A 44,912-nucleotide genomic window follows, 5' to 3' on the forward strand; every position below is an offset into this window, starting at 1 on the left:
TTAAAAAAGGTATCAAACACCCAAGCCTATAATGACGCACTAATTAGTGTTTTATCTAAAAAAGATATTCTTGCTGAATGCAAGGAACTACAACAACATTTTAATGAATATGGTTATTTAGCACCCAGAGCGGAATTATTAAAAAATGACAAAAATGAAGATTTTAGAAAAATTAATGACCAAGATAAAATCACTAATTCAATTGAGCTAGAGCTATATATCGAAAATTTTTTATATACAAACAAAACATATTTTATTGATACAACAAAATACAACATTAATAAATGAATAAAATCAACATTTATGGATGATCCTAATAAACCTGAATATATTTCAGCTAATCTAATTTGATTTGTAATTAGTTATCTTTACATTAGTCAAATTAAACAAATTCATAAAGAACAAATAAATAAATACAAAAGAAGTCAGCATGAAAAAGAATTTATATTGTCTAAACAAAACTCTTTACCAAGCAATGAATATCAATGAATAAATAATGACTTACATTTCGCCTTTGACAATGAATTTGATGAAGTGAAATTAAATTACGCCTATCAAAACACGTTTTTCATTGATGAAAAAGAAAAATATAAACATTATTTAGACAGTCATAATGAAGAAATTATTTTAAGTGCACTAAGAAATGTATTTAAAGAAAAATACAAAAATAATGTTCAGGCTTTTTACGACAAAGTAAAAATTTGAAGCAAAAACCCGACTTTAAACGGTGTAAATTATGAATACTATAGTAAAGATTATGATATTAAAAACTCTTTCCCTGACATTGTAATTAAATACGGTAATCACCAACTTATTATTGAAGTAAAAGATGCCACTAATGACTACGACAAAGATAAGACTAGAAAAATTGTAGAAGCATATCGTGCTTATATTAATGATCATCATGACAATAGTTTTGATTTAGTACCATTAACATTATTAGTTTGCAAAGTTAAAAAAGAAGATTCACAAAATAATAAAAGCGGACAATTAGCCATAACTTTTGAAGGCGCCAGCACAAATGAACTATTTAATAAGAAAATTAATGATGGCGAATTTGATAAAAAAGGGCTTGCTATAAAAAATATTTTCAAAGATATGTTTGATCTGATCGATGAATTGGATAATAATTTGCAAAATCAATAATTTTTTAAAACTAAGTAAATAAGCAAAATTAAAGCGAGTTAAAAAGCGAAATAAATAGACGTTTGTTATCTGTGAATCAATAAACAAAAAGCCGCTTTCAAAAAAAGAAGGGCTTTTTTGTTTCTTACATAACAAAATTTAAGTGAGATATTTTTAAGGACTTATCTTGATTAGAAAAGTCATATATAAAATGCGACAGTTTTGAAATAGATGATTTAGAAATTCTGAAAATGTTGCCTATATAAAGCTAGCAGCCAAGCTAAGTTTGATAAGTACTTACATACATTTAAATAAAAGTAGTAAATACGCGCTTTTTTTAAAAGTAATCATTGAAATTTTGATTAAGAATGCTATAATGTTACTAACAGATTTAATAAAAATGCGTATTTACAATATATTATTAAATGGGGAGTGCGAGAGTGGAAGTACAAAGACCAAGATATTTAAATCAACTTATCGATAAAAAAGATAGCGGCAGAGTAAAGATTATTACAGGTATTAGAAGATGCGGAAAATCTTATCTTTTATTCGAGCTATATCGGAAATATTTACTTTTCAGTGGAGTGAGTGAAAATCAGATTATAATGATTGCGCTTGATAGTTTAAAAAATATCAAATATAGAAATCCAATAGAACTAGATGATTATTTAAGAGATAAAATACAATATAAAGAACTTAAATATTATATTTTTATCGATGAAATTGAATTTGTAGAAGAAATTTCGAATCCATATTTACAAGGCACTAACTCAAAGATAAACTTTGTTGATCTGGTACTTGGACTGATGAAAATTCCAAATGTAGATGTATATATTACAGGCAGTAATTCAAAGATGCTTTCATCAGATGTGCTAACGCAATTTAGAGATCGTGGTGATGAAATAAGAGTATATCCATTTTCATTTGCGGAATTTTATTCGTGTTATGAAGGCGACAAGAGAAAGGCTTTTGACGAATATTGTCTGTATGGTGGTATGCCAATGTCTGTGCAACTTAAAAGTCATGAACAAAAGAGCGAATACTTGAAGAATGTTTTTACAAGCACTTATATTAAAGATGTAATAGAACGCAATAAAGTTCTTAAAGATGCATCTATAATGGATGATTTGTTGGATATTATCTCTTCATCTATTGGTTCTTTGTCTAATCCGACTAAGTTGGCTAATACTTTCATATCAGAAAAGAATATAAAGATATCCCAGTTTACAGTAAGTAATTACTTGGACTACTTTATAAATGCTTTTTTAATTGAGAAAGCCAGAAGATATGATGTGAAAGGAAGAAAATATATATCATCCCCGTATAAATACTATTTTTCGGATATCGGACTTAGAAATGCAAGGTTAAATTTCAGACAAAATGAGCAGTCACATATTATGGAGAATGTCATATATAATGAACTTCGTATGAGGGGCTTAAATGTAGATGTTGGTGTTGTAGAATATAACTATAAAGATGAGAATAAAAAAACGATTAGAAAAAATTTAGAAGTGGACTTTATTATTAATAAAGGAAGTAATAGATATTATATTCAATCAGCACTCAATGTAGATACAAAAGAAAAGCAAATGCAGGAAACGGAATCCTTAAAAAGAACAGGAGATTCATTTAAGAAAGTTGTGATTGTTAGAAATAACATAGTACCTAGATTTGATGATGATGGAATTTTATATATCGGAGTAGAGGATTTTCTCTTGGATGAAAAAGCACTTGATTTATAGAAATAGCATCGTTAGATTTAATAAAAATGTGTGTTTACTAGATGATTTTAAATAAACGCCAGTCTAACTAGCTCAATATTAAATATTTTTTGGGGACTTACTTAATAGTAGGTGCATTTTTCATGCCTATTTTTAAGAAGGAGGTAGACAAGTGGCAAATAGAATAAAAGGTATTAGTGTTGAAATTATCAGCGATAAAACTAAGTAAAACGGTAGCAGTATTAAAGAAGAAATTTCTTTGAATCTATAAAAAATTAACATTGCAAAACGTTATTTTTTTCTACATTTTTTAGATTTTTGATCAATTGCCCTTGTTATAGCAAAATCTATAAAACTCATCCTATCTTTTAATTTCGTTAACTTAAAAATTGTTAAATTTATTAGTTGAATTAAAAAACAACGAATAGCTGAATATATAAAGCTAATTCGTTGTTTTTATATTATTGTCGTTTTTCATAAATCGATAGTATGCTTTTTTAATTTCTTCTTCAGAAAAACCAAAATCGATTTTAAGTATTTCAATGAAATTTTTCATCATAAATAGAAACTGAATTTCATCTGATTCAAAATGTTCGTCAGTATATACAACTGAATATACGATACAGCAGAATACTACATCTAATATTGAAAGTTTTCTCGGTAATATTTTGGGTACTCTTTTTAATTTTTCTAATGTTTGTTGTACTGTTGCAGATACTTTTTTTCTGGTCATTTTGATATTCATTTTAAGAAAATCTATATTAAATTCTTCAGTATTAAAATCAATTATTTCTTCATATGTAAAATATAATAATCTTTTATTTTTTAATTTTACTCAATAAATAATATTGAAAATTCATAACGGAACAATTATTAAAAACCCTGTAAAAGTAAATACATTTACCAGATCTAAGAAAATATCAAATTTTTCTAGTCATTTAAAAACTTCTGATTTCCAAATTAAATTTGGATTAAAGCTGAACTTTTGTACTGTATATGTCGAACTAACTATTATTAATAAAAGCATCCAAGCGAATCAAATTGTTGAAAATGATAGATAAAATATCATTCTATTTTTTCATGTTTTCAAGTAAATGTTTTTATGCATTGTATAAAGAGTAAATGTATTAAACATCATAACAATAACAGGTATGAGTATATACACTATAAACATTAGCACATACAACATAATATATGTATTATACATTTTATGCATTTTCTATCCTAAACTCCTTTAATTTTGCGAAACAATTATATTAAATAAAAACGTTTTCACATAAAAAATGACTGTGTGATTTGAATTATTCAATTGAAAATTAAATCGTTACGTAAAAATAAGATTAAGCTTATTTTTAATCAATTTAACACAAAAAGGGCCTATAAGTATTGTAAAATCAATAAACATAAACATCTTTAAGTGATGAATATTGACACAAAATAATTCAAAAAGTAAATGAATTAACATCGCAACACTCTTACTTATAGCTATACATACTGGGATATGAATAAATCAATAAATTTGATTGATACTAAGTGAAAAACAACACACTGGCTTTTCACAAAGAGTGAATAAAAACAATACAAATAAGCGGCTTTGATATATAATAACAACGCATTAGCCAACAGCTGCTAATTTAGTAGAGGAAAGTCCACGCTGACACTTCCTGCGATGGAAGTAGTGTTCATGCTAAGCTTAATAAGCTTAGGCCAAGACGACTAGTGCCACAGAGACGAGAATTGTGAAACGCGGTAAACTCCATGAGTCAGAAACCCAAATTTTGGTAGGGGAATTCTCTAAAGAAAAATGAATCAATAGGGAGAGCCAGTTGAACTGGTTAGATAAATTGTTGGCACCTTTTAAGGTACAAAACGTGGCTTATAATGCGCACACATGCTATGTGTGTTTTTTTATTTAACTTTTGAAAATTAAAAATATTGCTTTTGCAAGCAATATTAGCACTGATTTAGATTGTATTTTTTAGGATTTTGATAAATTCAGCAAAATTATCAAACCACATGCAATGGCCAGAATCTTTAATCACGAAACTTGCTACATTAGGATTTAAGCTTTTGTAATGTTGCTCGCAATTTTGTACATGCACTATACCGTCATGATCTCCGTTAATTAATATTATTGGTACGCGGCACATTTTAATGCCCTCATCAACTTTAGCTTGGTTTTTTTCTAGCGGCATTTGTTTACCGAAAGCATAAATGACATCTAAACGTTTTTGCATATTTTCATCGGCGAAATATTCTGCTATTTTTTGCATTCTTTCTGTATCGTTTAAAATTAAATCTGTTTTGTAATACAAAATTGGCAATAATTTTTTGTATTGTTCAATATTACGAGGGAAAAATAAAGGTCAATGATGATTGTAGGCTAGCATTGTGCGGTTACTTGGCCCTAAAAGAATAACTTTATTCACTCTTTGATCAAGTTTTCAGGCAACATCCATTGCAATTCCACCGCCCATCGAGTGTCCGATGATCACTAAATTTTGCAAATTATGGTGTTCAATGAATTTAAGGGTAATATCAGCAAAAATATCATTGCTCATATAATTAGCATCAATGTCGCTATTACCGTGACTGGGCATATTTAATGAATAAATATTGTATTCATCCTCAAAAATTGAATAAATTGACTCGTAAAAAGCAAACTCTGATGAATAACCATGCAGTATTAGAATGTTTTTTGCTTTATTATTATTTAAAACTAAGGTTTCAATTTTAATATTTTCATAAATAAAGTAATTTGACATATATCTCCTTTGGTGTAATTATATTTTAGAGTATATGAATGTGTAAATTTTTCCCATAAAATTGTATTTTCTAATACGTTTTTTTAAACTTTAATTTATAATTAAAAAGAATTTTTATAATTCAATTTGATATCAAATAAATACAGTGCTGTGGATTCATTTGGGTGTGCCTCCAGAAAAAGGTGCTAGATGTTGGAAACAGTACGAAGTACAAAACAAACTAAAGGAAATAAAATATGTCAGATAAAAAAGAACTTTCAACTAAAAAAGTTGAAGAAATCAAAAACCCAATCGTTTCTAAAGATAAATTATTAGAAGCGGGAGCTTACTTTGGACACAGAGCAAGTTTATGAAACCCTAAAATGAAGGATTATCTATATCCACAACTAAAAAGAGGTGTTCACATTATTAATACTTCAGTTACAGTTCAAAGATTGGAATTTGCTTACAATACATTGCAAAAATTTGTAGCTAAAAACCCACGTGCACAATTCATTTTTGTTGGTACTAAAAAACAAGCTAAAGAAACAATTAAAGAAAATGCACTAAGAACAAACAGTTTTTACGTAACAGACAGATGATTAGGTGGTACTCTAACTAACTCATCAACAATTTTTAGCAGAGTTAAAACAATGGAAGCTCTAGAACAAAAAGCAGAAAACAACTTTGAAGGATATGTTAAAAAAGAAAAACTATTACTTCAAAAACAATTAGATAAACTACACAAAAACCTAAATGGTATTAGAAAAATGCGTGGTTTGCCTACATTTATGATCGTTGCTGACCCTAACGAAGATGAAATCGCAGTTAAAGAAGCACGTAAAAAAGGTGTAAAAGTTATTGGTATTTTAGACTCTAACTCAAACCCTGATGCAGTTGACTTTGGTATTCCAGCTAACGATGACTCAGCAAAAAGCATTAACTTAATTATTACTATTTTAGCCGATGCTATTGCAACAGCTCGTGGTGGTCAAGCAAAATATGCATACAGACCAGATTCAGAAATTGAATTACCTGTTTATGAATCAGAAACAAAAACAAACAAAAGATGAGAGCGTAAACCATTCGTAAAAAACGAAAACGTTGAAACTCCTAAAAAAACAGAAGACAAAGGAGAATAATTATGGCTAGTCAATTAGAACTAATCAAACAATTACGTGATCGTACCGGTGGTGGTATGATGGACGTTAAAAAAGCTCTTGAAGCTTCAGAATGAGATATTGAAAAAGCAATCGTATGACTAAAAAGCAACGGTAAAATTAAAGCCGCTAAAAAAGCTGGTCGTGTTTCAGCTGAAGGTATTGTAGCGATTGCTCAAGATGCAAAACAAGCAGTTATGCTTGAAGTTAACTCAGAAACAGATTTCGTTGCACAAAACGACGATTTCAAAAAACTTGTTGCAAGATTTACAAACATTTTATTAAATTCATCAGCAAAAACAGTTGAAGAATTTTTACAAGTTAAAGATGGTTCTGAAACAGTTGAAGCAATTTTAGAAGAAGCGACAGCAACAATTGGTGAAAAATTATCAATTCGTCGTTTCGAAAGATTTACTGTAAATGAAGGTGAAACAATTGGTGCTTTTGCTCACGTTAACGGTCAAATTGCTGCCCTAGTTAAAGTTAAAGGTTCAGGTGATGAAGTTGCTAGAAATGTTGCTATGCACTTAGCCGCAATGAAACCAGAATATATCTTCGTATCAGAAGTTCCAGCTGAAAGAATACAAACATTTAAAGATGAATTTGTTAAACCTGATAACTTCGATAAAAAACCAGAAAATATTCAAAAAATGATTATGGAAGGTTCTCTAAACAAAAAATTATCAGAAGTTGTACTTGTTAAACAAGGTTTCATGATGGAAGAAAGCGTTTCAATTGAAAAATACTTAGCTAACAATAAATTAGAATTATTAAAAGCAGTTCGTTTTGCTGTTGGTGAAGGTATTGAAAAACAAGAAGGCGATTTTGCTGCTGAAGTTGCTGCACAAATGGCTTCTGCAAAATAATAAAAAATATCCTGCAGTCAGGATATTTTTTTTACAAATTAATTTATCAACAACTTATGCTTGACGATTAAGACTTAATTTAAGGAACAAAAGTAAAAACTAACAATATCAAATAAGTAAAAATCTATTAAAATTGAACATTTTAAACATATAACATTTAGTTATGGATAAATTAATAGAAATGAAAACGGAAAATAGATCTTTACCGGTTTTAAAACCTATAGCATTTTTACCAGACTTTATAAATAAATTAAAAGGAGAAAGTTTAAAGTCTAACGTAATTATGCTTGTTGCCGAGGATGAAGATGATATGTTCTTTGTTGCTTGCGAAAAAGAATGAAAGCCAGAATATGATAACAACCAAGATTATATAAAAATTAAAGCAGCTGAAGGCGTGTGTGAAGATGGTAACATAAGGGAAATCACCTTGGCACAAGCAATTGACATCAGCACTATCTTTAAAATGAATTATTTCGAGTTAGTCAAAAATCTAGTTAGTGAACCTGATTTTGATTCCGAACCATATTTGGGCATAAACAACCAGTTAGAAATCGTCGACAGAATTAGCAAAAAGTTAAGTCAAGCAAGCGATTTACCAAAACTTGTAGTTATCAGGAAAGCTAAAAAAGCACATGATAACAAACACGGGGTATTACATTCTTAGTAAAAAAATTAGCGTACTCGCTAATTTTTTGTTTATTTTTATAGAATAAAGTTTTAAATTTCTAAATTGTCAAGGTTAGGCATTAATGTAAAAGCCTGTGCTTCAGGGCCGGTGTGTATTGCTATTACCGATGAGTTTAATTTTTTGTTTGCAAATTCTATACCTTTTTGTTTAAATGATTCAGCAGCTAATGAATTGAATTCTTCGTCAATACCATTGATAGTGAATATTTTATATTGCTGAGTAATTTCTTTTGTATCTAAACCGGTAAATTCTTCGAATTTAGCAATAATTTGTTTAATAACTCCTTTAGGACCACGCCCGACACCACCAGTCGATGTACCTTCTAAATCAAATTTAACATATGGCAACAGCTTTACAATTGACATTGCTCCAAGCATAAATTTCTTAAATGAACTTACACGGCCGCCTTTAACTAAATAGTGAATATTTTTAGGAACAATAAAAGTTAATGATTTTTGGTTAATTTCTTTGATTTTTTCAATCAATTTATTGATATCTTGGTGTTTTTCGAAGTGTTTGCTTGCAAATTTAGCAACCTCTAGATACTGGTCAGCAACAAACGAGTTATCAATAATATGTAAATTTTTAAATTCCTCTAAAAAATTAGATGCAGCACTACTTGTTGAAGACAATTTATTTGAAATAGGTAAATAAATAACTTCGTCATATTGTGAGCACATTTGACCAAAAACTTCCGCAAATGTAGCCATATACGGTAATGAGGTTTTAATGTTTTCAGTTTGAGCTATTTTTTTCAATAATTCACGACGATCAACATCAATACCGTCTAAATATGTTTCATTGTCTATTTCAGTGATTAGCGGAATATAACCGTAGCCCATCTCTTGTAATTCATTTTTTGTTAAACACACAAATGAGTCGAAGATAAATCCAATCTTTTTCATTTTGCCTACTTTCTAATATTTGCTTTATTATAATATGTTATTTATATTTATTGTTATAAATATATTCAATGCCTAATTTTTCTATGTAATAATGATCAATATCTTTAGGTAAATTTTCTCAATAAATATTGACATTATCAAAATTTTTTATCGTTTTTGTAAAATCTACTAATTTTAAAAATGTTTCAGTATCATTCAAGATTTTTTCTGTTAATTTTGCTGATATTACATAATGCTTAATTTTATCTTGTGTTATATATTCTTTCAATTTGCTATTTATATGATCGACATAAAGTCCTATATTGATATTTTCGTATTGTGCAACTTGTTCTAATATGGCTTCTATATCATTAAAATTAAAATCAAAACTTTGGTGACGCAAAATAAATAATGTGTTGGGTCTTGCAAACTTTTCAAAATCATTGAGTAAAACTGAGTCGCTTGTGATTATTAATAAATTGACTGTGTTTTCTGAAGTATCTATTTGATATTTCAACGATGCAAGATCGTATTTGTTTTTAATAAAATCAATTTGATTCAAGAAATCGACATCATCAAAATTGATTCCGGCAATTTTTGCTAATGATACACTGTAATTCTCAGTGCTATTTTTTTCACTCACGTCTAAAATTGGAGTGTATTCTTTAACGAAGCTACCAATGTCAATTTTTTGTTCAAAATCAGTATTTTTTACAATAAATTCATTGAATTTATCAGTATCAATAGTGTTTTGATTTGGAGTTAAAAAAGTATTTACAATTAAATTTTGTTTTGTTGATTTTAGCAATGCGTATTTTGATTGCATAAGATAATCGGTTAAGTTTTTTAAATCTTGAGGTCATAAACCGCTAACTAAAGTAGCAGTCTTGGCCAGTGAATTAAATTCTAAATTATCGCTCAGTTTATTTATTCTTTTAAGAATAAACTTTTCAATAGTTTTTAATTTGGAAGGTGATTTTATAGAATCAAAAACTAGAAATAATATTCCTTCTCAAAATAAAAATTTAACTTCACGAGATCTGATGCCGAATAATTTTAATAATTTATCTCAAATTGTATTGTTTTGTGGCTCATTTACTGTGCGTTGTGGGTTTATGGCAACAAAAGAAATCAATTTTGTTTTATTATCTCTTAATAATTCTTGCACATTGGCAACGTAATTGTTTTGTTTGCGAGAAATAGGTTTAAGTTCGCTTTTTTTTCAATGAATAGTTATGATAAACTCATCGCTATTTCCGTAACGTACTAGCTTGATACATGAATTTATCTTTTTCTTGTCATGATTGTTATTCTGTGTTGATTTTTTTAAAAGTGAATTTAGCGTTAAATTTACGTCCGGTTGTTGCTCAACTAATATTTTATTAATTTGGCTAACCACCGATTCACTTAAATGGAAATATAAGGTATTTATTTTGTAAAACTTATTTTTCAGAATAACATCATTACCATAGTCAAATGATAAGCCCGAATTTTTTTGTACGGAAGTGATTCTAATTAGGGAGCGATTTTTTATGTGGTATTTAAAGATAACAAATCCACGGTTATTATTTTTTTTATTTTTGGCAAATATGTAATATAAAGAAATCGCAACAATTGCCATCACGAAAATAAATATAAATAAGGAAATGAATAATATTTTGCTATCTATATAAGCATTTATTTTATTTGTCATCATTACCTATGTGTCGTAGCAATCTGATACCTAAAAAGTATCTGTCAATTGTTTTTTCATCGCCACTTGGTCTAAATTTAATAGTTAATGTTGAAGGGCTTGCCACCAAAACGGTACCTTCACCAAAGGAAGGATGAGAAACAATATCACCCACAATGATTCGTGAGTTAATACGTTTAATTTCCTTTTCATCAGTTATTTCCTCAGCAACGTAATCTTTAGCTAGAATATGAGCATCAGAGTTAATACCTAATTCTTTAATAAATTGTGATGGTTTTTTCTGAATACTTTTGTTTTTGCCGATCTGGAAATTACCAGCAGAGTCAGAAATGAATAAGCGTTTTTTGGCTCTAGTTAGAGCTACATATGCTAGACGCCTTTCTTCTTCTAATGATTCTGCATTGTCGCTTTTTAAGACATTAAAATGTGGAAAGACATTTTGTGACATACCTACTATAAAAATATTTTCAAATTCCAAACCTTTAGCTGAGTGAACTGACATAATAGTTACATAGTTATTTCCGCTGTCAAATTCATCGCCGTTAGATAGTAATGATACTGATTCTAAATAATCTCCAACTTTTTTATCAGGGTTATTTTGCTCTCATGATTTGATTGAATGCAGTAATTCATAAATGCTTTCTTTACCCTCGCCTTTTAAATTAACATCGCTAGCAATGTATTCAAAATAGCCAATATTTTCTAGCATTTTTTGTAAAACAACGTGTATTTTATTGTTTTCTAGGGCTTTGTGATACATATTGATTGCGTTAACGAAAAGTACAATACGACGTTTAATATATTTGGATGTTGGTAAATCCATATAGTGTTTATTTAAAGTTTCTCAAAGCGACATGTTTTTTTCTTTGGCAAACTTTTGTAAATTGGCAAGTGTTTGATTATTAATTTTACGATTTGGAGTATTAATGACACGTAATAGAGATAATTCTAAATAATCGTATGCTAATCTTAAATATGCTAAAGCGTCTTTAATTTCACGACGTTGATAGAATTTTTGACCGTTTAATATTTTGTGATTAATATTTTCGTCGCTTAAAGCCTGTTCTAGATAAATTGTGTAATTATTAGTTCTTGAAAAAATAGCAATGTTTTTTAATTGAATTTTTTGTTTTTTTAACGAGTTAATTTCACGAACGACTCATTGTGCTTCAGCCTCAGGGCTATGAGCATGCATATAAGTAATTTCAAAACCCTCATCATCGCTTGTACTGATTAAATCTTTACTAAATCTTTTTTTGTTGTGTTTGATTAATTTATTAGCAGCGTCTAAAATTTTTTGAGTGGAACGGTAGTTTTGATTTAATACGATTGTTTTTGAATTTGGAAAGTCTTTTTCAAAGTCAAAAATAGTTTGCGAATCAGCACCTTTTCATGTGTAAATGGTCTGGTCAGGATCACCTACTATTGTCAACATTGTATTTGCTCCGGTGATTTTTTTAACAATTTCGTATTGAATACGAGAAATATCTTGAAATTCATCAACCATCACATACGAAAATTTATCAGCTCATTTTTGGGCAACTTCAGGAAATTTTTCAAAAAGTAAATTAGTATTAACGATTAAATCATCAAAGTCTAAACTTCCGTAGTCTTGAAGATATTTATTGTAGTTTGTGTATATTTTAGCAATCTTTTTATTGTAAATATCGCTAGAATCTTTATCTAAAGATTTTAAATGTGCGATAAGTTCATCTTCATTGAGGTTGTTAAATTTAGCATACGAAATAATATCTCAAATTACACTTTCACTTTCGGGAGTAGGGTCGGTAGATTGATCACCCATCTCTTCTATAATTCTTTTTAAAATTGCTTTTTGGTCAATTAAATCTAATATTTGGAAACCTTTTTTAATTCCTAAATATTCAGAATCCTCACGTAAAATTTGCGAACAAAGTAAATGAAATGTTAAAGCTTGAAATTTTCCATCACTTGGGTTGATGTAATTTTTGATTCTTTGTGTCATTTCATTTGCAGCTTTATTGGTAAAAGTAAGTGCAACTATTTTAGAGGGCGAAACATTCATTTCTGTAATTAAATAGGCGATTTTACGTGTTAATACACGTGTTTTACCCGACCCAGCTCCAGCAATAATACGCAATGGCGAGTCAAAGTGAAATAGTGCTTCTTCTTGTTCTTTGTTTAATTCAGATAAAATCATTTCTCTTCTAGTCATTTTTGTCCTCCATAAATATTATTTCTATTTTTTCAACCTTAGATGGAATAAGTTTGATTTGCTTTAATTTGTCGCTTTGCGTATAGTGTTTGATGTAAGCGATACGATAATAAAAAATTCTTTCGAATAACCCACTGCGTTTTTTAGATGCTAAAATCAATCCGTAATTCAATAAAATAAACATCGTTCATGCTCCGCTTAAGACCGAGACAAGACGTGCTAAGAATACTAGATTTCACTTTAAGTTATTTAATTGTGTAATATCTGATATATATAAATTTTTAACCTGTGAAGGTCAAATGCCAACTAGCATAAGTAGTACTATTAAGGAATAAAAAGCAAAACCGGGACTAAAAATTATTAAGCACTTTACTAATTTGTGTTTTTTAGTCTTCGGAAGAACTTGTAAGCGTGAAACGAGTAATCCGATTGTGCGGTAGTTCCAAAAATAAGGAATTACGATGAATAAAATAGCATTAATTGCTCACGAAAATACTAAAAATGTATACCATGAACTTATCTTGATTTGATTGTCAATTGAATTTAAATTCAGTAATTTTCACAGTCCGATTGTTAATAGTGAAAAGAGCAAAAAATCAATTAAATTAGCAATGAAACGACGCCAAAATGACGCATTTTTGTGTAATAATTTAGTCATTAAAGATTTTTATAAATTTGAACAGCGGTTTCCAAATCAGGTAAATTTCTTAAATATTCAGCTTCTTTATTAATTTTGTTTACATAGTTATTTGCTAGAAAAATCTGGAAATTTTCTTCGTGGTAATCTTTCAAAAATGTGTAAAGATCATTTAAAAATTTTTCACCACGTTTTTCGTTGTATTTTTTACGTGAATCAAAAATGTAATGCAACACTTTAAATACTGAAAATTCTCTTGAATTTAAAAAGCCTAGTAAAACAATTTGTAAAAAGTAGAGTTTTGCGTATGTAATTTCGGAAAGCAAATCTAAATTGTTAGTTGTGATGAAATTCTCAATTATTTTGAATTGTGTTAAAAAGTTGTTTGGGGCAAGTCAAGTTGATGATGAAATGTGTTCTTTAACAGGAGAAACATTTCAATACATATACGAACTAGCATTGACTAGTAAAACATATAGTAATTCAGTTGCAAACTTAGTGTCGTTCATTTCTTTAACACGATAGTTTATAAATTGTTCAATAAAACTCTTTTTAAATACCTTGTTAAAAATGAATGGAAAAGCATAGGCAACGAATTCTTGACTCTCTTTTTTATTGATTAATGTGTTAGTGTTAATTCTTGGTTGTGGGTGTCACTTAATTGAACCGGTTAAATTTGGTCTAAATTCCAAAATTTGTGGTTGATTATCAATTAATTTGTTGGTTAGAATTCTTACAAAATTCTTTTTAATTACTGAGTCAGGACTCAAAACATATACATACTGATTTTTAACTAAATGCAAAGCGGTTATAATGTCGCTTTGTATACTTTTTCGTTTTTGGTTAAAAACAACTTTAACCCTAGAACCAAAAAACTCAACAACGCTCTCAATGACTGAATACATTTTTTTGTTGGCTTTTGAAACCACAAAAATAACTTCAAAGTCCTGATTGTTTTGGTTGCGCAAAACATCAGAAATATATTCAAGTTCTTTTCAATCCATTATTGATGGGGTTATGATTGATAATTTCATACGAACTCCTTTAACTACATTTTTATGTTGCCAGATGTACGAGGGTAAGGGATTACATCACGAATGTTATCAACACCAGTAACAAACATGACTAATCTTTCAAAACCAACGCCGAAACCACTTGAACCTGAATCACCAAAGCGTCTTAAATCAAGATATCATTGTAATTCTTCTTGACTAATACCGACTTCTTTGGCTCTTTGTAATAATTTATCGTAATTAACTTCACGTTGGCTACCACCTATTAATTCGCCAATTCCTGGAACTAGCAAGTCAAAAGATGCAACTGTATTATCATCATTTTGGTGCATATAAAATGCTTTGAATTCTTTAGGGAAATTGATGACAGCAACTGGCCCTTTAGCAACATTAGATGCTAGATATTTTTCGTGTTCGGTTGCAAAATCTAAACCGAATTTAATGTCTTGCTCTTCAAAAATATTTTTTACTTTTTCTAATTCTTTTAACGCATCACGATAATCAATAATAGCCAATTTAGTGTTGATAAATTTATTTAAATTGTTCAGTAATTCACTGTCAACATTTTCAACTAAAAATTTAAATTCTTCAGGATGGGCATCAATTGTGTTTTTGATAACAGTTTTAAGAAAATCATCGGCTAAATTGATTATATCTTTCAACTCATAAAAAGCAACTTCTGGTTCAATCATTCAAAATTCAGCTGCGTGTTTTTTTGTATTTGAATGTTCAGCTCTAAATGTTGGCGCAAATGTATAAACTTTTTTAAATCCAATCGCATAGCTTTCAGCATGTAATTGACCAGTTACACCTAAAGTTGCTTTTTTGCCTGCACCAAAAAATGGGTTTTTAGAATTTGAATCATTGACCTCGAATGTTTCACCAGCACCTTCACCATCGTTAGATGTAATAATTGGTGCATTAAAGTATAAAAAGTTATTTTTGGCGAAATATTGATGTACTTGTAAGGCTAGTGTTGATCTAATAAGCATTACTGTTCTTAGTAAATTTGTTCTATGTCTTACGTGTGGAATTTCTCTTAAAGTTTCTAAATTGATTGCTTGTTTTTGAATAGGATAATCTAAATCAGCATCTCTTAAAAGAACAAATTCTTCACCAACCAATTCCATAGGTTGTGGAGCATTAGGGGTTAAAACAACTTCACCTTTAACTTCAATCGCAGCACCTAAATGAATTTGTGCTAAGGCATCAAAATCAAAATTAGTGCCTTTTAAAGTGACTTGTAAGTTTTGAACTGTTGAACCATCGTTGATTTCCATGAATCTAATTTTTTTATTACCTCTATTAGCAACTACTCAGGCATGTAAAACAATTTTTGAGTTGGTTAAGTTAGCTCGATCTGAAAATAACTCTTTGATTGTAAATTCTCTTTGTGACATATATCTCCTTGTCCGTAGTTTTTTTGACAATTTAAATTAAATGTTGGTTAGCAATATAGTTGAATAAAGTAAAAATTTATTACTTTTAAACTTTATTTTCCTTTTGATAAAAATAATTCGTGTTCGTTAATATCAAAATTGAGCTAAAAATTCCAACATATGCTTTTCTCTGTTTTAATGAATTGCACAACAATTAATGTTTTTACTAAAATGATTTAAAATATTTAAAATCGCTTAATAACAACGCTTATGCTTATAATGTTTATCATTAAATAATAAAATTATATTTATAACATTTATAAATATATTTAATTATACTAAATTTAACGCTTTGTCGTATTAATTGACAGAGCGTTTATATATTTTTTCAATATTTTAGTGTAAAAAATTCATTTTTTCAATCCAGTATTGAAAAAATGAATTAATTATTGTTTGCATCTAGATGAAAATTTTTAAAGATGCGAATGTGATAGCAAAAACAACTAATATTGAAATAAGTTCGGAAATAGAATTTAGTAAAACTAATGATGAATCAGAAGGATCTTTTCTTTTTACAACATAAATAATTGGAATTAATGCTGAAATAAACTGTACTAAAGTCATCGATATAACTAAGGCAATCGAGATTCCGGCAATAATTGACCATGATGCGACTGCGAATTTAGCTAAATCACCTGTCGCCGCTAAAAATATACTCATACGCCCAACATTAACTAACGCTAGACATAATCCGAATGTAAAGCCGACTATAGTTTCTTTAAATAAAACTTTTTTGTAGTCCCCTCGTTCGAGTAAATCCATTGTGAAAGCTCTTTTGATAGTTATATTTGTTTGCGTACCACCATTTCTGATGACAGTATTTATAGTTGGGATAAATATTGCAAAACTTATACTTAAACTCAATGTTGATACAATCAATTTATTGGTTACTAAAGAAAATACATTCTTCAACATGAAATATCCAGCTATTTCTAATAAAGTTGAGAATAATAATATAACAATGCCTCATAAAATTCTATGTTTTAAAATTGAATATCAAGGAGTTTTTAAGTAATCTTCGGCCTCAGATGCTTTTGAATTAATACCGGCCATTTTGTATAAGTCTTCAGTTGCCGCTTCGTGAATAACATCAATTACATCGTCACTAGTTATCATCCCAATTAGTCTTTTATCCTGGTTAGTAACCGGCAACACTGACATATCATGTTCACTAAAAATTTTGGCTGCCTCTTCTTGTTTATCATTGGCCAAAATTGAAGTCACGGGAGAATAAATATCATCAATTTTGGCATTTGCATCAGCAAAAACTATCTCTTCCAATGTCAACACACCTAATAGCTTTTGAGTAGCATCAACAACATAATAGTAATGAACTAACTCAGCTTTGTTTTTTGAATAATCACGTTTGATTTTAAATAGAGCTTGTTCACAAGTGTATGTGTTTTGAATTGATGAAATATCAATACTCATAATGCTTCCAACTTCATCTTCTGCATAACTGAGTATTTTGTTTATTTCATTGCGTTTTTCTTGTGGTGTGTAAGCAATAATTTTACTTGTAACATTAGCAGGCAATTCTTCTAAAACATCTGCTAATTCATCGCTTTGTAATTCCTGAAGCATTTTCATACTTCATTCTTCAGTAAAACCTAATGCTAGTTGTGTTTGATGTTCAGTCTCTAAATATGAAAAAACTTCGGCTGCATCAGGTGTTTTTAACATTCTTAAAAATGTAATTTGTTCATCATGACTTAACTCTTCGAGTGCATCGGCGATATCAGCATTAGGTACTTCGTCAATCAAGTTGCGTGCACCTTTAATGTCTTTAGCTTCAACAATAAGTTTAATATCATTTTGAATCTGTTTTTCTTCGTTTTGTGTCATTCTAATCCTTCAAATATTTTATAAGTTGCTCTTGAAATTGTTCAAGTCTAACTTTGAAAAAAGTTCCGTTTTTAACAAATCTAACGTCCCCTGTTTCTTCGCTAACAATTATAGTCAGTGCGTCACAGACTTCGCTAATACCAATTGCCGCTCGGTGTCTAGCTCCATACTGATTATCTATTGATTTTTTAGAAATTTTATAGAAAGTTGCTGCATAATGAATCTTATTATCACGAATTATTACAGCACCATCATGAAGGGGCGATTCCTTATTAAAAATCGCTATCAATAGTGAAGAACTAATGTCAGCATCTAAAATTAAGCCATCAGTTCTTAAACCATCTAAATTATCTGTGTTCTCTATTGTGATTAAAGCTCCTGTTTTTGTTTTTGAAAAATGTTCAACAGCTTCTCTTAGTTGATTAATTAATCTAATTTGCGAACTACTACCAAGTTTATCAAAGCGTTTTTTTGCAAATTTTGTTTTTGATAAATCAATGATTTTAGGCAAAATTATCAATAAAAGAACAACGATTATTAAAGAAAATGTTAAATATAAAATAATATCGTTAACATTCATTAAATTATTTTTGTTATTCATTGTCGATTCCTTTTAGTTTTCAATTCTTCCGATAAAAATAGCAACAACTAACAATATAACAATAATAGCGATTGAAGAAAAAATAGCAATGTATTTTTGAATGGTGCGTTTTTTCAACTCTTTGGCGTCAATTTTACCTTGATTTAGTAAACATTCCGCATTGTCACAAGCATGTTCTTGCATATTGTTTTGCTCAACCAATGCAGGATTTTGTAATAATAATTTATTTTCCTCGTAAAGTTTAAGCAATTCTTCGCGTCTTTTTTCAATTTTTTCTTTTGAAATCAAAGGATCTCTTTCGGTGTAAGCCATTTAGCCTCCTATATCAATACATATAATTATTATATTATATAACTAAATTTTAAATATTAATTATAGTATTGATTGAAGTGTGGTATATAGTCATTTTTGACTAATTTACTGAATTTCTAACTGAAAAAAGATAAATTGCATTGCAAAAAAGTAATATAATTTTGCAATGAAAAAAGAATCATTATATTGAGACGGTTATTTTATTGCTCTAGCAAAAGTATCAGCAATGAGATCAAAAGACCCAAGCACAAAGGTGGGTGCTTGCATTATTGACGAAGATAAAAAAGTAATTGGATTAGGTTATAACGGAATGCCTGGTGGAATCGACGAGGCATTCCCATGAAATAGATCTGACGACAGCAATAAAGTCGGTAAAACTAAATATCCTTATGTGGTACACGCTGAAGTTAACGCAATAATTAATGCCTTTGGTAAAACTAAAGATGCGATTTTATACACTTCTCTTTATCCATGTTCAAATTGTGCCAAAACAATTGTGCAAGCTGGAATTAAAGCTGTAATATACGAAAACGATAAGTATCACGATACAGAAGATGCACAAATTGCTAGATATATTTTGCAAAGTTGCAATATTGAAACAAGACAGTTAGAACTAGAAACTACCGTTGACGTCAAAGTCGGTGACAAAGACTTCATCATCTAAAACATCACAAAATAAGGACTAATTCGCTTATATATGGTAATCATTCCTTATTTTTTTTTATCTTTTTTTTAAAAAAAATTAATTTATTTTTAATAATCTATAATAAGCATGTAACGATACTATAAGGTAATGTTACACAAACAAAAAACCGGAAACACAAATTTTGAACATTTTCATTTTTTTATCCAAAAAATAATCATTAAACTTCCCCCTTTGTTGTTTAATGAATAGATAAATATTTATAATTTTAATAAACGGAGAACCCCAACTCCGTTTTCTTTTTTTACTTTTTTGTGCAAAAAATATGGATCATAAGTTTAAATAGTTCTATAAATTAGCATCAAAAATCTAGGCCTATAATTTAAATCTAATATTAATATATAATTGGAATATTAGTGTGAGGAGAATATGAATTCAAAAATTAAAAAAAGTATAATCGTCATCGCATCAACATTGGCAGCAACCATAACCGCTAGTGCCATATTAAGTTTTATTCCAACAAAAGAAAAAAAACTTAAAAAAAGTGGCGAGGTCAAAAATACCCAAAGCAAAAATCAGGATAATAACATTCCATCATTGCCTAGCAAAAAGACACAAAACAATAAAATAAAGCAAAGAAAAGATTTTATTAAATTAAGCAATCGTAAAAATTCATCAAATTTAATCACTAAGGAACAAAAAATCAATTATGTCGCTTTAGGTGATTCGATTACAGCTGGATTTGTGGCGACTTTGGATAAAGATTATTCGGGAAAATATGAAAATGAAAAAGTGAGCGGAATAAGCTATCCCGCTTATTTAGCCCATACATTTAATCAAATTCACCGTCTGGCCGATTTTTCAAACTTTGGTGTCACTGGTTCAGAATTTTTTGAGTGAAATTTACTATTTAAATCAAAAGGTAAAAAAGAATCATTAACACCAGTAGAAATTAAAATTATTGAGGCAAAATTTGGGTCAAATTGAGCACAAATGTACACAGAACTGGCAAAAAAACTGCAAAAAGCCAATCTTATTACAGTTTCGCTGGGGGCTAATGACTTTATGCACACAATCGCCAAAAGCGTTGGCGAATTTCCACTGGGCGAAATTGTTAAATTAATTAATTCTAAAGAAGCTGATTATGAGGCTATTGCCAATACTGTCTCAAAATTATTCAATGATTTATTCACTAATATTCAACAAAGACAACTTTTCTTCATCAATGAATTAAAACAACTTGCTCCTAATGCAAATATTAATTTTATTGCCTTCCCCACTCCGCTAAACACAATACTAAACATGGTCGATCGTTACATTAATAACTATAACGATAACGATGGCTTAAGCATCAGTACATTATTGTTGAATTTGATTAACAAAAAAATCAAATTCACTGCAAATAGTCAAAAAATATTTTTCATTAATCCATTTGACCACAGCTATTGAACAAAAAATCAAAAAATTCTAACTCCGTCACTTTTTGATATACACCCTGGTTCAAAAGGGTATAAAAAAATGGCTCAAGATATTTTCATTAAGTTAATATCAAACAACAGAGATCAAGAAGTATTTGAAAAAAATGGTATTTTTTGAAACAAAGAATACTTACAAACTGACCAAGATTCTTACTTAACTCAAATAGAGGTTGATAATCCTTTTGAAACTATAAAAACTGTCTTTGGCGATAACTATCATGAATTTGTTGTCAATAACGATGAACAAACTAGTGATTTAAGTGCTAAGTTCAATGATCAAAATTATTTCAATCGTGTTTTAGATAATATTGGCTTAGAAGAAATAATTTTTGACCGCTTAATTGTTAATGCTTTTGATACTGATTTATATAACCAGCTGGACCCTAAAAATTTATTAAAAGATTTCTTATTGCGTAATAATCGGGAAAATCTAATAAGTTTAAAAACATGATTCAAAGATTCTAAATTAGTACCGAATTTATTGAAAAATGTAGAACACACATTTTGAACTAAAGACTGAGATGGCGATAATCTGCCAGGTGCCAAAGTAAATAAAATAACTTATCTATTAGAAGCATTTAAAGCAGAACTGACTAGTGAGCCTAAAATAATAAATTTAATTTTATCTTTAACACAAACCAAAGTGTTCAAAGATAATCTTGATGAATTTAAAAACATATCTAGCGAAATACTTGGTAATATCTCTACTCTAGACATCACGAGAGAGAAAATTTCAAGTGTTGTTAGTTTATTCTACAATGAAGAGGTGGCTAAATTTATCTCGAAAAACGATTTAGAAAGAGTCATTTCACTAACCTTAAATTCAAATGTATTGAAACAAAATCTTGCACAAATTATTGTAAATATTATTGAAGACAGTCAAGAATTTGCGAAAAATAAAACATATAATGACTTATGATTCACTCTTATTAATAACTCTAAAAATCAACAAGCACTAAAAAATATCATTGATAATTTATTTAATGATCTACTGAAAAATGAAGAATTTAAACAAATACTTGGACGCAGCGTTAATAGAATTGTTATTGCTTTCCCTAAATATTTCCAAGGTGTTGAATCAGGAAAATTAGGTGAATTATCAATCGATTTATTGAATTTATGGAACGATTTAAATGACGAATTACAAATCAGTTCAAAAATTTCACAAAACTTAATTGCCGAGTTGAGCAAAAACACACCTAAAAACTTTGATGCAGCATCTTTCTCTCGCAATTTAATCAACGAATTTAATGGTTTATTCACGCCAGAAAATATTGACAAAACTGTAATAAAAATTGTTAAAAATATTTCTAAGGTTAATTTTGTCAAATATAGACAAACATTACAAACTGTTGTGCGTAATTTAATTAAAAATTCCGATGTAGACTCTGCAAGTTTTAGTGATACACTAGGTAAAATTTACGGCATTTTGGGAAGTGAAATTCAAAATGTTTTAAGTGAAGAAGATTTTAAATCGGTAATCAAGAAAATAGTGACCGATGACGATTTTAGCAACCTAATAGACGCCATAATTTTCGACCTAAGTACACTAAATTCTAATTCGCTAAATGATGTAAATTCAATTTTTGACTTAATCAAAATTTTATTCAAGGATATCAGAAATACAAAAACACTTTCGCCAGCAATCAAATTAATCAAAAAATCTTTAAATTACCCTGAGTTCAATCAATTATTCATCAATCTCAAACAAAGATATTTACCAGAATTACAAATTGATGTTGAGAGCATAAAAAACCTGACAATCGAGTTTATTGATAATAGCAATTTACGCAATTTGGCTTTAAATTTTGTGCAAAATTCTCTACTTAACGACTTAAGTACAGTTGAAAAAATCAAAGATCCAAATTACTTAATAAAAACATGGTTAGCGACCGACGAAAACAAGGCTTTTGTTCTTTCGAATGTGAGTGATTTAATCAAATCGCTAGTAAGCAATGCTAATTTTGTCGAAATAATTTCGGCAATAACATTTAGCGAAATATCGCAAAATCCCGACTTAGCAAAAGATGTCAATTTAGAAGAAATAAAATCGCTATATACAAATATGTTTGCTTCTGTTGACGAAGTTATTAAAAATAAAGACATTTTAAACAATATTCTCAATGAAATCATTGAAGAATTATCGACAAATGGCATTAACATTGATGTTTTAAAATTAAGCCAAAATATATCTTCTTCTCTATTCAACAACACAGACGATAATTTATTAAGTATTATCAAAATTCTTGATAAAAATCATTTTTTAGATAGAAATAAAGGCACTATCAAAAAACTATTAACTAATTCGGCTAATTATTTATCTAAATCCGATACGATAAACAATAAAATTTATGGCTTATTGCCAGAGAAATTTAGTAATTTAATTACAGAAGCTGAATTCAATCAAGTGGTTAAAAAAATATTGAGCGACCCAAAAATTGAGCAAATTATCAATATTTCGATTGAAAGTTTAGCTAAAATTCCAAGCGAAGAGATCCAAAATGCTAACTCAATATTTGATTTAGTTAGACGAATTTTAATTAATGTTAAAGATACTAATTTATTCGAGATTTCCAATGAATTACTGGGCGAAATAATCAATTATCCTGAATTGAATAAGGTATTAGATTATGCGAAATCATTATTGCCTAACTCAATGAATAAAGTTGACATAAACGGATTAAAATTATTTATAAAATCAATAATTTTGTATCCTGAATTAAAAGAATTGGCCTTTTCATTCTTAACAGATGGTATATTCGTGGAGAATGCTGATTTTGACCTTGATTTAGACCGCATGATAAAAACATGGCTTTCAAAATCGCAAACACAAACCAATAGTGCTCGTTCATTAGATTCGATAGTTAGAAAAATTATCAGTAATGAAAATTTCGGCACTGTCATATCTTCTTTATTTCACGAGTACTTAGTAAGTAATAATTTAGATCATAATTTAACTCAAGAACAAACCCAAAGATTTATCACTAACTTGCTTACTGATATTGACCAACTCGATAAAAAAATACCATTTATTGAAAAATTAAGTCAAGGTTTAGTTGAAGAATTGAGTCAAAATGGTACTTCATTTGATTATCGTAAATGATTAAAAAATGCATTTGATACAGTATTTACTCAAGAAAACAAAGATGACATTATTTTGAAAATAACTAAATTTATTTTCACATCGCCAACATTCCAAAACAATAAACAATACATTTGCAATTTAATTTCAAATGTGTTAAAAAGCAGAGAAATTAATTCTCTTATTGCCGAGTCTATATATCGTGCAATACCTAATACCACATTCAATATTGATAACCACGATAAGTTCATTTCAATAATTTCTAACATATTAGAAAGTGGCGAATTAAACAGTGTAGTTAAAGTTATTTTTGAAAATGTCAATAATTTAGATAGCAATCAAGTTGAAAATGCAAATTCTACTTTAGATTTAGTCAAAATTGCAATTAATAATTTTGCTTCTGACAATACATTGAAAAAATGAATTAGTCTATTTTCGTTAATAGTAAAAAATAATGAGTTAATCAACTTTTTAAACGACAATAAAGATAACTTACCTGAAATTTTACGTGAAGTAGATTTCAATGAAATATCACAAGTATTCAATAAAATATTGCAAAATAATGCATTTTTAAATTTAATTAAAAACTTCCGTGATAACACTTTAATTACTCTTGAAAATCTGGAAGAAATAAGTGACACTAATCAATTTATTAAAAATTGAATGTCACAACAACAAAACAGTGATTTTAAAAACAATTTAGTTTCACTAATCAAAGATTTACTGGGCGATCAACACACTCTAAATGTAATATCAACTTTGATATACACTCAATTGCAAACAGATTCTGTGTTGAGTCAAAATATCACAAAAGATCAAATAAAAGGATTGATTTCATCTGTATTTACTAATTTAAATTCATTTGACGATCAAAATCACTTATTCATCAAAATTACTGACATTTTATTTAAAGAATTGGCCCAAAACGGAACAGAAATTAAACCATTCAAAATCTTAAGTGCAATCACTACTTCACTATTTGATGAAGACGATAAACTCGCAGCCTACTTCAATTTAGTTAAGGCCTTATTCAGAAATAACGCTGTAGGTTCAAATAAAACAGTAATCAAACAACTGCTAAAAAACATAGTCTTATATGCTTCAAATAACTCTAAATTAATTGACTTATTGTACGCTCCTATATCGAAAAATAGATTTTTAACAACTGATAAAGAGAAATTACAAAAACTAATAACAAAAATCGCCAACGATGCAAACTTAAACGAATTTTTAAACATTTTTATTGAAAATATTTCAAATTTAAGTGAAGATGAGTTGAATGATAGCGCCAATATATTCGATTTATTGAATAAAGTAGTGACTAAAACGAAAGATGATGCGTTATTAAACAACTTGCTGTTGTTAACAAAATCAATTATTCAATATGACGAAATCAATTATGTTTTCGATAACATTAAACAATATCTAGGTGATGATTTCAATAATCTTGACAATAGCATTATCAAAACATTTTTAACCGATTCGTTAGGTAATGATGATTTAAGATCAATTTTGTTCGACTTTACTAAAAACGTAATATTGAATAAAGATAATACTTTGCAAGTCTTTAATGACGCTAATTTATTAGTGAAAAAATGATTAGCTAGTGAAGAAAAAATCACTGAAATAAGCACTAAATTCAATAGTTTTATTGAAAAAATATTGAAAAATGATAACTTTAGATCATTACTTTCATCTTTCTTAAATAGTTGATTAAAAAATAATAATAACGAAGTTACCAGTGATGAAACGTCGGCCTTTGTTGAAGAGATATTGAATTACTTTAGTAAATTCAATGATAATTCGCACATTTCAAATTTAGTTATTAAAGAATTTTTAGTGCATTTATCACAAAATGGAACAAATATTGATATATTAGAACTGTTAAAAGGTCTAAAAAATGTGTTCACTAATGACAGCAATAATACATTGAATTTTGTTGTCGTTAAGGCAATGAAAAACAATAAAGTTATTGCTCACAAAAAAGTCATTAAAGCAATAATAAAATCAAGTATCAAAACAATTTCAAAAGAATCTATTTTACAAAATATTTATCAAGTTGTCTCTCCCGTGATCGGCGAGTATATTAGTGAAGATAACTTTGTTTCGCTAGTTATTAGTGCAAGCGAAAATGAAAAATTGAATACATTCATTGACGCTTTAATTGACGATATTTCAGTCTTTAATGCCGATAACTTAACAGATGACGCAACATTGTTTGAAATATCAAAAGCCGTATTTAAAAATATTGATAATTATTCATCATTGAATCCATTATTAGACTTTGTTGCCGAATTAGTTCAAGATGATAAATTAAATGACACATATCAAACTCTAATTTCAAAAATGCCGGATGCATTCAATAATGTCTCTGTTGTTGATTTCAAATCGCTATTGGCATACACGCTTAAAAATAATGAAATCAAAAACATTGTTAAGAGTTTAGTTAAAGACGGACTTTTTGCTGACGGAATCGATAAAAACTCAATAAAAGACAAAAACGAAGTCGCAAAAAAATGATTATTAAATGAGACTAAAAATGCTCAAATTCAACAATATTTTAGAACATTGATAATTGATATCACACAGCAAGAATCATTTACCAATATTATTTCACGTGTTTTATACAACACAATGCTAGCCAATGAGCCTCTAGCCAAAAATATTGAATTTGAACAATTAAAACAATTAATTAAGGCTTTATTTAAAAATATTAATTCGTGAGATAGCGACACAGATTTTATTAATAAAACATTGCAAATTCTAATAAACAATATCAAAGAAAACGGATTAGAATTAAATTACCAAAATATTGCCAACGAAATAGCAAATTCAATTTTAGATTACGAAAATCTTGAAAGATCAGTTATTAGTCTAATAAAATCTGCCGCTAAATCTAATATCATTGCTGAAAATAAAACAACATTAAAAAATGTTCTTAACAATCTAATTAGATTCATTCCAACAAAATTCAATGTTGCTAAGTCTATCTATGATTCATTGCCGCCAAGAGTATTGACAACAATTGAAGGCAAAATAACGCCACAAGATTTTGAAAAAGTTTTAAACGATACGATCATCAATTCAGCAGATGAAATCAATGAATTGTTTGCAACAATACTCGATTTTGGTGAAAATACACAAGCATTAGAAAATGTCGAATCACTTGCACAACTATTGAATCTATTATTAGGCGATCAACAACGTAGAACAAAAATAATCAATTCTATTGAAGCTATTGTGGTCAATTTAGTTGGGCACCATGACATATTTGAATTGTTAAATACTCTTTGAAAAGAAAATATTTCAAAATATGGAGTAGATGTTAATGATCCAGCTAATGTTAAATTTGTCAATGACTTATTCCATGAATTGCCATCATTAATCAAACAATTAAAACTTGTTCCAAAAATTATTGAAGGAATATATAATAGCTCACAAAATGCTACAACCACTAAGGATATGATTGTAAAAATATCAAAAGAGATTTTAAAATCAATCAACTTTGCCGATTTTAATTTATTGAAAATCATTTTAAAATCAGATGCTTTAATAAATAACAAAGAAATATTGAAACAAGATATTTTAAAAATAGTGAAAAAAATAACCAGTGATGAAGCATTAATTGAAAATTTTGTTGCCGATTTTAATTTATTATCGCCACTAATCAACATTGGAATTGAAGAAAGCGAAGCCTTAGCCACTTTAAAAGAAACTCTTAAATCAGAAGAATTAAGAAACATTCTAAACGCTTTCTTAAATGAAATTTTCGATAATAACATGCAATATGCAGAGTTAAACTCATGAGTTAGTGCTCTATCAAAATTCTTCAACTCAGCAAACGCCCAAACAATCAAAACATCATTGAAAAACTGAATCAAAAATCTATTTACTAAACACGAAAAAATTGGATTTGCTATTGGTAAATTATTGGCTAAAACAATGCAGGAAAATGGAATAAATATTCCGCAAGACCAAGTCAATAAAATTGCTGAATTCATTAAAGAATTTACAAGAGAAGCAGCTAAAACAGAAATTGTTGACAATGTGGTTGATGAAGTATTTAACACACTTAAAGCAATCGGTTCGCATAAAGCAAGCGAAATCCCACACTTGTTGCAAGAAGCATTTAAAAAAGGTGCCTTGAAATTCATTTCACGTGAAGATGGAACTATAATGCTAGGGAAAATATTTGAGAAAAAAGAAATTTTCAAACAAATATTTAACGGCATTAATCCTAAATCATATGTTGATTTTATTAACTTAATATTTAAATATTCACCACGTAGTTTTACTGACGGTATTTATGGCGTAATGTTCGCACCAAAAGGTAAAAGTTCTAATGTTAAGTTCAATGCTTCAAGCGGTATTGGCGGAATCATTAAAGGCGAATTAAGTAATTTCATCAAAATATTTATTCAGCCTTTTGTTAAACAATATTATGATGACTTGTCTAAAGTTAATGCATACACAAGCATTAATGAAATGAAACGAAATTCAGAATCATTCCAAGCAATGTGGAGATTTTATGCATTCATTTCAAGGATTCTATACGAAAACACACCTTCAGGTTTATTCTGGAACGCCACCAGTTTAACAACTGAAGCTTACATTATGAATGCTTATGTGGCAGCAATCAACGAAGAAGCTCCAAAACATTGAAATAACAATCTAAGATCTAAATACGCAAGTCACCCAGATTGAATTGGTTTAAATAGCCAAGGACAAGCAATCAATTACTTTGTTTCCGGACTACAAGAATTGAGATACGGATTTAGTAAATATCACTCACGTGATAATGGTTTAAGAGACTACTTCTATGGTAGAGATTACACTTTAGTTTATATTTACTGAGCCGATAATAAGGATCAAAAATACAACAATGATAAAAAGAAACGCGATACTTTACTAGACGATATGATTGCCGGCTATCAACCGATAGCGGATAATTAATTTGTGGTAAAATATAACATGTAATTAGGAGGTAATATATGAGTTTAACAGGATGAGTACTAACGGTAATTTTTGTATCATTAGTTGTTGGTATAGTTGGTGGTTTTATTGGATTTGTAATTGCCCGTAAAAAAATTCAGAAACATTTAAAAGAAAATCCACCTATTAACGAGAAAATGATCAGAGCTATGTTTCTACAAATGGGACGTAAAGCATCTGAACAACAAATCAAAAACGTTATGCGTTCAATTTACAATCAAAAATAATAATTTGTTTAGCAAAAAAATGTTACACGATGTGCAACATTTTTTTGTTCAATTTTTTTCGATGGTGTTTGCACAGATAAATAAATTTTGAAAGTGATGTTTTTTATATATAATAATTTTGATTAACATATATTGAGTATGTTTTACATATAAAACTTATACATAGATAATTAAATAAAAAATATTTAGAATGAAAGAGGAATGAATATGAAGAAAAAACTTTATTTATCCCTTACTCCACTCGCGGCACTTAATCCATTCGTTTTTGTTGCTGCCGCTTGTGTCAAGGATAATAAAACAGTTTCGTCAGATGAAAAAAATAATCAAAATAATGCCAACAATGGCAAAACGCAAAATGATAGCCAAAATAATAGTGTTGATAACAATAGTGCAAATGTTGACACAAAAAATGAAAATTCAGTCACATTTAAATTGAATGATTTAGGTCGAACTATGAACTCGGTCGAAATCAAAAACCGTTTCGACAAAATGATTACCAACAACAGCACAAAAGCTGAATTAGCTGAGTATATCAATTTATTTTTGATTGATAAGCTTCCACAATCATTAAGCACAATAAATGTTAATACGAGCAATGATGATTTAGTTGTTAATTACACTGAAAATGGTGTTGAAAAATCAATAAATTTAAGTGGTTTCGAAAGATATGATGCCAAAAATTCAGAAAATGGTAAAAAAGAATTCGGTAGAGTAAAAATTGGAGACATTTCAATTTCAACTAATGTCGCTAGCGGCGCAGAAAAAATTGGCGCAATCGAGTTCCAAGAGTTATGAAAAAATGAGTTTGATAGAGTTCAAGGCGATGGGGCAAAAATGCTTGATTGAGCAATTGAGAACAAATACTTAGATGTTGATGGTGATTACAAAAATTCAGAGTGAATTTATACATTACACCGTAATTCGCACCACCACGGGGATACAAATTTCCACACATACATTTCCGCTGAAGATAAATTGACAGGTAGAATTTATCGTGATTTTGACCACAACGGCCAACCGGGTTTTACTTTATTCGGATGAAATTCAATCGCCAAATTAGGAAACATACACATTCATAAATTAATATATGTCAACGATGCCGGTAATAGGGCGACGACAAAACAAATTAACGACGAACTAGATGCCGCCTCAACTATTAGTGCTAAGCTTGATGTCATTGCAAAATACACAGACGAAGAATTTAGCGAATTTAAAACCGGTAATAACGATAATGTTGATTACAAAATTGACATAGTTTCATCACCCGAAAATGACTTGAACCAGTTAAGAATTTCAATTGCGTTCAAGGGGAAAGCTGCTACTCAATACGAAAAAGAAAATTCTGCATTGATTGTACTAAACAGAATCAACACAAAAGTACAAGTCGGCGCATACACCTTCAATACATCGGGATACAATGGAAATTACTACGCAAATGACCTGTTGTCATGATTAAAACCAGGTAATGAAGACGGCCATCACTTCAAGCCTCTTGACTCATTTAAAGATGCATATGTGTTTGAAAACATTACTAGTGAAGAACAATTCGAAAACAAATTAGAATTAATGAATAGTGATGAATTTGATGAGTCACAATACCCTTACGGAGCAGAGGCATTATTATTGCTAATCGATGGGTTCACTGACAAAGACTACAATATTATTAGCGAAAAACATGACAAAGATACAAAGGACTTCGTTAATTCACTAGTAAACAGATACGATAGTGCAACCAAGAAAAGAATTGTAGGTAAAATTTATCAAGATTATCAGGAAGCTAAAAATGCAGCGACAGGTAGTTTGGAACAAAAACGGCAAGCATTGCATTTATTACACAGCAAATTATCTGAATACGCCAACAGAATTGGGAAAATAGTCATTGACGATAGAATTAGAGCAATCAAACAAAGAATTGAAAAATATGACGCCGAACATGTGCCGCACACAATATTAGACGCTTTATTAAAACAAGCTGAAGAAATGCTAAATGTAAATAAAACACTGTCTGATAGATTAGAATTGGCCGATCGTATCGATCAAGAGCTAGAGTATTTCCAATTCGGTGATACCACTCAAATGAGCTTTAGTGATTTAGTGGATACTTTAAGAAATAGACTTGGTTTTAACATTGAAGAAAGCGCAGCGGACGGAGATTACACATATAAATTAGACCAAAATTCATTTATTGTTAAAGATCACTCTTATTCAAGAGATAATGAAAAAATCGAAGATTATTCGACGCTTACATTGACAATTTTGGTGAATAATCGATTAGAACAAGTTCCTGTAACATTTAACTTATTATTTAAACATTCAAACGAAAATTAAGGTAACAATATGAAATCAAATAAAATAATCTTTTCATTGGTAACTATCACAAGCTTGCCTGTTATTGCAGCTTCGTGCCAAAATAACAAAAAAAATGATAATAAAAATAAAAAAAATGACTCTGCAACCGAAAAAATTAAATACTTTTATAATAACTATTTTTTAGAATACTATAAAAGAATAGAAAAATACTTAATATACGATGCTGCAACACAAGTCAGAATTAATGAATCTTTCAATAACTTCTTCGAAAAATTTAGAACCATAAAAAATATTTCGAATAAACTCAGATTAGTCAGCGATCCGGTCGAAAATGGTCAACTTTTTCTTAGTGATGAAGAATTAAGTTCACATTTTAGTGGCGAAAAAAGTGAGATTTATAAAAAGTGATTAACAACACACAAAGGTGTGAATTTAGCAAATAATGCTCTCGGAATCACCGATGATGCCGAAATTCAAATCAAGTCAAACTCAGCTTATTTAAAGGCAACAGATAACTCAAATCAAATCCATGCATTCAGTGAGTACTTAAAGTCATTAGGCAATAAAAATTTCAAAGACGAAGAAGCTATTAATAACATCAATAAATTAAAGCAATTTGTCTCTGATCACATTTACAATCAAGATAAATGAGAAAGCGATCTACAAGATTCGCTATTAAACGAAGAAAACCACGCTCAAGATAATCACTCACATACGCACTCCCACGCAACAATCAACATTGCACTGAATGCAATTAGACAAAATAATGAATTTCTTGATGAATTAGAAAAACTTTATGCATTAAAATCAAATTTTGAGGAAATTGAAGATAAAGATAAAAAAGACTTAATCATCAATAATATTTTTGGTGAAAATGAAATAGATATCCAAGAATATAGAGAAATTTTAAATATTGCAAAAGATTTTTTAGATAGCCTTCGCGAAGAGGGTTCAAATATAATCAAAACTATAGAATCAATAGAAAATGTAATTAAAATATAGGAGCAACATGAAATCAAAATTTTTAAAACTTTCTGTATTACCCTCAATTTTAACAGCACCATTCATTGTGGTATCTTGTGCAAAAAAAGTAAGTAATGAAGTCGAAATGAAAAAAACAAAAGAAATCTCGCTCGAGTTTACCACTTTAAAAGGCATAATTAATATTTTTACAACCGAAGTGAAAAAAAATAAAGAACAATTCTACCAAGCAAACCCTAATATCGATGAAGTTGTTCACGGTTTATTAAATTTAAATAACAACAAAAATAGTTTAATCAATATTTTAAGTGAAATAACTGATAAAAAAAATAGCGAAATGTTTTTAAATGATGAAGATATGGCATCTTGAAACGAACATGAGAAAGAATTGTTTATCAAATGATTTAAATCAAATGTTGTTCAGAATCTTTTAAAAAACACTATTAAAATGGTTCATGATTTTGATATTCAATTGAGGGAAAAAATTGAAATTTTAAAAAACAATAACCCTAATAACGAAATTACAAAATTTGAAATATATCTAAACCAGCAACTCAACAAAAATTTCAAAGATTCAGAGATTATTGAAAAAATTAAAAAATTAGATTTATTCATTAAAAATAACATCTACAATAACGAACAAGAAGATACTACCGAAGATGATCATGACCATAATCACTCAGATAATTTACAAGATCATACCCATTCACACGCTCTAATCAATATCGCAACTTTAACAATGCAAGAAGCTAAAGGTTTCGCAAGGGAGTTTAGTGAAGTATTAAAATTAAAAAACAAAATACAAAAAATAAGCAACACAGCTAAACGAGATTTCTACTTAAATAATTTCTATAGCTTAGTTAAACTAGACACTAATTTTTTAACAATGGTCGAAAATGCCGAAACAGAAATTAATTTTTTAAAACACATTATTAAGGATATTTCTATACCTTTAAATAAAATGAAAAAATTAGTTAATATGGATAATACTTCAAATTAGCCGAAAAACTCGGCTTTTTTATATATCCTTTTTCCAAAAATAAAAAATCCTTTAAGCTAAAGGATTTTTAAAATTATTTTTTAATCGAATAGATATCAATCTTGCTGATGGCTTTACGCAATTTAAGTTCAAGATTGACATCATTTTTTTTATTATCATTTTTTAGCTGTGCTAATGCACTGTCACGATCTCGTTTAGCGCGATCAATATCAATGTCTTCACTAAAAACAATATCATCAGTTATGATTTTGACACAATTACTTTGTGCGTAGACAATACCACCGCCGATAGCACAAAGTTTATAATCATCATCGCCAACTTCATTAATTGCCAATTTACCGACAGCAATATTACTGATAAAAGGCGAACGATTTGGTTGAAAAACGATTGCACCACCGGTAATTGTTGAAAGGGAAACTGAGCGAACATCACCTTCAAAAAAGATACCGTTTAAGGTTGAAATTTGCAAATGAGTTGTGTTTGCTTCGCTATTTTTCATCATTATTTGGTTCTAATTTTGGTGAATCTGACTCAATGTTATTTTGTTTCAAATATTGTGCGTATCTTTGTTCTACTTCGCTTATATCAGCTGCATATAAGAACAAGTCTTCAGGAACTTCATCGTGTTTTCCGTCAAGGATAGATCTAAAACTTTTGATAGTGTCACCTAGTTTAACGTAAGCTCCTTTTTTACCTGAGAATTTTTCAGCAACAGTAAACGGTTGTGATAAAAAGTTTCTAATTCTTCTAGCACGCGAAACTAATAATTTATCTTCTTCGCTTAATTCACCCATACCTAAAATTGCGATAATATCTTGCAATTCTTTAAATCTTTGTAAGATTGATACTACACCGTAAGCGACATCATAATGTTCTTGGCCGACAATTAGTGGATCAAGTAATTTTGACGAAGATTCAAGCGGATCAACAGCGGGATAAATACCTAATGCGGCAATATTACGGTCCAAAACAGTTTTAGCATCCAAGTGGTTAAAAGTAGTTGCAGGAGCAGGGTCTGTTAAGTCATCGGCAGGCACATAAACTGCTTGCACTGAAGTAATTGAACCGTTGTGTGTTGAAGTTATTCTTTCTTGTAATTGACCCATTTCGGTAGCTAATGTTGGTTGATAACCAACCGCACTTGGCATCCTTCCTAAAAGGGCTGAAACTTCTGAACCTGCTTGTGTAAATCTAAAGATATTATCAACAAACAATAGCACGTCTTGATTTTGTTTATCTCTAAAATATTCGGCCATAGTCAAACCGGTTAAAGCAACACGCATACGTGCCCCGGGAGGTTCGTTCATTTGACCAAAAACCAAGGCTGTTTTGTCTAAAACACCAGATGCTTTCATTTCGTAATAAAGGTCATTACCTTCACGGGTTCTTTCCCCAACACCCGCAAACACTGATAATCCACCGTGTTGTGTGGCTATGTTATTGATTAATTCTTGTACCAAGACAGTTTTACCAACTCCGGCACCACCAAACAAACCGATTTTACCCCCTTTGGCGTAAGGGATTAGTAAATCGACAACTTTGATTCCAGTTTCTAAAATTTCACTAGCTGTTTTTTGTTCCTCATAGCTTGGAGCCTTAGCGTGAATTGGCATTTTGATTGTATCTGGTTCAGGTTTTGAATCGATTGATTCACCTAAAACATTAAACATTCTTCCTAAAACTTTTTCACCCACCGGCACCGAAATCGGTGCGCCTGTGTCTATAACTTCAACACCACGAGCAAGACCGTTTGTTGAAACCATAGATATCGTTCTAACTGTATCATCACCAATGTGTTGAGCAACTTCTAGGGTATATTTATTACCTTCAAATGTGGCAACTAAAGCGTTTAATAACGAAGGCAATTCCCCTTCAGCGAACTTAACATCGACTACCGGGCCTAATATTTGGACTATTTTTCCTGTATTTTTATTCATATTTCTCCTTAAACAGCATTTGCACCACCAACGATTTCATTCAATTCTTGAGTAATATTGCTTTGGCGTTTTCTGTTGTAGTCAAGATTTAGATTGTCAATTAATTCATCAGCATTATCGGTTGCAGTTTCCATTGCACTGCGACGTGAGGCATATTCACTTATAACTGCTGAAGCAATTGCGAGATTGATTTTTGCACTGATAAATAGCGGCAATGTATTGATTAATATTTCTCTCGTGTTTGGTTCAAACTCAATCAATTGATTGAAATTGTCATTGCTTTTAGGTGCTGGTTTAGCATGGTATGGCATAATTTTGATATCAGTTTCTTGTTGAATTAAATTATTGACAAATTCATTGTAGATAATGTGAATTTCACCAACTTCATTTTTGCGATATTTATCAACAACTAATTTAGTAAATGCGTAAGCAAGATCACTATGTGATGCGTGTGCTCAACTAGTTGCTAAAACAATTTGCTTTTTGTATTTGTGTTCTAAAGCATTGATGCCTTTGCTTCCTAAAACAATTAGCTCATCGTCTTCTTTAATCGTTGATCTCACAAGTTTAACAATATTAAAGTTATAGCTCCCTGCTAGTCCTAAATCAGAACTAATTACAATATAAATACGTTTTTTGCTTGTTTTTTTAACAAAATACTCACGCAATTCTTCCGGAGTAATACGGGCAAAGAAACTATCTACAATTTCTCTAACTTGTGTTTCGTAATCGCTTACTGAATTGAAATATTCTCTTGCCTTACGCATTTTAGAAGTTGAAACCAACTCCATTGCGTGCGTAATTTTACGTATTGACTCAACAGTAGAAATTCTTGATTTTATTTTTTGTAAACTAGCCATTATTGAGCCTCAAATTGTTTACGATATTTCTCAGGCATAGTTGCGTGTTCTGCTGGATTGTAGTTAGGAATTGTTTTTACAATGTTTTTAACAATATCAACTAATTTTGTAGTAATTTTTTCTTTGATTTCATCAGTTAAATCGTTTTTAGCATCTTTAAATAAGTCAATAATGCTAATACCTTCACCTGAGTTCATAAATTTAATTACTTCGTCACGATATTGTAAAATACTTTCCTTCGGTAGTGGGTTAATTATTCTTTCGATATTACCAAGTAAAATCGCTACTTGAGCATAAATGCTAATTGGGCGATATTGACCTTGTTTTAAAAATTCAAACACTTTTGCTCCGTGTTGTAGGATAGTTTTAGTTGATTGGTCTAAATCTGAACCAAATTGAGCAAAAGCTAGCATTTCGTTGTATTGTGCTAATTCCAATTTTAGCGAACCTGAAACTTTTTTCATTGCTTTAATTTGGGCTGCTGAACCAACACGAGAAACACTAAAACCAACATCAACCGCAGGACGTTGCCCTGAGTGGAATAAATTTTCACGAGTGAATATTTGTCCATCAGTAATTGAGATAACATTAGTAGGAATATAAGCCGAAATATCACCTTGTTGAGTTTCGACGATAGGGAGTGCAGTTATTGAACCACCACCATTTTCGGCATTAACCCTTGCCGCTCTTTCTAATAATTGTGAGTGTAGGTAGAATACATCACCAGGATATGCTTCACGTCCAGGTGGACGTCTCAATAGCAGAGAAAGTGTACGGTATGCTACGGCGTGTTTACTTAAATCGTCGTAAACAATTAGCACATCTTCGCCTCTTGCCATTCATTCCTCAGCAATAGTTACACCAGTATAAGGTGCAATGTATTGTTGTGGTGCTAATTCACTAGCGCCCGAAACAACAACGGTTGTGTATTCCATTGCCCCGGTTTCTTCAAGTTTGTGGACAATTTGCGCCACGGTTGAGTTTTTTTGACCAATAGCAACATAAACACATTTAACATTTTTGCCTTTTTGGTTAATGATGGTATCGATTGCGATCGCAGTTTTTCCTGTCTGACGATCACCGATGATTAATTCACGTTGACCACGTCCAATAGGAATCATTGAGTCGATCGCAACAATACCTGTTTCTAGTGTTACATTAACTTCTTTACGAGTCATAACTCCGGGAGCGACTTTAAAAATTTCGCGTTTATTTGCGGTCTTAATTTCGCCCTTACCGTCAATTGCTTGACCTAAAACATTAATTACACGGCCGATTAATTCGTCACCAACAGCAACTGAAATAACTTCGCCTGTCCGGCGACATTCATCGCCTTCTGACAATTGCTCTGCGTTACCGAAAATAGCAATTCCGACTACTTCTTCTTCTAAATTTAAAACCATGCCGTAAATATCGTTTTTAAATGCAATTATTTCACCATTTTTCGCGTCATCTAAGCCGCTCGCAAGAGCGATCCCATCACCAATAGTGATGATTTGGCCCACTTGTGAAAAATCTACTTTGGAATTAAAATTTTTGATTCTATTTTTAATTATTTTATAGATATCCTCTGTACGATTAGCCATTTACACTCCTCTCTTAATGATTAATTTGCCTAGTTTATCTAGGTCTGTTGCAATGTTTTGTTCAATTACATCACTATCAACTTCAATACGAAAACCCGAAATTATTTCAGGACGAATAATATTTTTTAATTTGATTTGAGCATTATATTTTTTTGATAAATATTTTTTAAATTTTTCTAAACGTTCATCACTCAATTTAAAAGCACTATAAATTATTGCCTCTTTAATACCTAAATAATCATTAGCGTATTTTAAAAACACTTTAATAATGCGTGTAATTAAATGAATTACTCGGCGAACTACTAACACTTTTAAAAAGTTAACAATTAAATCGCCAGGGCTTAAACTAGCAAAATTTTGCTCTATCAATGAAAATTTTTCCTCTAACGTGATGGCTGGATTTGATAAAAAAGCAATAAAATCTTCATTTTCTTCACTCACCCACATAATTGCTTCCAGTATCTGGGTGGTGATTAATAATTCATTATTTTCGTTTGCTAATTCAAAAATCGCTCTTGCGTATCCGTCAGTGTTGGCTTTAAGATACATTATTCTTCACCTTTAAGAAATTCGTCAATAATTTTGTTTTCAATTTCTGGATTTACTTCTTCATTTAAAATTTTGCGACTTAATAATGTAGCAGCACTAGCAATTTGTTTTTTATTTTCTTCTAATAATTTTTGTTGTTGGGCTGCCATATTTGCTTTCGCACTATTCACAATACGTGCTTCTTCATTTTTTGCTCGTTTAACATAGCTATCATACACAGAATCGCCACGATGCTTTGCTTCCACCACGATTCTTGTAGCTTCATCGTGTGCTCTTTGTAATTTTTCATTGACTTTTGCTAGAATTTCTTCAGAAGAAAGTTTTGCTTTTTCTGCTTCATCAATGTTGTCTTGAATATATTTTTGTCTCTTAGCTATTGATTTTTTAACTGGTTTATACATCAAAAAATAAAGAATTATCATCACCAGTATTAACGAAATCAAAGTCGCAACCATCATAGGTCATGAAGGGTAAAGTTTGTTAAATTTATCTGTTAAATCTTCGCTAACATTTTTTGATTGAAATGGTTTTGATTTTTCAGCTAAATATGAAATGGTATTAAGCATCTTATTTACCAAATACGAATAGAAGTAGAATAGCGATTAAGAAACAATAAATTGCGGCGGTTTCCGATAGAGACATACCAATAATCATGATTGTTCTAACTTTTGAAGCCGCTTCGGGGTTACGACCCACAGCTTCGGCAGCTCTACCACTAGCTAATCCTTGTCCTAAACCAGTACCAAAGCATCCGATCATGCAAATACCGGCACCGATAGCTATTAATCCTTGTTTATCCATAATTACCTCCTAGTAAATATTTTTAGAATAATTAATAATATTTGTTTTATTTTTTTGTTTAATGTTTTGTTTTTTTTGTTTAATTTCAACTTCATTTGATCAATAAATTGTCGTTAACACTGTAAAAATTAACGCTTGAATGACGGCCCCGAATATATCAAAAAACATATGCATTCACGGTGTAATGATTGTTGCGAAAAAGTAAAGTTGCGGACCGGGGAAAATTAAAGATCAAAGTCAACCGGCTGCATAATATACAGACGCTATAATAACTGCTCCACCGGTGATGTTACCAAACATCCGTGCACTTAAAGAAATTAGTGGTGAAAATTGTCCGATTAAATCGACTGGGTTAGCGTAACGACGAAAGAATCTAAAACGTTGATATCAAAAACCAACAAGATATATTCCGACAAAAGTGATCGCCGCTAAAGTGAAAGTAACAGAATATGATGTTGCAATCGGTTCTAATCCGATTAGCCCTAGCATATTACCCACTAACAAAAATGTGGCTAGTGAAAATATATAAAAACGTGCAATAGGTAATTTATTTGACGAAGTTTCGTTATAAGTGTTATCAATTCCTGTAACATAAGCTTCGGCGATTATTTGTGTTGCACTAGGCGCTTTATTGATTTTCTTATGTTTTTTGATTTTGATGAAAACTATTAAGCTAATCACAAAAATAATTAAGATAGTAAAAATCAACGAAAGCAATTGCGCTTGGTTTCATACACCAATATTATCTATTATGATTTTCATGGACCTCCTTTCCGGTTTTTGTTTGTTACTGCGTGTGCAATTACGATAGATATTTGCACATTAGTAATCCCAAAACAAAATGTAAAAACATTGATTGGATAAGACATTATATATTTATAACCCCCTTTAGAGTAGTTAATAAATAAAATAATTCCTAACACCAAACCTACCAAAGCAAGTGTTAAAAATAAGTACAGAATTGCCAAAAAAATGTTTTTTTTGATTCGCAAAAGCGAGTCAATATAAACACGACGAATTTCAAAACTTAAGTAAGAAACACATGCTCCGATTACGTACCCAAATACTAAAGAAGTATCAATAAAAAATGAAAATAGAGAAAAAAATATCGATAACACCAACAGCATAATGAAATGAATCTTGCAGACAGTGTTAATATATTTTATCTCCATTTAACCTCGCTCTAATATTAAATACTATTGCTATTTTAATACTTTAAGAAATTTAAATTAGAAAAAAACACGCTTTTTTCCGTGGAAAACTAATAATTAAAATTAATATTATTTTATTTCCGGAATTTTATATTTATACATTTTTTTATTTAAATTTTGTTAGCAAAATAACACACCGTAACCGTTAAAATTAAATAAAAAAATGCAAAATAAAAAAACAGAGAGCAACACGAACCAAGTTACCCAAGTAAAATATATACCTATTTATTCATACACAGCAATATTGTTAGCTAGACAATATTTATACTGGGTTTTACCCACGATTCTTGTCTTTGGTTATTCAATGTTTTATCTTCTACGCGTTTTCGAATCGGCCCTAACACAGAGATGTTATATTTAGTTCACACTAACGTCAAGCGTAAATTACGTTTTGGTATCGTTTGGCCTGCACCACCACAATGCTCGGTAAACAACGCAACCATCTTGTTAGACTATTTAATAAATATATATTTTATTTCCGCTATATACTCTTTGTCAATACGTTGACTCAGAAGGGTGTTCCAACCCTCGAGCATATACACTTTACTTGCAAGAACAAGTTTTCAGTCATCTGTTTGTTTAGATATTTTAGCACGTTTAGAATTTAAAAATAAAAAAATAATTAATTTTTTAATTCTTCAACAATGTGTTTGAATATAGGTTTATAGTAAATATAGATCGTTGAAATTGCGAGTACGTCGATAATACTAAATGTTACCGTGTTAGCAATTTTAAGTACTTGATTTTTTCTAATAGTGCCTGGTTGGAATTTAGTAATGATTGTGATTGTTAATAAAATAGCAATGATGGTGCTCATTTCAAGTGTGGTTTTAACTTTTGTTAAAAGTGGAACTTTATAAAAGTTACGTTTTTCAAAAATAATTAGTTTACCAGTTAAAGCTGTAAAATCACGAATAAATAATATAACTATTACCGATGTATAAATAATGTTGAACTGGATAAAGAAAATCAATATCGGGTAAATTATTAATTTGTCAGCTAATTGCTCAAAAATAATTTTAGTTTTAGTTTGGTTATGTAAAGTGTTAATTCTACCGTCCATTACATTAAGTAAAGATGAGAAGGCAAAAATAATCAAAACAAATAAGTGAAATATTCATGCATAGCGACCTATTTTGTTAGCAAGACCGCCATGCAAAGATAATTCCAGTGTGGAATATGCACCAAAAATCAAGATACTAGATACAATTCTGATGATTGTTAAATTGAAAGAATTATGTCAATTTATTTTTGTTTTTTTCATTTATATCTCCTCTCATATACTTAATAAGTATATACAAAAGACAACGAATAAGTAAAAATATGCAAAATTAATCTCAAAATAAGAGACTGCTATTTGTGTGTTATCTCATAATTTAACAGCAAATATGAAAATTTCCAATAATTTGTGAATTTAATTCCAGAAAACGAGATTTTGCTTTTCTTTTTTTTTTTTTTTTAATATTGAATTGGAAAGAAAAAAAGGAGAAAAAATGAAAAACAAATTAAAATTATCTCTAATATCTACAGTTGCCTTATTTACACCTATTTCTATTGTTGCATGTAAACAAGAAAATAAAGATGAGTTTAAAGTAAAATTAATACCTGAAAATATTCCTTTAAACTTGATTTTTAAACACCATACCCATAATAATATATCTAAAAATCAATCATTAGATTTAGATGAGTATATCGTGTCTAAAATTTTTAACAAAGACACCTCAGATAAAAAATTAAATGGTTTCATAAGGGATCGTTTAGAACGAAAAAATGCCAATAAAAATCAAAGGGATCAAGTTTGAACTGAAATTTCAATTATAAGTGAATTTTTTAATTCTATCATTGATGAAATTCGTGAAGAAGATAATAAAATCGCTAACGAATTTTTGCGTATTTTTACTCAAGATTGAACCATTAACTATGATAACGAAGGAAATTTACATATCGGTAAAATAACTTTAAATAAAAAATTCCTTGATGATGTTTATTCAAAATATACTGATGCTTTAATTAATGAATTGAATCAAGTTTATGATAAAACAAAGCAAAGTGAAAAAATTAGTAAAGATGAGTTTAAACAAGTAATATTACAATTAAAATCTAACCCTAAAGCTACATTTGAAAAATATTTTTATGCAAAATCATTAGATGAAATTCGTTATTTAGCTAATGTTGCCCAAAGATATACCCAAGTGTTAAATTACCCTGGTAATTGAAACCCTAAAGAAGCAACTAAAGCTATTTACGGAGAATATTATGAAGAAGGCGATACGGGTGAAGACGCATTTGCAATTCAAGGTAGACTTGATTACTTTATATCGGAATTTAATCGTTTAGGTTTAAATGTTTTACCAACCGTAGATATTTATGAAAATTATAGATATTAAAAAAACCTAATTCAAGGTTTTTTTAATACCCGAAACCGTGAGTTAAGAAACATATAAGCTTTTTAAAAAAATAAGAAAGGGCTTTTTTCTTTCTTAAGTCACAGACGGATGAGCAAAAATATGCAAAATTAATCTTAAAATAACTTGCATGTTGTTTAGACAATGGTTAGTAATTGAACAGCAAAAATGAAAATTTTCAATAATTTGTGAATTTAATTCCGGAAAACGAGATTTTGCTTTTCTTTTTTTTTTTTTTTAATATTGAATTGCAAAGTAAAATGAAAGGATATTACTTTGCTCAAAGATATGAAAATAAAATATAATAAATCACAATTTAGATGACTATTCCTTTATTTAGGATTGGTTGTGATATTTTATCCACTTATTCTTGCGCCCATTTGGTATTATGATTTAAAATATGGATGAATGGATAAACTTATAGATAGTCCATTATTTGGTGTTTTAATTGGAACAATAGTTTTTCTACCATTTGGTGCCGCCATTCCTTGATTATTTAAAATTATCAAATACTATTACCTTCCGTTGATCGAGGATGATGGAATAGGAATTTATAGTCGTGTAACAAAAAAACTAAAAAAATTCATATACTGGTCTGAAATAGAACAAATTATATTAAAAGGTACTAAAATCTACATATTAAGGTCAGATAAGAAAATATTTTTAATTGACTGCAAGAATTACAATGAAGTATTCGACTATATTAATCAAAGAGTTCGAAATAACGATTTCTTTGATTTAGATAAAAAATTAAAGAAACAAAAAATATTTCTAATACTTTCTTTTATATTTGTTCCAATTTTAATTGTTCCCATTGCAATATTAATACTTATATTCGGTATATTGTTTTTACTTGGATCTAAAAATTCAAAGAAAAAAGATGATGAGGACGACAAAAAAGATGAAAAGAAAAAAAGAAGTTGATTTTAAATGAGTAATAAAAAAAATGACTACTTAAATACTATTTCAAAGTCTGAAAGAAAACAATTAATCACTAAACTATATAGTAATCAAAATGGATATTGTTTTATTTGTCTAGAAAAAGTAGATATCGATTTGTGTGATAAAATTGATGTTACAAAACTCAAAAATAAAATTCAGAAAAATAAATCATTTATTGTGGTCGATGACCATTTAACTTATTTTAGAATTGGCAAGTCACAATTTTTTAACTAATGCAATCTGGTACATAAACGATGAATACGATAATATTTGCATTGACAAGACGATGTGATTAATATCAATAAGTAAGATGAGCAACATTTTCAATTTGTTATTAGTAGTAAAATATGAGAAAACATCACTAATTTCATCAGAAATATATTAAATAAGAGTTCTTGAAAAATAACACAGCGCAATGGTTACAAGTTAAGTGTAATGCAAGATATCGGAAAGCAAAATTTCATGGCGATAAAAGCAATTACTTAGACACTAAGATTAATGTGGAGACCATGATTTTAAGCAAATAATCTATTATAAGCACTTTGAAAGTGCTTTTTACTTTCATTTTTATCAGCCACAACCAACATTAAACAATCAAAACAGATAGAAAATCAAAACAAATTAATAAGACAAAAGTAATGTTATCAAACTGTTATACAAGTAAATTCTAAATAAAATTTTAGAAAAAATTAAGGTTGTCAGACACACCTAATCAAAAGATTTTTAAATTCGTGGTCAACATGATTATTAAATTTAAAAATAGACACGATATTCAATAATATATGTCTGCTTAAAAAAATAAAAAAAAATACTCCGTGTGGAGCGTGTTCTCTGAAAACTGAATAGTAAATTTTAAAACTCATTGAAATGTATAAAATACACATTACTTTTAAACCTATCGATTTATTAGTATTGGTCAGCTCAACATATCGCTATGCTTACACATCCAACCTATCAACCTCATAGTCTATAAGGAATCTCAAGGG

General features: G+C 29.4%; 35 protein-coding genes, 1 rRNA gene and 1 other RNA gene. 15 read left to right on the plus strand and 22 right to left on the minus strand.

The window, feature by feature from the left end; genetic code table 4:
- Both N1F73_RS02225 and N1F73_RS02230 read left to right on the plus strand, forming a co-directional pair.
- A partial coding sequence (locus N1F73_RS02225; protein WP_396888685.1) for a hypothetical protein occupies positions 1–1,146 on the plus strand: 1,146 nt, incomplete at its 5' end.
- Between the two features lie 419 nt (positions 1,147–1,565).
- Positions 1,566–2,867: an ATP-binding protein gene (locus tag N1F73_RS02230; protein ID WP_260359860.1), complete on the plus strand. Its 1,302-nt coding sequence runs from the start codon at positions 1,566–1,568 to the stop codon at positions 2,865–2,867.
- Positions 2,868–3,288: 421 nt separating this feature from the next.
- Here N1F73_RS02230 and N1F73_RS02235 read toward each other — a convergent pair whose 3' ends face one another.
- Complete coding sequence (locus N1F73_RS02235; protein WP_260359861.1) at positions 3,289–3,873, minus strand: hypothetical protein; 585 nt, start codon at positions 3,871–3,873, stop codon at positions 3,289–3,291.
- A gap of 584 nt (positions 3,874–4,457) precedes the next feature.
- Here N1F73_RS02235 and rnpB point away from each other — a divergent pair.
- Positions 4,458–4,729: RNase P RNA component class B (gene rnpB, locus N1F73_RS02240), an RNA gene on the plus strand.
- A gap of 81 nt (positions 4,730–4,810) precedes the next feature.
- On the opposite strand, the gene N1F73_RS02245 is transcribed toward rnpB, so the two are convergent.
- Positions 4,811–5,611 carry an alpha/beta fold hydrolase gene (locus N1F73_RS02245; protein ID WP_260359862.1) on the minus strand — a complete coding sequence of 267 codons (801 nt, stop codon included), beginning with the start codon at positions 5,609–5,611 and terminating at the stop codon, positions 4,811–4,813.
- Between the two features lie 236 nt (positions 5,612–5,847).
- On the opposite strand from N1F73_RS02245, the gene rpsB reads away from it, so the two are divergent.
- From rpsB to N1F73_RS02260, 3 genes are all read left to right on the plus strand, one after another.
- Positions 5,848–6,732: a 30S ribosomal protein S2 gene (rpsB, locus tag N1F73_RS02250; RefSeq protein WP_260359866.1), complete on the plus strand. Its 885-nt coding sequence runs from the start codon at positions 5,848–5,850 to the stop codon at positions 6,730–6,732.
- A gap of 2 nt (positions 6,733–6,734) precedes the next feature.
- On the plus strand, positions 6,735–7,616 hold the full coding sequence (gene tsf, locus N1F73_RS02255; protein WP_396888686.1) for a translation elongation factor Ts: 882 nt from the start codon (positions 6,735–6,737) through the stop codon (positions 7,614–7,616).
- 163 nt (positions 7,617–7,779) lie between these two features.
- Positions 7,780–8,280, plus strand: a complete 501-nt coding sequence (locus tag N1F73_RS02260; RefSeq protein ID WP_260359868.1) for a hypothetical protein — start codon at positions 7,780–7,782, stop codon at positions 8,278–8,280.
- A 53-nt stretch (positions 8,281–8,333) separates the two neighbouring features.
- Here the strand turns inward: N1F73_RS02260 and N1F73_RS02265 are convergent, their stop codons facing one another.
- The 9 genes from N1F73_RS02265 to N1F73_RS02305 form a co-directional block, all read right to left on the minus strand.
- Positions 8,334–9,209, minus strand: a complete 876-nt coding sequence (locus N1F73_RS02265) for a DegV family protein (RefSeq protein ID WP_260359870.1) — start codon at positions 9,207–9,209, stop codon at positions 8,334–8,336.
- A gap of 37 nt (positions 9,210–9,246) precedes the next feature.
- Positions 9,247–10,884 carry an MHO_4530 family protein gene (locus N1F73_RS02270; protein WP_260359872.1) on the minus strand — a complete coding sequence of 546 codons (1,638 nt, stop codon included), beginning with the start codon at positions 10,882–10,884 and terminating at the stop codon, positions 9,247–9,249.
- Complete coding sequence (locus N1F73_RS02275; RefSeq protein ID WP_260359873.1) at positions 10,871–13,075, minus strand: ATP-dependent helicase; 2,205 nt, start codon at positions 13,073–13,075, stop codon at positions 10,871–10,873. Before N1F73_RS02275 ends, N1F73_RS02270 begins: the two co-directional genes overlap by 14 nt.
- A complete protein-coding gene (locus tag N1F73_RS02280) occupies positions 13,068–13,733 on the minus strand; it encodes an RDD family protein (protein ID WP_259290389.1) in 666 nt (221 codons plus the stop codon). The genes N1F73_RS02275 and N1F73_RS02280 overlap by 8 nt, the downstream gene beginning before the upstream one ends.
- On the minus strand, positions 13,733–14,746 hold the full coding sequence (locus N1F73_RS02285; protein WP_259290390.1) for a glycosyltransferase: 1,014 nt from the start codon (positions 14,744–14,746) through the stop codon (positions 13,733–13,735). The genes N1F73_RS02280 and N1F73_RS02285 overlap by 1 nt, the downstream gene beginning before the upstream one ends.
- Positions 14,747–14,760: 14 nt before the next feature.
- Positions 14,761–16,125 carry an asparagine--tRNA ligase gene (gene asnS / locus N1F73_RS02290; protein WP_259290391.1) on the minus strand — a complete coding sequence of 455 codons (1,365 nt, stop codon included), beginning with the start codon at positions 16,123–16,125 and terminating at the stop codon, positions 14,761–14,763.
- A 438-nt stretch (positions 16,126–16,563) separates the two neighbouring features.
- Positions 16,564–18,009 (minus strand): magnesium transporter, encoded by a 1,446-nt coding sequence (mgtE, locus tag N1F73_RS02295; protein ID WP_260359876.1) that lies wholly within the window; start codon positions 18,007–18,009, stop codon positions 16,564–16,566.
- A 1-nt stretch (position 18,010) separates the two neighbouring features.
- Complete coding sequence (locus tag N1F73_RS02300; protein WP_396888608.1) at positions 18,011–18,610, minus strand: diadenylate cyclase; 600 nt, start codon at positions 18,608–18,610, stop codon at positions 18,011–18,013.
- A 12-nt stretch (positions 18,611–18,622) separates the two neighbouring features.
- Positions 18,623–18,922: a hypothetical protein gene (locus N1F73_RS02305; RefSeq protein WP_259290393.1), complete on the minus strand. Its 300-nt coding sequence runs from the start codon at positions 18,920–18,922 to the stop codon at positions 18,623–18,625.
- 166 nt (positions 18,923–19,088) lie between these two features.
- Here N1F73_RS02305 and N1F73_RS02310 point away from each other — a divergent pair, with 166 nt between their 5' ends.
- The 6 genes from N1F73_RS02310 to N1F73_RS02335 all read left to right on the plus strand — a co-directional run bounded on the left by N1F73_RS02310 (position 19,089) and on the right by N1F73_RS02335 (position 33,635).
- A complete protein-coding gene (locus N1F73_RS02310) occupies positions 19,089–19,586 on the plus strand; it encodes a dCMP deaminase family protein (RefSeq protein WP_259290394.1) in 498 nt (165 codons plus the stop codon).
- A 408-nt stretch (positions 19,587–19,994) separates the two neighbouring features.
- A complete protein-coding gene (locus N1F73_RS02315) occupies positions 19,995–29,078 on the plus strand; it encodes an SGNH/GDSL hydrolase family protein (protein ID WP_260359877.1) in 9,084 nt (3,027 codons plus the stop codon).
- 38 nt (positions 29,079–29,116) lie between these two features.
- On the plus strand, positions 29,117–29,344 hold the full coding sequence (locus tag N1F73_RS02320) for a YneF family protein (protein WP_259290396.1): 228 nt from the start codon (positions 29,117–29,119) through the stop codon (positions 29,342–29,344).
- Positions 29,345–29,551: 207 nt separating this feature from the next.
- Complete coding sequence (locus tag N1F73_RS02325) at positions 29,552–31,672, plus strand: hypothetical protein (protein ID WP_260359878.1); 2,121 nt, start codon at positions 29,552–29,554, stop codon at positions 31,670–31,672.
- 9 nt (positions 31,673–31,681) lie between these two features.
- Positions 31,682–32,656 carry an MAG5150 family histidine triad lipoprotein gene (locus tag N1F73_RS02330; RefSeq protein ID WP_260359882.1) on the plus strand — a complete coding sequence of 325 codons (975 nt, stop codon included), beginning with the start codon at positions 31,682–31,684 and terminating at the stop codon, positions 32,654–32,656.
- Between the two features lie 7 nt (positions 32,657–32,663).
- Positions 32,664–33,635 carry an MAG5150 family histidine triad lipoprotein gene (locus N1F73_RS02335; RefSeq protein WP_260359883.1) on the plus strand — a complete coding sequence of 324 codons (972 nt, stop codon included), beginning with the start codon at positions 32,664–32,666 and terminating at the stop codon, positions 33,633–33,635.
- Positions 33,636–33,708: 73 nt separating this feature from the next.
- Here N1F73_RS02335 and atpC read toward each other — a convergent pair whose 3' ends face one another.
- From atpC to N1F73_RS02385, 10 genes are all read right to left on the minus strand, one after another.
- Entirely contained in the window at positions 33,709–34,137 is a 429-nt protein-coding gene (gene atpC, locus N1F73_RS02340) for an ATP synthase F1 subunit epsilon (protein ID WP_260359885.1), read from the minus strand.
- The gene (atpD, locus tag N1F73_RS02345) at positions 34,124–35,572 is read right to left on the minus strand and encodes a F0F1 ATP synthase subunit beta (protein ID WP_260359887.1); all 1,449 of its coding nucleotides are present in this window, start codon (positions 35,570–35,572) and stop codon (positions 34,124–34,126) included. The genes atpC and atpD overlap by 14 nt, the downstream gene beginning before the upstream one ends.
- An 8-nt stretch (positions 35,573–35,580) precedes the next feature.
- On the minus strand, positions 35,581–36,432 hold the full coding sequence (atpG, locus tag N1F73_RS02350; protein WP_259290402.1) for an ATP synthase F1 subunit gamma: 852 nt from the start codon (positions 36,430–36,432) through the stop codon (positions 35,581–35,583).
- Positions 36,432–38,018, minus strand: a complete 1,587-nt coding sequence (gene atpA, locus N1F73_RS02355; protein WP_260359894.1) for a F0F1 ATP synthase subunit alpha — start codon at positions 38,016–38,018, stop codon at positions 36,432–36,434. Before atpA ends, atpG begins: the two co-directional genes overlap by 1 nt.
- Positions 38,019–38,567, minus strand: a complete 549-nt coding sequence (gene atpH / locus N1F73_RS02360; RefSeq protein ID WP_260359902.1) for an ATP synthase F1 subunit delta — start codon at positions 38,565–38,567, stop codon at positions 38,019–38,021. It abuts the gene before it with no gap.
- Positions 38,567–39,133, minus strand: a complete 567-nt coding sequence (gene atpF, locus N1F73_RS02365; RefSeq protein ID WP_260359905.1) for a F0F1 ATP synthase subunit B — start codon at positions 39,131–39,133, stop codon at positions 38,567–38,569. Before atpF ends, atpH begins: the two co-directional genes overlap by 1 nt.
- Position 39,134: 1 nt before the next feature.
- On the minus strand, positions 39,135–39,368 hold the full coding sequence (gene atpE / locus N1F73_RS02370) for an ATP synthase F0 subunit C (protein ID WP_130429242.1): 234 nt from the start codon (positions 39,366–39,368) through the stop codon (positions 39,135–39,137).
- Between the two features lie 9 nt (positions 39,369–39,377).
- Positions 39,378–40,130: a F0F1 ATP synthase subunit A gene (locus N1F73_RS02375; RefSeq protein ID WP_260359909.1), complete on the minus strand. Its 753-nt coding sequence runs from the start codon at positions 40,128–40,130 to the stop codon at positions 39,378–39,380.
- Positions 40,118–40,540, minus strand: coding sequence for a hypothetical protein (locus N1F73_RS02380; protein ID WP_260359911.1), 423 nt, complete (start codon positions 40,538–40,540; stop codon positions 40,118–40,120). Before N1F73_RS02380 ends, N1F73_RS02375 begins: the two co-directional genes overlap by 13 nt.
- A gap of 661 nt (positions 40,541–41,201) precedes the next feature.
- On the minus strand, positions 41,202–41,843 hold the full coding sequence (locus N1F73_RS02385) for a CDP-alcohol phosphatidyltransferase family protein (RefSeq protein ID WP_260359912.1): 642 nt from the start codon (positions 41,841–41,843) through the stop codon (positions 41,202–41,204).
- 229 nt (positions 41,844–42,072) lie between these two features.
- Here N1F73_RS02385 and N1F73_RS02390 point away from each other — a divergent pair, with 229 nt between their 5' ends.
- From N1F73_RS02390 to N1F73_RS02400, 3 genes are all read left to right on the plus strand, one after another.
- Positions 42,073–42,966 (plus strand): hypothetical protein, encoded by an 894-nt coding sequence (locus N1F73_RS02390; protein ID WP_260359913.1) that lies wholly within the window; start codon positions 42,073–42,075, stop codon positions 42,964–42,966.
- A gap of 426 nt (positions 42,967–43,392) precedes the next feature.
- Positions 43,393–43,914 carry a hypothetical protein gene (locus N1F73_RS02395; RefSeq protein WP_260359914.1) on the plus strand — a complete coding sequence of 174 codons (522 nt, stop codon included), beginning with the start codon at positions 43,393–43,395 and terminating at the stop codon, positions 43,912–43,914.
- Positions 43,915–44,160: a hypothetical protein gene (locus N1F73_RS02400; RefSeq protein WP_260359915.1), complete on the plus strand. Its 246-nt coding sequence runs from the start codon at positions 43,915–43,917 to the stop codon at positions 44,158–44,160.
- Positions 44,161–44,811: 651 nt separating this feature from the next.
- On the opposite strand, the gene N1F73_RS02405 is transcribed toward N1F73_RS02400, so the two are convergent.
- Positions 44,812–44,912: ribosomal RNA gene (locus N1F73_RS02405) — 23S ribosomal RNA — on the minus strand; the annotation flags it as partial.

This window comes from Mycoplasma sp. HS2188 (assembly GCF_025209835.1).
Classification (GTDB): Bacteria; Bacillota_I; Bacilli_A; order Mycoplasmatales; family Metamycoplasmataceae; genus Mycoplasmopsis.